This is a genomic window from Mammaliicoccus sp. B-M6, from assembly GCF_022386965.1.
Classification (GTDB): Bacteria; Bacillota; Bacilli; order Staphylococcales; family Staphylococcaceae; genus Mammaliicoccus; species Mammaliicoccus sciuri_A.
In genome coordinates this window covers 1-57,671 of the sequence record NZ_JAJNHJ010000013.1, presented here as the reverse complement: position 1 = coordinate 57,671, position 57,671 = coordinate 1, and the positions used below count along the sequence as shown (strand labels likewise).

53 protein-coding genes (1 of these 53 running past the window's edge) are annotated in these 57,671 nt (G+C 33.4%); 50 read left to right on the top strand and 3 right to left on the bottom strand.

Annotated features, from left to right (window positions below; genetic code table 11):
- The 27 genes from murD to LQ693_RS06590 all read left to right on the top strand — a co-directional run.
- Window positions 1-896: the 3' portion of a UDP-N-acetylmuramoyl-L-alanine--D-glutamate ligase gene (gene murD, locus LQ693_RS06720; protein WP_107596655.1), read on the top strand. The gene continues 454 nt to the left of window position 1, outside the view; the window shows 896 of its 1,350 coding nt (coding positions 455-1,350); the start codon falls outside the window, past its left edge; its stop codon occupies window positions 894-896.
- 27 nt (window positions 897-923) lie between these two features.
- Entirely contained in the window at window positions 924-1,868 is a 945-nt protein-coding gene (locus LQ693_RS06715; protein WP_182461771.1) for a cell division protein FtsQ/DivIB, read from the top strand.
- Window positions 1,869-1,977: 109 nt separating this feature from the next.
- Window positions 1,978-3,351 carry a cell division protein FtsA gene (gene ftsA / locus LQ693_RS06710; RefSeq protein ID WP_107596656.1) on the top strand — a complete coding sequence of 458 codons (1,374 nt, stop codon included), beginning with the start codon at window positions 1,978-1,980 and terminating at the stop codon, window positions 3,349-3,351.
- A gap of 28 nt (window positions 3,352-3,379) precedes the next feature.
- Window positions 3,380-4,537, top strand: coding sequence for a cell division protein FtsZ (gene ftsZ / locus LQ693_RS06705; RefSeq protein WP_037587538.1), 1,158 nt, complete (start codon window positions 3,380-3,382; stop codon window positions 4,535-4,537).
- A gap of 59 nt (window positions 4,538-4,596) precedes the next feature.
- Complete coding sequence (pgeF, locus tag LQ693_RS06700; RefSeq protein WP_107596657.1) at window positions 4,597-5,388, top strand: peptidoglycan editing factor PgeF; 792 nt, start codon at window positions 4,597-4,599, stop codon at window positions 5,386-5,388.
- 8 nt (window positions 5,389-5,396) lie between these two features.
- On the top strand, window positions 5,397-6,068 hold the full coding sequence (locus tag LQ693_RS06695; protein WP_107617819.1) for a YggS family pyridoxal phosphate-dependent enzyme: 672 nt from the start codon (window positions 5,397-5,399) through the stop codon (window positions 6,066-6,068).
- A gap of 11 nt (window positions 6,069-6,079) precedes the next feature.
- A complete protein-coding gene (locus LQ693_RS06690; protein WP_107596659.1) occupies window positions 6,080-6,655 on the top strand; it encodes a cell division protein SepF in 576 nt (191 codons plus the stop codon).
- 13 nt (window positions 6,656-6,668) lie between these two features.
- Window positions 6,669-6,965: a YggT family protein gene (locus tag LQ693_RS06685; RefSeq protein WP_037587547.1), complete on the top strand. Its 297-nt coding sequence runs from the start codon at window positions 6,669-6,671 to the stop codon at window positions 6,963-6,965.
- A 71-nt stretch (window positions 6,966-7,036) separates the two neighbouring features.
- The gene (locus tag LQ693_RS06680) at window positions 7,037-7,810 is read left to right on the top strand and encodes a YlmH family RNA-binding protein (RefSeq protein ID WP_037587549.1); all 774 of its coding nucleotides are present in this window, start codon (window positions 7,037-7,039) and stop codon (window positions 7,808-7,810) included.
- Window positions 7,811-7,828: 18 nt separating this feature from the next.
- Complete coding sequence (locus LQ693_RS06675; RefSeq protein ID WP_025904594.1) at window positions 7,829-8,413, top strand: DivIVA domain-containing protein; 585 nt, start codon at window positions 7,829-7,831, stop codon at window positions 8,411-8,413.
- A gap of 201 nt (window positions 8,414-8,614) precedes the next feature.
- Entirely contained in the window at window positions 8,615-11,365 is a 2,751-nt protein-coding gene (gene ileS / locus LQ693_RS06670; RefSeq protein WP_107565520.1) for an isoleucine--tRNA ligase, read from the top strand.
- Between the two features lie 288 nt (window positions 11,366-11,653).
- Window positions 11,654-12,592, top strand: a complete 939-nt coding sequence (locus tag LQ693_RS06665) for an LPXTG cell wall anchor domain-containing protein (RefSeq protein ID WP_239703129.1) — start codon at window positions 11,654-11,656, stop codon at window positions 12,590-12,592.
- 187 nt (window positions 12,593-12,779) lie between these two features.
- A complete protein-coding gene (gene lspA / locus LQ693_RS06660; RefSeq protein WP_037587555.1) occupies window positions 12,780-13,259 on the top strand; it encodes a signal peptidase II in 480 nt (159 codons plus the stop codon).
- A complete protein-coding gene (locus tag LQ693_RS06655; RefSeq protein WP_103361372.1) occupies window positions 13,256-14,179 on the top strand; it encodes an RluA family pseudouridine synthase in 924 nt (307 codons plus the stop codon). Before lspA ends, LQ693_RS06655 begins: the two co-directional genes overlap by 4 nt.
- A gap of 215 nt (window positions 14,180-14,394) precedes the next feature.
- Window positions 14,395-14,922: a bifunctional pyr operon transcriptional regulator/uracil phosphoribosyltransferase PyrR gene (gene pyrR / locus LQ693_RS06650; RefSeq protein ID WP_025904587.1), complete on the top strand. Its 528-nt coding sequence runs from the start codon at window positions 14,395-14,397 to the stop codon at window positions 14,920-14,922.
- Window positions 14,923-15,067: 145 nt separating this feature from the next.
- Window positions 15,068-16,369: a solute carrier family 23 protein gene (locus tag LQ693_RS06645; RefSeq protein ID WP_037587560.1), complete on the top strand. Its 1,302-nt coding sequence runs from the start codon at window positions 15,068-15,070 to the stop codon at window positions 16,367-16,369.
- A gap of 19 nt (window positions 16,370-16,388) precedes the next feature.
- Window positions 16,389-17,291, top strand: a complete 903-nt coding sequence (locus tag LQ693_RS06640) for an aspartate carbamoyltransferase catalytic subunit (RefSeq protein ID WP_037587561.1) — start codon at window positions 16,389-16,391, stop codon at window positions 17,289-17,291.
- The gene (locus LQ693_RS06635) at window positions 17,279-18,553 is read left to right on the top strand and encodes a dihydroorotase (RefSeq protein ID WP_037587563.1); all 1,275 of its coding nucleotides are present in this window, start codon (window positions 17,279-17,281) and stop codon (window positions 18,551-18,553) included. The genes LQ693_RS06640 and LQ693_RS06635 overlap by 13 nt, the downstream gene beginning before the upstream one ends.
- A gap of 1 nt (window position 18,554) precedes the next feature.
- Window positions 18,555-19,655 carry a carbamoyl phosphate synthase small subunit gene (locus tag LQ693_RS06630; protein ID WP_025904583.1) on the top strand — a complete coding sequence of 367 codons (1,101 nt, stop codon included), beginning with the start codon at window positions 18,555-18,557 and terminating at the stop codon, window positions 19,653-19,655.
- Window positions 19,648-22,821, top strand: coding sequence for a carbamoyl-phosphate synthase large subunit (carB, locus tag LQ693_RS06625; protein ID WP_107590998.1), 3,174 nt, complete (start codon window positions 19,648-19,650; stop codon window positions 22,819-22,821). Before LQ693_RS06630 ends, carB begins: the two co-directional genes overlap by 8 nt.
- Window positions 22,822-22,834: 13 nt before the next feature.
- Entirely contained in the window at window positions 22,835-23,593 is a 759-nt protein-coding gene (locus LQ693_RS06620) for a dihydroorotate dehydrogenase electron transfer subunit (protein ID WP_107596662.1), read from the top strand.
- Complete coding sequence (locus LQ693_RS06615; RefSeq protein WP_025904580.1) at window positions 23,590-24,516, top strand: dihydroorotate dehydrogenase; 927 nt, start codon at window positions 23,590-23,592, stop codon at window positions 24,514-24,516. The genes LQ693_RS06620 and LQ693_RS06615 overlap by 4 nt, the downstream gene beginning before the upstream one ends.
- 1 nt (window position 24,517) lies before the next feature.
- Window positions 24,518-25,210 (top strand): orotidine-5'-phosphate decarboxylase, encoded by a 693-nt coding sequence (gene pyrF, locus LQ693_RS06610; protein WP_107596663.1) that lies wholly within the window; start codon window positions 24,518-24,520, stop codon window positions 25,208-25,210.
- A 5-nt stretch (window positions 25,211-25,215) separates the two neighbouring features.
- Window positions 25,216-25,824 carry an orotate phosphoribosyltransferase gene (pyrE, locus tag LQ693_RS06605; protein WP_107596664.1) on the top strand — a complete coding sequence of 203 codons (609 nt, stop codon included), beginning with the start codon at window positions 25,216-25,218 and terminating at the stop codon, window positions 25,822-25,824.
- 25 nt (window positions 25,825-25,849) lie between these two features.
- A complete protein-coding gene (locus LQ693_RS06600) occupies window positions 25,850-26,113 on the top strand; it encodes a hypothetical protein (protein WP_025904577.1) in 264 nt (87 codons plus the stop codon).
- A gap of 213 nt (window positions 26,114-26,326) precedes the next feature.
- Window positions 26,327-27,859, top strand: a complete 1,533-nt coding sequence (locus LQ693_RS06595; RefSeq protein ID WP_232339645.1) for an SLC13 family permease — start codon at window positions 26,327-26,329, stop codon at window positions 27,857-27,859.
- A gap of 244 nt (window positions 27,860-28,103) precedes the next feature.
- On the top strand, window positions 28,104-28,514 hold the full coding sequence (locus tag LQ693_RS06590) for a VOC family protein (RefSeq protein ID WP_107596928.1): 411 nt from the start codon (window positions 28,104-28,106) through the stop codon (window positions 28,512-28,514).
- A gap of 82 nt (window positions 28,515-28,596) precedes the next feature.
- Here LQ693_RS06590 and LQ693_RS06585 read toward each other — a convergent pair whose 3' ends face one another.
- The gene (locus LQ693_RS06585; protein ID WP_233670725.1) at window positions 28,597-30,288 is read right to left on the bottom strand and encodes an Rqc2 family fibronectin-binding protein; all 1,692 of its coding nucleotides are present in this window, start codon (window positions 30,286-30,288) and stop codon (window positions 28,597-28,599) included.
- A 173-nt stretch (window positions 30,289-30,461) separates the two neighbouring features.
- Between LQ693_RS06585 and gmk the strand changes: the two genes are divergently transcribed.
- The 4 genes from gmk (at window position 30,462) to priA (ending at window position 35,058) form a co-directional block, all read left to right on the top strand.
- Window positions 30,462-31,085 carry a guanylate kinase gene (gene gmk / locus LQ693_RS06580; protein ID WP_025904573.1) on the top strand — a complete coding sequence of 208 codons (624 nt, stop codon included), beginning with the start codon at window positions 30,462-30,464 and terminating at the stop codon, window positions 31,083-31,085.
- Window positions 31,085-31,285, top strand: a complete 201-nt coding sequence (rpoZ, locus tag LQ693_RS06575) for a DNA-directed RNA polymerase subunit omega (RefSeq protein ID WP_016911048.1) — start codon at window positions 31,085-31,087, stop codon at window positions 31,283-31,285. Before gmk ends, rpoZ begins: the two co-directional genes overlap by 1 nt.
- A gap of 165 nt (window positions 31,286-31,450) precedes the next feature.
- Entirely contained in the window at window positions 31,451-32,653 is a 1,203-nt protein-coding gene (gene coaBC / locus LQ693_RS06570) for a bifunctional phosphopantothenoylcysteine decarboxylase/phosphopantothenate--cysteine ligase CoaBC (protein ID WP_198052044.1), read from the top strand.
- The gene (priA, locus tag LQ693_RS06565) at window positions 32,650-35,058 is read left to right on the top strand and encodes a primosomal protein N' (RefSeq protein ID WP_239703128.1); all 2,409 of its coding nucleotides are present in this window, start codon (window positions 32,650-32,652) and stop codon (window positions 35,056-35,058) included. Before coaBC ends, priA begins: the two co-directional genes overlap by 4 nt.
- Window positions 35,059-35,277: 219 nt before the next feature.
- Here the strand turns inward: priA and LQ693_RS06560 are convergent, their stop codons facing one another.
- Window positions 35,278-36,165: a nuclease-related domain-containing protein gene (locus tag LQ693_RS06560; RefSeq protein WP_204175966.1), complete on the bottom strand. Its 888-nt coding sequence runs from the start codon at window positions 36,163-36,165 to the stop codon at window positions 35,278-35,280.
- A 163-nt stretch (window positions 36,166-36,328) separates the two neighbouring features.
- Between LQ693_RS06560 and def the strand changes: the two genes are divergently transcribed.
- From def to LQ693_RS06495, 13 genes are all read left to right on the top strand, one after another.
- On the top strand, window positions 36,329-36,817 hold the full coding sequence (gene def, locus LQ693_RS06555) for a peptide deformylase (protein WP_107565732.1): 489 nt from the start codon (window positions 36,329-36,331) through the stop codon (window positions 36,815-36,817).
- A complete protein-coding gene (fmt, locus tag LQ693_RS06550) occupies window positions 36,810-37,742 on the top strand; it encodes a methionyl-tRNA formyltransferase (RefSeq protein WP_239703127.1) in 933 nt (310 codons plus the stop codon). The genes def and fmt overlap by 8 nt, the downstream gene beginning before the upstream one ends.
- Window positions 37,739-39,049, top strand: a complete 1,311-nt coding sequence (rsmB, locus tag LQ693_RS06545) for a 16S rRNA (cytosine(967)-C(5))-methyltransferase RsmB (RefSeq protein ID WP_025904565.1) — start codon at window positions 37,739-37,741, stop codon at window positions 39,047-39,049. The genes fmt and rsmB overlap by 4 nt, the downstream gene beginning before the upstream one ends.
- A gap of 1 nt (window position 39,050) precedes the next feature.
- A complete protein-coding gene (gene rlmN, locus LQ693_RS06540; RefSeq protein ID WP_107565737.1) occupies window positions 39,051-40,142 on the top strand; it encodes a dual-specificity RNA methyltransferase RlmN in 1,092 nt (363 codons plus the stop codon).
- Window positions 40,143-40,145: 3 nt separating this feature from the next.
- Window positions 40,146-40,892: a Stp1/IreP family PP2C-type Ser/Thr phosphatase gene (locus tag LQ693_RS06535; protein ID WP_037587595.1), complete on the top strand. Its 747-nt coding sequence runs from the start codon at window positions 40,146-40,148 to the stop codon at window positions 40,890-40,892.
- Window positions 40,889-42,880: a Stk1 family PASTA domain-containing Ser/Thr kinase gene (pknB, locus tag LQ693_RS06530; RefSeq protein WP_239703126.1), complete on the top strand. Its 1,992-nt coding sequence runs from the start codon at window positions 40,889-40,891 to the stop codon at window positions 42,878-42,880. The genes LQ693_RS06535 and pknB overlap by 4 nt, the downstream gene beginning before the upstream one ends.
- 130 nt (window positions 42,881-43,010) lie before the next feature.
- Entirely contained in the window at window positions 43,011-44,207 is a 1,197-nt protein-coding gene (locus tag LQ693_RS06525; protein ID WP_107596818.1) for a S41 family peptidase, read from the top strand.
- Between the two features lie 75 nt (window positions 44,208-44,282).
- Window positions 44,283-45,572 carry a cytochrome P450 gene (locus LQ693_RS06520; protein WP_025904560.1) on the top strand — a complete coding sequence of 430 codons (1,290 nt, stop codon included), beginning with the start codon at window positions 44,283-44,285 and terminating at the stop codon, window positions 45,570-45,572.
- A 124-nt stretch (window positions 45,573-45,696) separates the two neighbouring features.
- Entirely contained in the window at window positions 45,697-46,377 is a 681-nt protein-coding gene (locus LQ693_RS06515) for a response regulator transcription factor (RefSeq protein ID WP_025904559.1), read from the top strand.
- Window positions 46,367-47,752 carry a sensor histidine kinase gene (locus tag LQ693_RS06510; RefSeq protein WP_119495234.1) on the top strand — a complete coding sequence of 462 codons (1,386 nt, stop codon included), beginning with the start codon at window positions 46,367-46,369 and terminating at the stop codon, window positions 47,750-47,752. Before LQ693_RS06515 ends, LQ693_RS06510 begins: the two co-directional genes overlap by 11 nt.
- Window positions 47,753-47,810: 58 nt before the next feature.
- Window positions 47,811-48,686: a ribosome small subunit-dependent GTPase A gene (gene rsgA, locus LQ693_RS06505; protein WP_239703125.1), complete on the top strand. Its 876-nt coding sequence runs from the start codon at window positions 47,811-47,813 to the stop codon at window positions 48,684-48,686.
- Window positions 48,686-49,333 carry a ribulose-phosphate 3-epimerase gene (gene rpe, locus LQ693_RS06500; RefSeq protein WP_119495232.1) on the top strand — a complete coding sequence of 216 codons (648 nt, stop codon included), beginning with the start codon at window positions 48,686-48,688 and terminating at the stop codon, window positions 49,331-49,333. Before rsgA ends, rpe begins: the two co-directional genes overlap by 1 nt.
- Before the next feature lie 2 nt (window positions 49,334-49,335).
- Complete coding sequence (locus LQ693_RS06495; RefSeq protein ID WP_025904555.1) at window positions 49,336-49,980, top strand: thiamine diphosphokinase; 645 nt, start codon at window positions 49,336-49,338, stop codon at window positions 49,978-49,980.
- 54 nt (window positions 49,981-50,034) lie between these two features.
- On the opposite strand, the gene rpmB is transcribed toward LQ693_RS06495, so the two are convergent.
- Window positions 50,035-50,223 (bottom strand): 50S ribosomal protein L28, encoded by a 189-nt coding sequence (gene rpmB, locus LQ693_RS06490; protein WP_017000124.1) that lies wholly within the window; start codon window positions 50,221-50,223, stop codon window positions 50,035-50,037.
- A gap of 311 nt (window positions 50,224-50,534) precedes the next feature.
- Between rpmB and LQ693_RS06485 the strand changes: the two genes are divergently transcribed.
- From LQ693_RS06485 to LQ693_RS06460, 6 genes are all read left to right on the top strand, one after another.
- Complete coding sequence (locus tag LQ693_RS06485) at window positions 50,535-50,909, top strand: Asp23/Gls24 family envelope stress response protein (protein WP_016911554.1); 375 nt, start codon at window positions 50,535-50,537, stop codon at window positions 50,907-50,909.
- A gap of 15 nt (window positions 50,910-50,924) precedes the next feature.
- Window positions 50,925-52,583: a fatty acid kinase catalytic subunit FakA gene (gene fakA, locus LQ693_RS06480; protein WP_204169631.1), complete on the top strand. Its 1,659-nt coding sequence runs from the start codon at window positions 50,925-50,927 to the stop codon at window positions 52,581-52,583.
- Window positions 52,584-52,710: 127 nt separating this feature from the next.
- Window positions 52,711-53,376 carry an L-serine ammonia-lyase, iron-sulfur-dependent subunit beta gene (gene sdaAB / locus LQ693_RS06475; RefSeq protein ID WP_037587617.1) on the top strand — a complete coding sequence of 222 codons (666 nt, stop codon included), beginning with the start codon at window positions 52,711-52,713 and terminating at the stop codon, window positions 53,374-53,376.
- A 14-nt stretch (window positions 53,377-53,390) separates the two neighbouring features.
- Window positions 53,391-54,260 (top strand): L-serine ammonia-lyase, iron-sulfur-dependent, subunit alpha, encoded by an 870-nt coding sequence (sdaAA, locus tag LQ693_RS06470; RefSeq protein WP_037587619.1) that lies wholly within the window; start codon window positions 53,391-53,393, stop codon window positions 54,258-54,260.
- Window positions 54,261-54,404: 144 nt separating this feature from the next.
- Window positions 54,405-56,444 (top strand): ATP-dependent DNA helicase RecG, encoded by a 2,040-nt coding sequence (recG, locus tag LQ693_RS06465; RefSeq protein WP_239703124.1) that lies wholly within the window; start codon window positions 54,405-54,407, stop codon window positions 56,442-56,444.
- A 58-nt stretch (window positions 56,445-56,502) separates the two neighbouring features.
- Window positions 56,503-57,123, top strand: a complete 621-nt coding sequence (locus tag LQ693_RS06460; protein ID WP_239703123.1) for a class A sortase — start codon at window positions 56,503-56,505, stop codon at window positions 57,121-57,123.
- Window positions 57,124-57,671: the final 548 nt, after the last annotated feature.

The following is a 57,671-nucleotide window of genomic DNA, read 5'->3' as shown; positions in this document are numbered from 1 at the left end:
AAGTTGCACAAGAGGTTACGAAAGACGATTATCTTATTACTGAACTATCTTCATTCCAACTTTTAGGAACAATCCATTATCGTCCGCATATCGCGATTGTTACAAATATTTATTCTGCACATTTGGATTATCACGGTAGTTTAGAAGAATACCAGAATGCTAAGAAAAATATTTTTAAGAATCAAACCGAAGACGATTATTTAATTTTTAACTATGAACAAAGACATTTAATCAATACAGATGATATTAAATCTAAAATATTATATTTCTCAACTAATCAAAAAGTAAATGGCATTTATATTGAAGATGATTATGTTGTATATAATGGTATAAGAATTATCAATACGCAAGATATTGTATTACCTGGTAAACATAATTTAGAAAATGTACTTGTAGCTGTATTAGCTTCATTATTATCTGGTGTTGACGTGAAGTCGGTTGTGCATACTTTAACAACATTCTCAGGTATTAAACATAGACTTCAATATGTTGGGAATAATAGAGGTAATAAGTATTACAATGACTCTAAAGCGACGAATACTTTAGCGACACGATTTGCTTTAAGTTCATTTAATTCGCCAATCATTTGGTTATGTGGTGGATTAGATAGAGGAAATGACTTTGATGATTTAATACCATATATGGATAATGTCCGTTTGATGGTTACATTTGGCGAAACAAAAGATAAATTAAAAACATTAGGTGCGAGTCAAGGTAAAGAAGTCTTGCAAGCAAATGACGTTAAAGATGCCGTCAATTTGATTCAAGATTATATACAATCTAATGATGTTGTCTTACTATCACCAGCGTGTGCGAGCTGGGATCAATATGATACATTTGAAGCGCGTGGCGACGAATTTATTGAAAGTTTCCAAAAACATTTACCAACATTTTAGAAATTGTGAAAAAAAGGAGTGACAACCGTGAATAAAAGTTCTGATAACAATGATGATATATTGCAATTTGAAACGACTACGGAAGATGAACGATTAGAAATTTTAAAGAAGAAAAGAAAACGTAGACGTCAAATTCAATTAGGTGTATTCATAGGTGTTATACTCCTTGTTATCTTGATTTTACTGTACATGTTTACAGACATCAGTAAAGTTGATCAAGTGGACATTAAAGGTGAAGAAATCGTATCTAAAAACGATATTGAAAAAGCTTTAGATGTCAAAAAAGATTCTCGAATATACAATATTCCTGTAAGTGATATGAAATCGAAAATCGAAGAAATTGAAGGCGTTAAAAGTGTTGAAATTAAACGTCATTTTCCAAATGATTTAACAGTTAATGTAAATGAATATGAAACGATTGGCTTAGTTAAAGAGAAAAAACGTTACTTACCATTATTAGAAAATGGAAAAACAATTAAAAACTTATCTACGGATTTACCAATTGATGTTCCGATTTTGAATGACTTTAGTTCTAAAAAATTAAATAAATTGATTCCTGAATTGAAAAAGGTGAAACCTAAAGTTAAATCAATGATATCGGAAATTAATTATAAGCCAGGTGAGAACAATCAGAATAGAATCCAACTATTTATGACAGATAATGTAGAAGTTGTTGGAGATATTCAAACTTTTGCGAATAAAATCAACTATTATCCAAGTATTTCTGATAAATTAGAGAGAGACAATTCTGGAGCGCTCAAAACACCTGGATTTTTAGATTTACAAGTCGGTGTAACATTCTTACCGTATGAAACAGAAGAACAGCAAAAAGAACGTTCAGAAAAAGAAACAAAACAAGATGAAAACAATAAAACTGAACAGAAAAAATTAGACCAAGCATTACAAGATTTATCTAAAGAATTGGATAAATCTGGAGAAGAACCAAAATCAACTGAGAAATCAGAAGAATAAGTAAAAAAATCAATAAATAAACCTATAATTAGTTCACATTAAATCAAGTATCATGTAAACTAATAATAGTTTAAATTTGATTATCATGTGTTAGAGGAGGTGCCTATCGATGGAGGAACATTATTATATTAGTTTAGATATAGGTTCATCGAGTGTAAAAGTAATAGTAGGAGAAAAATTTCATAATGGCATTAACGTGATAGGTACAGGGCAAACTTATACGAATGGTATAAGAAATGGTTGTATAGATGATTTTGATATCGCTAAACAAGCAATTAAAGATACAATCAAAAAAGCAGCAATTGCTTCTGGAATAGATATTAAAGAAGTATTCTTAAAAATGCCTATCGTGAATACAGAGATTTACGACGAAAAATTTGAAATACCATTTGATGGTACAGAAACTGAAATAAATGGCAGTCATATAGAATCAGTATTAGAGGGCATTAGAGAATTGAATGATGTACCTGAAACTGAAGTCATTGGTGTATTCCCAATGAAATTTATTGTAGATGACTTACATGAGGTTTCTGATCCTAAAGAGATGGTTGCAACGCAATCATTAAAAGTAGAAGCAGGCGTTATCGCAACATCAAAATCATTATTAATCAACATCATTAAATGTGTTGAATCTTGTGGAGTAGATGTATTAGAAGTATTTTCTGATGCTTATAACTATCAATCTATATTATCTCCAACAGAAGTTGAACTTGGTGCTTGCGTCATTGATATTGGTGAAGATTTAACGCAAGTAGGCTTTTATGAAAGAGGCAATTTAGTTGATGCTGATACGATTGAAATGGCAGGTAGAAGCATAACAACAGATATTGCGAAATCATTAAATACTACATATGACAATGCCGAGAAGATTAAACAACAATATGGACATGCATTCTACGACTCTGCATCAGATCAAGATGTCTTTAGTGTTGAACAAATTAACGAAGATGGTCACGCACAATTCACTCAAAAAGAATTAAGTGAAATTATTGAATCAAGAGTAGAAGAAATTTTCTTTGAAATATTTGATTTATTACAAGATATGGGTATTACAAATGTTAACGGTGGATTCATCGTAACAGGTGGTACTTCAAACCTACTTGGTATTAAAGAATTATTACAAGATATGGTTAATGAAAAAGTACGTGTACATACACCGTCTCAAATGGGTATACGTAAACCTGAGTTTACTTCTAGTATATCTACTATATCTAGTGGAATTAACTTTGATGAGCTACTAGATTATGTTACAATGAATAATTATGACGCTGATAATGTCGAAGAAGAAACATACGAAGAAGAAACTCAAGAAACTAAAGTTAAACCATATGAACAATGGTTTAAAAAGAAATCAAACAAAAACAATGACGCAAAAGCTTCAAATTCTGATCATGACAGAGTCTCCGAAACAGAATATGATTCGGAAAGTCAAGAAGAGAAGCCAAGTGTATTAAAAAAATTAATGAAATCGTTATTTGATTGATGGGTCATAAAGATTAGGAGGATAATAAATGTTAGAATTTGAGCAAGGGTTTAATCATTTAGCTACTTTAAAAGTAATTGGTGTTGGTGGTGGCGGTAATAACGCTGTTAACCGTATGATAGATCATGGAATGAACAATGTAGAATTTATTTCTATTAATACAGATGGTCAAGCTTTAAACTTATCTAAAGCTTCATCTAAAATTCAAATTGGTGAAAAATTAACACGTGGATTAGGTGCAGGTGCAAACCCAGAAATCGGTAAAAAAGCTGCTGAAGAATCACGTGAACAAATAGAAGATGCTATTCAAGGCGCTGACATGGTATTTGTTACTGCTGGTATGGGTGGCGGAACTGGTACAGGTGCTGCACCAGTTGTTGCTAAAATCGCAAAAGAGATGGGTGCATTAACTGTTGGTGTTGTTACACGTCCATTTAGCTTTGAAGGACGTAAACGTCAAACTCAAGCTGCTGCTGGTGTAGAATCTATGAAAGCTGCAGTAGATACATTAATCGTTATTCCTAATGATCGTCTTTTAGATATCGTTGATAAATCAACACCTATGATGGAAGCATTCAAAGAAGCAGATAATGTATTACGTCAAGGTGTACAAGGTATCTCGGACTTAATCGCTGTTTCTGGTGAAGTTAACTTAGACTTTGCTGACGTTAAGACTATTATGTCTAACCAAGGTTCAGCATTAATGGGTATCGGTGTATCTTCTGGTGAAAATAGAGCAATCGAAGCTGCTAAAAAAGCCATTTCTTCACCATTATTAGAAACTTCAATCGTAGGCGCACAAGGTGTCTTAATGAACATTACAGGTGGAGAGTCACTTTCACTATTTGAAGCTCAAGAAGCAGCAGATATTGTTCAAGATGCAGCAGACGAAGATGTTAATATGATCTTTGGTACAGTTATAAACCCAGAATTACAAGACGAATTAGTCGTTACAGTAATTGCTACTGGATTTAATGACAAACCTTCTAATGCTCGTAAACCACAAGGTGGCGGAGCATTTGGTGGAACTACAGAAGAACCTGCTTCTAAAAGAGAAGAAGGAGAATCACTAGGAAGAAAAGCTTCATTTGAAAATAAATCAGCAAATGAATCAACTGATGATAGTGATATTCCAAGTTTCATTCGAAATAGAGAAGATAGACGTTCTAGACGCTCTAGACGATAAATGAACTTAAAAAGTCATCAGGCTAAGTCCTGATGACTTTTTTTGTTAGGAGAGATGAAATGAAAGAGATTTTTAATCAACATAATCATTATTTATCATATGAAGCCGATGATAGAAATGATTTAACGATAGGTATTACAACTCGTCAAGGTGGTTATAGTCCATATCCGGAGAATGCATTTAATATGGCGCGATATATCAATGACGATCCAGATAATATTTCAAAGCATCAGCAAATATTAGCCAATGAAATTAATTTTAGTTGTGACAATTGGGTATTTCCAATTCAAACACATGAGAATAAAGTTCGAGAAGTATCTTCAAAGGATAAAGGTACAAATATCAATGCATTAACTGAAGCACTTCATGGGATAGATGGACTTTATACTTATGAGTCTGACCTATTATTAACGATGTGCTTTGCAGATTGTGTACCAATCTATTTATATGATAAGCAAAATGGTTATATTGGTCTTTGTCATGCCGGATGGAGAGGTACGCATTCCCAAATTATTAAAGAGATGATAGAACAATATAACGGCGAGGTTTCAAATTTGAGAGTTGTTATAGGACCATCCACATCTGACAGTTACGAAATTAACGAAGACATTTATCAAAAGTTCAAAACATTACCGATAGACCCTGAAGCGTACATTGTACAAAGAGGACAAGATAGATACGGCATAGATTTAAAACAAGCAAATGCACTACTTGCCATACATTATGGTGTTAATCCTGAACATATTGTAAAGACGAATCATTGTACGGCTAGTGAAACAGATTTATTCTTCTCATATAGAGTAGAAAAAGGGCAAACTGGTAGAATGCTTGCATTTATAGGTAGAAAGTAGGTATAGATTTGAAATCAGTAAAAGAAAATTTAGTAGAAATCAATTCACAAATTTGTAACAGTAGTGAAGAATCAGAATTTAATACGGCTCCTCAAGTGATTGTTGTGACAAAATATGTTACAATAGACCGAGCTAAAGAAGCTTATGAAGCAGGCTTGAAAAACTTTGGAGAAAATCGTATTGAAGGATTTTTGGAAAAGAAAAAGCATCTTCCAGATGATGCTATCATGCATTTTATTGGATCATTACAAACAAGAAAAGTAAAAGACATCATTAATGAAATTGATTATTTACATGCATTAGATAGATTAAAATTAGCTAAAGAAATTGAAAAACGTGCTGAACATGTTGTAAAATGCTTTGTTCAAGTGAATGTTTCGGGAGAAGAATCAAAACATGGCATGTCGCCTGATGAAGTTATCCCATTTATTCGAGAGCTTAAGGATTTTAAACATATTGAAATAGTTGGTTTAATGACTATGGCACCATTAACTGAAGACAAAATAAAATTAAGACAATATTTTAACCAACTAAGATTATTGAAAGAGAAAGTACAATCCTTAAACTTATCATATGCACCTTGCACTGAATTATCTATGGGCATGAGCAATGATTTCAATGAAGCAATATTAGAAGGTGCTTCTTATGTAAGAATTGGTACAAAATTAGTTGGCGAATAGGAGTGTAAATTATGGCAATTAAAGATGTATTTAAAGGCTTTTTCGTAGTCGATGAAGAAGAAGAAGTATACGAAGAGCCACAAAGAGAACAAACAAAATCACCACAACAAGAATCATCTATACAAGAACAAAAACCAAAACAACAATCTTTAAAAAGTGTACCAACACAAAAATCAAATACAACTAGATACCAATCACAACGTTCTCGTGATTTTAAAAAACCTGAAAGGAAAGAGGCCATGACTGAGAAACGTACAAATTCATCTCAAACGAATGTCGTTAGTATGAGTGGGAATATGGATTTTGCGCAAAGTTCAAAAATGTGCTTATTTGAACCAAGAGTATTTTCAGATACGCAGGATATCGCCGATGAACTTAAAAATAGACGTACAACATTAGTAAACTTACAACGCATTGACAAAGTATCAGCTAAAAGAATTATAGACTTCTTGAGTGGTACTGTTTATGCGATTGGTGGAGATATAAGACGTGTAGGAACAGACATCTTCTTATGTACACCTGATAATGTTGAAGTAGCTGGATCAATTACTGAGCAACTAGAACAAGTTGAACCTTATCAAGAATAGAGGAATTTAAGATATGGATAGTGGATTATTAAGTACGATATTAGGCTTTGTATTATTCGTCGTTAAAATTTATCAATATGGTATGATCGTTTATTTCCTTACATCATGGTTACCAGGCGTTAGGGAAGGCGCATTTGGACAATTTTTAGGGAAAATATATGAACCATTTTTAGAACCATTTAGAAAAATCATCCCACCTTTAGGTATGTTAGACATATCTTCATTAGTGGCGTTTATAACGTTAAGTTTATTCTATGTTGGTTTAGTTAATATATTTAATATGATTGTACCTGTAATGCCAATATTATAATTAAACGATAAATGACAGTAGGGTGAGACGCAATGTCACATCCTATTTTTTATTGAATTAGAGGTGTCAAAATGGATATATATCAACACTTTAGAAAAGAAGAAAAAGAGATTATTGATTTATTTTTAAATAGGTGTGAAGTTGCTGAACGAAATTATCAACCAGTGCTTACAGAATTTCTGGACCCTAGAGAACAATTTATATTACAAACAATCGTGGGTGGCTTCGATGATTTAAATGTACATTACTTTGGTGGGAATGAAGAATCAGAAAGAAAACGTGCAATCGTCGCACCTGATTATTTTGAACCGACTGAAGCGGATTATGAGATGGTTCTTATTGAGCTTACTTATCCTTCAAAATTTGTTAAATTGACGCATCGTAATGTATTAGGTACGATCATGTCGCTTGGGATTGATAGAAATCAACTAGGGGATATTATTGTTAATGACCGTATACAGTTTGTTTTGACAAAGAGATTTGAATCGTATATTATGATGGAATTAACAAAGATTAAAGGTGCTGGAATCAAATTGAGTTCTATTCCATTCCAAAATATGATACAATCAAGTGAGAATTGGCAGACACATGACGCAACTGTAAGTGCATTGAGATTGGATGTAATCATTAAACACCTTACAAATACGAGTAGAACAATTAGTAAGAAATTGATTGAAAGTAAACGCGTTAAAGTCAATCATAGAGAAATCGAACAAGTAGACTTTATAGTCGAAGAAAATGATTTGATCTCTATTAAAGGATATGGACGTGCGAAGATCATTCAAAATAATGGAACTTCAAAAAAAGGCAAGATAAGAATAGCTTATCGAACATTGTTTAAATAGTGCTGAGGAGGAAAACTTATGGCATTTACCCCAGAGGAAATCAAACAAAAAGAATTTAGTAGAGTTCATAAAGGATTAGATGAAACTGAAGTACGTGGATATCTACAAACTTTAAGTGATGAAATTGAAAAATTAAAATCAGATAAAGCGCATTTACAAAGTATTATAGATGATAAAGAAGAGAATATTAGTCGATTCAAAGCAGTCGAAAATACAATCTCTGACGTATTATTACAAGCGCAAAAAACAAGTGAAGAAACGAAACATACTGCTGTTTTAAAAGCAGATGCTATTATTAAAGAAGCAGAAGGACGTTCTGATCAAATCGTTAATGATGCACTTCAAAAAGCGCGTCATATCAGTTTCCAAACTGAAGATATGAAACGTCAATCAAAAGTTTTTCGTTCACGTTTCCGCATGTTAGTTGAAGCGCAATTAGATTTATTGAAAAATGAAGATTGGGATTATTTACTGAACTATGATGTCGATCAACAAAAAGTTACTGAAGAAAATATTGACATTTTGAACAAAGAAGAAGAAAATAATCAAGAACAGATAAATAATCAAGCAGTTAAAAGTGAAGAGGACAAGTCTGAAGAATAAACGAATTGAGAAGCGAGTTAGGGATAGTGAGAGCCTAATAAATTCATTTCTTTAGGTATCACCTGTTTGCGAATATGATATATGTTTAATGAGTGAACTCTAAGTTGAGTTAATAAGGGTGGTACCGCGATGTATGTCGTCCCTATTATTTCAGCTTAGAGTTTTTTTATATTATTTTTATTAAGAAGGAGATTAAGACTTATGGATTACAAAGATACGTTACTTATGCCTAAAACAAGTTTTCCAATGAGAGGTGGTTTACCAAATAAAGAACCACAAATTCAAGAAGAGTGGAAAGAGAAAGATTTATACAATAAAATTTTAGAAAAAAATAAAGGTAATACACCATTTATTCTTCATGATGGTCCTCCATATGCTAATGGTAATTTACACATGGGTCACGCTTTAAATAAAATTTTAAAAGATATCATCGTTAGACAAAAAGCAATGTCTGGATATTATGCACCTTACGTGCCAGGTTGGGATACACACGGTTTACCAATCGAGCAAGCTTTAACAAATAAAGGTGTTAAAAGAAAAGAAATGTCAGTTGCTGAATTCAGAGAAAAATGTAAAGAATTTGCATTAGAACAAATTGAATTGCAAAAAGCTGATTTCAGACGTTTAGGTGTAAACGGTGATTGGGATAATCCATATATTACGTTAAAACCTGAGTTTGAAGCGGCACAAATTAGAGTATTCGGTGAAATGGCTGCTAAAGGTTTAATCTATAAAGGTAAAAAACCAGTTTACTGGTCTCCTTCAAGTGAATCTTCATTAGCTGAAGCTGAAATTGAATACCAAGATAAAAAATCACCTTCAATCTATGTAGCATTTAATGTAGTAGATGGTAAAGGTGTTGTAGATGAAGATGCAGCATTTATTATTTGGACAACAACTCCATGGACAATTCCATCAAACTTAGCAATTGCTGTTAATCCTAAATTGAACTACGTACAAGTAAATGTAGAAGGCAAAAAATACGTTGTTGCCCAAGCACTTCTTGATTCAGTTTGTGAAGCATTAGACTGGAATAAAGAAACAATTACAATTGATAAAGAATTCAGTGGAGCTGAATTAGAATATGCAACAGCACAACATCCATTTATCGATCGTACTTCATTATTAATTTTAGGTGATCACGTTACAACTGATGCAGGTACAGGTTGTGTTCATACAGCACCAGGTCACGGTGAAGATGACTATATCGTAGGTCAAAAATATGGTCTAGGTGTGCTTAGTCCAATTAATGATAAAGGTGTATTCACTGAAGAAGCAGGAGAATTTGAAGGTCTATTCTATGATAAAGCTAATAAAAATATCACTGAAAAATTAGATGAAGTAGGCGCATTATTAAAACTTACATTCTTCAAACACTCATATCCACATGACTGGAGAACTAAAAAACCAGTTATTTTCAGAGCTACTGAACAATGGTTCGCTTCAATCAGTAAAGTAAGACAAGATATTTTAGATGCAATTGATGATACGAAGTTTAAAATCGATTGGGGTAAAACACGTCTTTACAATATGATCAGAGATAGAGGAGAATGGGTTATCTCTCGTCAAAGAGTATGGGGTGTACCTCTACCAGTCTTCTACGCTGAAAATGGCGATATTATCATGACTGAAGAAACAATTAATCATGTTGCAAATCTATTCGAACAACACGGTTCAAATATTTGGTTTGAAAGAGAAGCGAAAGACTTATTACCAGAAGGCTTTACGCATGAAGGTAGCCCAAATGGTGAATTCACTAAAGAAACAGATATTATGGACGTATGGTTCGATTCAGGTTCAACTCATAGAGGTGTGTTAGAAACACGTCCAGAATTATCATACCCAGCTGATATTTACTTAGAAGGTAGTGACCAATACAGAGGTTGGTTTAACTCATCAATCACAACATCAGTAGCAACTAAAGGTATCTCACCATACAAAATGTTACTTTCTCATGGTTTCGTAATGGACGGAGAAGGTAAGAAAATGAGTAAATCATTAGGTAACGTAATCGTTCCTGATAAAATTGTGAAACAAATGGGTGCAGATATCGCAAGATTATGGGTAAGTAGTGTAGACTACTTAGCTGACGTACGTATCTCAAACGACATCTTAAAACAAACTTCTGATGTATATCGTAAAATTAGAAATACATTCCGTTTCTTATTAGGTAATGTGAATGATTTCAATCCAGCAACAGATAGTGTGAAATATGAAGATATGCTTGAAATCGATCAATATATGCACAATAGATTAAATCAATTTATTGGCCGTACATTATCTCACTATGAAGCATTCGACTATCTAGATATTTATCAAGATATTCAAAACTTCATTAACGTAGAATTAAGTAACTTCTACTTAGACTACGGTAAAGATATCCTTTATATCGAACAAGTAGATTCATTAAAACGTCGTAGTATGCAAACAGTACTTTATGAAACATTAGTTAAATTAACTAAAATCTTAGCACCAATCATTCCGCATACAGCTGATGAAATTTGGGGACATATTCCACATGTTGAAGAAGAAAGTGTTCATTTAACAAATATGCCAGACCCACATGAAGTTGATACAGAATTAGTGGAAAAATGGTCTAAACTGATGAAATTAAGAGACGATGTTAACAGAGCATTAGAAGTTGCACGTAATGAAAAAGTAATCGGTAAATCATTAGAAGCACACATCACATTATCAAACTCAGAAGACTTTGATACAGTTGAATTCTTAAGTCAATTCCAAGACTTACAACAACTCTTCATTGTATCTAAAGTAGATGTCGTTGATGAATTAACAGACGGTGAAGAATATGAATATGTGAAAGTTAAAGTGAAACACGCTGACGGAGAAAAATGTCAACGCTGTTGGAACTACTCAGACGAGCTAGGCTCAGTAGGCGAATTAGATAACCTATGCCCACGCTGTCAAACAGTTGTTAAAACATTAGTGTAAATTTAATAATCATAAAACGAACTCACGAGATAGAAATCTTGTGAGTTTTTTTGTAAAAAAAGTATGTCTAACAATTTTTATATGAGGCATAATTTAATATGATAAATGTAAAAAAATATATTGAATGGTAAAAATTTACATTGTATAATATCCTTAATTAATCTGAGGTATAAATTTCTTCAATAAAGATAAAGTATAGGCGATAAAAAAATAAACCAAAATATAAGAAAGTTATATGAAGGTTAAAATTTAAAATACTATATTTGTATTCAAAAAGGGGAGAAGTTTATGTTAAAGAAAATACTTTTATCAACATTGTTATGTACAACAATAACAACACCTTTAATAGGTAAAGTTAATGCAGAAGAAGTGAAACAAGATAAAACTGTTAAATATGTGTTTCATAACGGAGGAATGAGATCTCCAATAGGTGTGAACTTTGATGGTTCAATGACTGTACCTGAACAGGGTGGTGAAATATTAGAAATTGATGCAAAACCAGTAGATTTTTTTATTTATAAGGATGGTGTGCCTACGAATGAATTAAATCCTAAATATAAGCACATTTGGGACCAATGGGGATATTATGATTTCTATAAATCTAAAGGAAAAGTAAATGACCTTTTCGTAGGCGAACATCCTAGTCCATTAGATGGTATAACATACAATCCTAAGTCTGATAATACATCTGATGATCAAAAAGCAGATGACCAAAAAGATGAACCTAAAAATGATCAAACAGAACCTAATAAAAACACTACTGACAATCAGTCTATGACAGAACAACCAAAACAAAATGTTCCTGCTAAAGTAGAACAACCGGCTAAAGATGATGGGAAAGTTGATAAAAAATCTGATAGTCAGAGTAATGTAGTTGATAAGAAAGATGCTGCTAATCAAAGTAAAGATAATATAAATAAAGATAATAAGGCTATAGCTAATAATACATCTAATGATCAGAATAAAGTGGCAATGAGTAATCAAAAGTCTGAGCCTCAATCTTCTGATACTTCTAAACAAGTTGATGTGAAAAAAGAAGACAATAATAAAGATGTAAAGGCTACTGACAATAAAGCTAAGACTGCAGATAATAAGTCAGATAAACAACAAAAAGAATTACCTAAGACGGGTGAAAGTGATAGTACGTGGTTACGTAATGGTTTAGTCATTTTATCTGCTTTAATTTTTCTTGGTATTTATAGATTGTCTCGTAAGTATGAAGTGTAATTTAATGAATGAAAGAGATTAAGCAATTGTGGTTGCTTGATCTCTTTTTATTTTGTTTATTAATTTCTTGTTTATGCGAGAAAAAATATGTGATGTGGTGTTTGAATTAGATGTGTAATTTAAAAGATCATATTAACAATTAGGTCGTGTTATGTGGTAAAATAATCAAGATTGGAGTGGAAAGTAGATGCGTAAAGGTTACAATGTACCGATTTGGAGTACTTTTATTATTATATTAATCGCGCTTGATCAACTTACTAAATTTTTAATTGTTAAATCTTTAGAAGTGGGTGAGTCTATAAAGGTTATCAGTAATTTTTTATATATTACATCTCATAGAAACCAAGGTGCCGCTTGGGGGATTTTACAAGGGAAAATGTGGTTATTTTATATCGTAACAATTGTCGTGCTCGTTATTTTATTTATGTTCTTTAAGAACGAAGGATATGGACGACCTGATGTTCAACTTGGACTAAGTTTATTAATTGCAGGGTCAATTGGTAACTTTATAGATCGTTTGTTTAGAGGAGAAGTTGTTGATTTTGTTGATACATATATTTTCAGCTATAATTTCCCGATATTTAATGTAGCAGATGCTGCTTTAACGATAGGTGTCATTGTATTGATAATTGTGATTTTATTTGAGGGCAAGGAGGAAAAAGCTTGAATACATTTGAATTTAAGATAGAGACAGAAAATGAAATTGGTGTAAGAATTGATAAATTATTACCTGATTTGAATCCAGATTGGTCAAGAAATCAAATTCAAGATTGGATTAAATTAGGTTTAGTTGAAGTAAATGGTAAAGTCATTAAAGCAAATTATAAGACGAAGCTTAATGATGTGATTGTTGTGACTGAGAAAGTAATCGAAGAGGTCGATATTGTCGCAGAAGATTTAGGTATTGAGGTTTATTATGAAGACAAAGATGTTGCGGTCGTTTATAAACCTAAAGGTATGGTTGTGCATCCAGCACCTGGCCATTATACAGGTACGTTAGTAAACGGATTGATGTATGTGATTAAAGATTTATCAGGTATTAATGGTGAAATTAGACCTGGTATTGTACATCGTATAGATAAAGATACATCAGGTTTATTGATGATTGCTAAGAACGATATTGCACATAGAGGATTAGTTGAACAGTTAGTTGATAAAACTGTGACAAGAGAATATACAGCACTTGTACACGGTAATATACCTCACGAATTTGGCACAATTGAAGCACCAATCGGTAGAAATCCTAAAGAACGTCAAGAAATGGCGATTGTGGATGATGGTAAAGAAGCTGTGACGCACTTTAATGTAATTGAAAAGTTCGAAAAATATACATTGGTTAAATGTCAATTAGAAACGGGTCGTACGCACCAAATCAGAGTGCATATGAAACATATTGGTTTTCCTTTAGTAGGCGATCCTAAATATGGACCGAAGAAGACATTGAACATTGGTGGACAAGCTTTACATGCTGGATTATTAGGCTTTGAACATCCAGTTACTGGTGAATATATTGAAAAAGAAGCACCACTACCAGAATATTTTGAAACATTATTAGAGAAATTAAGAAATCACGAAGATAAAAAATAAGTACATCGTGTAATAATACTTATTTAATTTTATTTAAACTTTGACATCATATGAAAAAAACGATATTATTGTTTTAACAATTAAAGCGTCTTTAACAGACAGTCCAGAGAGGCTGAGAAGACATAATATGAGCGTGTAGACCATCTTTGTTTGGTACTAGTGTATACTCATGTCTTCTAAAGACGTGAGTATTTTTTTGTGGAAGGAGATTGAATATGGCTGAGAGGTTAATCATGGATGCTGCTGCTGTAAACAGAGCATTAACAAGAATGTCACATGAAATACTTGAAAAGAACAAAGGTACTAAAGATATTGTCTTGTTAGGCGTAAAGACAAGAGGTGTATTTCTTGCGAACAGAATTGAGCAGAAAATCCAAGACATCGAACAAGTTCAAGTACCAACTGGAGAAATTGATGTTACACATTATCGTGACGACGTTCAGAATCAGCAAGGTACGATTAAAGTGAAATCATTTAATATCGATGTAGATATTAACGATAAGCATGTCATAATTGTAGATGATGTCCTTTATACAGGTAGAACTGTTAGAGCTTCATTAGATGCTATATTGGATCACGCAAGACCACGAAAAATAAGTTTGGCAACTTTAGTCGATAGAGGTCATAGAGAACTTCCGATTAGAGCAGATTATGTAGGTAAGAACGTTCCAACATCATCTAATGAATCAGTTGTCGTTGAACTAGAAGAGTTTGACCAACAAACAGCAGTAAAATTAAATTAAATAAATCCTTTTAAATCAGTACGAGAGACTGGCAAAGGAGCTTATATGGTTACAGGAGATAACTATACCTTTATAGGTATCACTGTATACATAGATCCCTTTGCATATCTTGTAAAGGGATCTTTTTTTGAATAGGAGAATGGAAATGTCACATAATGAAGAAATGTTTAAACGAACAGTAGAACCCATATTAGATGTTAATGATAAACCTAAAGCATCACAATGGTTCTTCTTAAGCTCACAGCATTTATTTGCAATGTTCGGAGCAACGGTACTTGTACCATTTCTAACAGGTTTACCTGTTTCAGCAGCACTCATTGCATCAGGCTTAGGAACGCTACTTTATATACTGATAACGAAAGGAAAGATACCAGCTTATCTCGGTTCGAGCTTTGCATTCATAACACCGATTATTGTCGGACTCAAGACACATGACCTTGGTGAAATGCTTGTCGCATTATTTATGAGTGGTGTCCTTTACGTCATTATCGGATTGATTATAAAGGTTACAGGCACGAATTGGTTGCTTAATCTGTTACCACCAGTTGTAGTAGGACCGGTTATCATGGTTATCGGACTTGGATTAGCACCGGTAGCCGTTAACATGGCGATGTACACAGATTCAAATGCAATGAAAGGCTATAGTGGCATTTACATTACAGTCGCACTCATCACATTAATTACAACAATTATCGTTTCAGTATTTTTCAAAGGATTCTTATCAATCATTCCAGTACTTATCGGAATTATTGTTGGATATATATCTTCATTATTATTTGGAATTGTGGACTTAGCGCCGATTTCAAAAGCAAAATGGATTCAAATGCCTGATATTTACTTACCGTTTCATGATTACACACCATCGCTACAATGGGGACTTATCTTAATCATGCTGCCAATCGTTTTTGTAACGGTTAGTGAGCATATCGGTCATCAAATCGTCATCAATAAAATTGTCGGTAAGAACTTCTTCAAAGATCCAGGTTTACACCGCTCATTAATAGGTGACGGGGTATCAACGATGATGGCTTCAATTATTGGTGGGCCACCAAGTACGACATACGGCGAGAACATTGGCGTACTTGCCATTACAAGAATTTATAGTATATGGGTAATCGGTGGTGCAGCAGTACTTGCACTAATCTTAGGATTTGTTGGTAAATTCACAGCGATGATTTCAACAATACCAACACCAGTTATGGGTGGTGTTTCCATACTATTATTCGGAATCATTGCTTCAAGTGGTTTGAGAATGTTGGTGGAGAACAATATCGACTTCGGTGACAACCGTAACTTGATCATTGCTTCTGTCATTCTCGTATTAGGAATCGGTAAAGCACATTTAGACTTCACAGGTATTGGCATACATTTAAACATTGAAGGTATGGCTTTAGCAGCAACAGTAGGTATCTTGCTCAATCTTATATTGCCAAAGAAAATAAAATAATTCTCAGGAGGCGTGTCATATGAAAAATTTATTAACAATGACTGATTTAACTAAAGACGACATCATGAAAATTATAACGAAAGCACAAGACATTAAAGAAAATGGTGCAGAAACTTTTGGTAAAGGCATGACGGTCGCAAACTTATTCTTTGAAAATTCAACACGAACAAAATGTAGTTTTGAAATGGCTGAAAGAAAATTAGGTTTGGAAGTCATTCCTTTTGAAATAAGTACTTCATCTGTTCAAAAAGGTGAATCTTTATATGATACTTGCAAAACTTTAGAATCGATTGGTGTAGACGCATTAGTCATTAGACATAGTGAAAATGCATATTATGACACATTACAAGGGCTTAATATTCCAGTATTAAATGGTGGAGATGGAAGTGGCCACCACCCGACACAAAGTCTTCTAGATATTATGACAATATATGAGGAATACGGTTACTTCGAAGGATTAAAAATTTTAATCTCAGGCGATATAAAAAATTCAAGAGTAGCAAGAAGTAATGCAGATGCTTTAACGAAACTTGGTGCGGAAGTGATGTTCTCAGCACCTGAACAATGGAAATGTAACTTTTCAGATGTACCATATGTAGAAATTGATGATGTGATAGAAGAAGTAGACGTTTGTATGTTGTTAAGAGTACAAAATGAAAGACATGATTCAGGTACGACGTTTAGTAAAGAAGACTATCACAATGCATACGGACTGACGATTGATAGATATAACAAACTGCATGACAATGCAATCGTTATGCATCCAGCACCAGTCAACCGAGGTGTTGAAATAGATACTTCACTTGTAGAAAGTTCAAAATCAAGAATTTTTAAACAAATGGAGAACGGCGTCTTCATTAGAATGGCATGTATACATGATGTACTTAATCACAAGGAGGAAAAAGTAAAATGTCACTTATAATCAAAAATGGAAAAATCTTATTAGAAGGTCAATTAGTTAACAAGGAAATTGAAATTGAAGATGGCAAAATTAAAAAAATAGATGATTATATAGAAGTAGAGAATCAAGAAGTTATTGATGCGAAAGGACATTTTATTTCAGCAGGATTTGTTGATGTACATGTACATTTAAGAGAACCTGGTGGCGAACATAAAGAAACAATTGAAACAGGTACAAAAGCAGCAGCAAGAGGCGGATTTACAACAGTATGTCCAATGCCTAATACAAAGCCTGTCCCAGATTCAGTTGAACATTTAGATCGTCTTCACAAAATCATTGATGAGCATGCAGTGGTAAGAGTATTACCTTATGCATCCATTACAGTAAGACAAGCTGGTAAAGAACATGTTGATTTCAAAGCATTAAAAGATAGAGGCATGTTCCAATTTACTGATGATGGTGTAGGTGTACAAACAGCTTCAATGATGTATGAAGCGATGCAAGAAGCGGCTAAAATAGATAAAGCAATCGTAGCACACTGTGAAGATAATTCATTAATTTATGGTGGTGCAATGCATGAAGGTAAACGAAGTGAAGAACTTGGCATTCCAGGTATTCCTTCAATTTGCGAAGCGGTACAAATTGCTAGAGACGTGTTGTTAGCTGAAGCAGCAAATTGTCATTACCATGTGTGTCACGTGTCTACTAAAGAAAGTGTACGTGTTATAAGAGATGCTAAAAAAGCAGGCATTAAAGTAACAGCAGAAGTTACACCTCATCACTTATTACTTACAGAAGATGACGTACCAGGTGACGATGCGATTTACAAAATGAATCCACCTTTAAGAGCGAAAGAAGATAGAGATGCTTTAATCGAAGGATTATTAGATGGAACAATTGACTGTATCGCAACAGATCATGCACCACATGCTAAAGAAGAAAAAGAAGTGTCAATGGTTGATGCACCTTTCGGAATTGTAGGCAGTGAAACAGCATTCCAATTATTATACACACACTTTGTGAAAACAGGTAAATTCACATTAGAACAACTTGTTGCATTTTTAACAACGAAACCAAGTGAAACATTTAACTTACCTTATGGTCGATTAGAAGAAGGAAGCTACGCTGACTTAACTATCATAGACTTGGAAACAGAAAGACCGATACGAGCAGAAGAGTTTGCTTCTAAGAGTACAAATACACCATTTATAGGAGAAGTCGTTTCAGGATACCCAATTTTAACAATTTGTGATGGAGAAATCGTCTTCAAGGAGGAAGTATAAGATGAAAAATAAAAGATACTTAGTATTAGAAGATGGTACAACATATAAAGGTTATGCATTAGGTTCAGATGATTTAACAGTTGGAGAAATTGTTTTTAATACAGCAATGACAGGTTATCAAGAAACAATTTCAGACCCATCATATACTGGACAAATTATTACATTTACTTACCCGCTTATTGGTAACTACGGGATAAACAGAGATGACTTTGAATCATTAACACCAACTTTAAATGGTGTTGTTGTGAGAGAAGCGTGTGATTACCCAAGTAACTTTAGATCAAGTAAGTCTTTAGATGAAACGTTAAAATTCTATCATATACCAGGTATCTCAGGTGTTGATACAAGAAGTTTAACACGTAAAATTAGAAAATTCGGTGTCCTTAAAGCTGGATTTACTGATAATGCTGATGAAATAGAAAGTCTTGTTCAGCGCTTAAATACTGAATCGTTAAGAACGGACGAAGTTGAACAAGTTTCATCAGTTAGACCATATATTTCAACAGGTGATGGCTATAAAGTTGTATTAATTGATTACGGTAAAAAAGAAAATATCGTGAGAGAACTTAATAGAAGAGGCTGTGATGTAACAGTCGTACCATATCAAACATCATATGAAGAAATACTGAATATCTCACCAGATGGCATAATGGTTTCAAATGGACCAGGAAATCCTGAAAGTGTACAAGAAACCATTCAAACAATTAAACAATTAGTCGGCAAAATACCATTCTTCGGCATTTGTTTAGGACATCAATTGTTTGCATTATCTCAAGGGGCAACGTCTTATAAGATGAAATTTGGTCATAGAGGTGCCAATCATCCAGTACAAAATCTACAAACTGGAAAAGTAGATTTAACAAGTCAAAACCATGGTTATGCAATTGATGAAGCGTCTATTGCACAAACTGATTTAGAAGTGACGCATATCGCATTAAATGATAAATCAATTGAAGGATTAAGACATAAAAAATATCCAGCATTTTCAGTACAATATCATCCAGAAGCATCACCTGGACCGCACGACTCAAACTATTTATTCGATGAATTTATTGAAATGATTAAATTACATAAAGCGAAGGAGCGTACAATCAATGCCTAAACAAACTGATATAAAATCCATCTTAGTAATTGGTTCTGGCCCAATCATTATAGGTCAAGCTGCAGAATTTGATTATGCAGGCACTCAAGCATGCTTAGCACTAAAAGAAGAAGGTTACCGCGTAATACTTGTAAACTCTAATCCAGCAACAATTATGACGGACACTGAAATAGCAGATACAGTATATATTGAACCTTTAACTTTAGACTTTGTGAGTCGCATTATTCGTAAAGAACAACCAGACGCATTGTTACCAACTTTAGGTGGACAAACTGGTTTGAACATGGCAATTGAATTACACGAAAATGGTGTATTAGAAGAAAATAACGTACGTTTATTAGGTACACAACTATCTTCAATCGAACAAGCTGAAGATAGAGATTTATTCCGTACACTTATGAATGAATTAAATGAACCAGTACCTGAAAGTGATATCGTGAATGATATTGAAGGTGCTTTAAATTTTGCGAACGAAATTGGCTACCCGCTAATCGTGCGACCTGCGTTTACAATGGGGGGTACTGGTGGCGGAATTTGTCACGACGAAAAAGAACTAAGAGAAGTTGTTCAAAATGGCTTGAAATACAGCCCGGTTACACAATGTTTATTAGAAAAATCTATCGCTGGATATAAAGAAATAGAATACGAAGTGATGAGAGATAAAAATGATAATGCCATCGTAGTATGTAACATGGAGAACATAGATCCAGTTGGTATTCATACAGGTGACTCAATCGTAGTTGCACCAAGTCAAACATTATCAGACGTTGAATATCAAATGTTAAGAGATGTATCTCTAAAAATTATTCGTGCATTAAAAATTGAAGGCGGATGTAACGTACAATTAGCACTTGATCCAAAATCACTTGATTACTACATAATAGAAGTTAATCCACGTGTATCAAGATCGTCAGCATTAGCTTCAAAAGCAACGGGTTATCCAATTGCGAAGTTAGCTGCCAAAATAGCAATCGGTATGACTTTAGATGAAATGTTAAACCCTGTAACGGGCACATCTTATGCAGCATTTGAACCAGCACTAGACTATGTTGTTTCTAAAATACCGAGATTTCCTTTTGATAAATTCGAAAAAGGCGAACGTCATCTAGGAACACAAATGAAAGCAACTGGGGAAGTCATGGCAATTGGTAGAACGTATGAAGAATCATTATTAAAAGCGATTCGTTCGTTAGAATATGGCGTTCATCATTTAGGTTTACCAAATGGCGATGAATTTGAATTAGATTTCATTGAAGAGAGAATTAAAGCACAAGATGATGAAAGATTATTCTTTATTGGTGAAGCCATTAGACGTGGTACATCACTTGAGAGAATACATGAATTAACGCAAATTGATTACTTCTTCTTGAATAAATTCAAACACATCATCGATATTGAGCACGATTTAAAAGAGAAAAAAGGCGATTTAGACGCATTATTATGGGCGAAACAATACGGCTTTAGTGATAAAGTCATTGCACATAGATGGGAACAATCAGAACGAGACATATATGATTTAAGACAAGAGAATGGTATTAATCCAGTTTACAAAACAGTAGATACTTGTGCTGCAGAATTCGAATCAGAAACACCATATTTCTACGGTACTTATGAAGAAGAAAATGAATCTATAGTCACTGAGAAAGAAAAAATCATCGTACTCGGATCAGGTCCAATTAGAATTGGACAAGGTGTGGAATTTGATTACGCTACTGTACATGCTGTATGGGCTATACAAGAAGCGGGTTATGAAGCAATTATTATTAACAACAACCCTGAAACAGTTTCAACAGACTTCTCAATATCTGACAAGTTATACTTTGAGCCACTGACTGAAGAAGATGTAATGAGTATCATTAATCACGAACAACCTAAAGGCGTAGTCGTTCAATTTGGTGGGCAAACAGCAATCAATTTAGCAGATAAAATTTCACAAAAAGGTATTCAAATATTAGGTACGACGCTTGAAGATCTTAACAGAGCTGAAGATAGAAAAGAATTTGAAGCTTTATTACAAAAAATTGATGTACCACAACCATTAGGTAAAACAGCCACTTCAGTACAAGAAGCGATAGATAACGCAAATGAAATTGGTTATCCAGTAGTTGTGAGACCTTCATACGTACTTGGTGGTAGAGCGATGGAAATTGTATACGCTGAACCTGAATTGAGAAATTATATGGAACAAGCAGTTAAAGCAAGCCCAGAGCATCCAGTACTAATTGACCGTTATTTAACAGGTAAAGAAATTGAAGTAGACGCAATTTCAGATGGTGAAACGGTTGTCATTCCAGGTATTATGGAACACATTGAAAGAGCGGGTGTCCATTCAGGTGATTCAATTGCGGTTTATCCACCTCAAACTTTAACGGATGAAGAAATTAATTTATTAGTCGACTACACAACGAAATTGGCAAAAGGCTTAAACATAGTAGGACTTATCAATATTCAGTTTGTACTTTCTAAAGGAGAAGTATTTGTACTTGAAGTTAACCCAAGAGCAAGTCGTACTGTACCATTCTTAAGTAAAATTACTGAAATTCCAATGGCGAAGATTGCTACTAAAGCAATTGCAGGCATCACTTTGAAAGAACAAGGATATGAAAGTGGTTTAGCGCCATATAAAGAAGGTGTATATGTTAAAGCACCAGTATTCAGTTTTAATAAACTTAAAAATGTTGATATCACATTAGGACCTGAAATGAAATCGACAGGTGAAGTAATGGGTAAAGACAGTACGTTAGAAAAAGCATTATATAAAGGTTTAACAGCAAGTGGTTTAAAAGTACAAGATCAAGGTACAGCATTATTTACTGTAAGTGATAAAGATAAAGCTGAAGCACTAACAATCGCTAAGAGATTTCATGAGATTGGTTATAGAATTTTTGCAACTGAAGGTACGGCACAATACTTTAACGAACATGACATCCCAGTGTATACGGTTGGTAAAATAGGCGGCGAACATGATTTGCTATCTGTAATACAAAAAGGTGAAGTACAACTTGTGGTCAACACAATGACAAAAGGCAAAGTATACGAAAGAGACGGATTCCAAATTAGACGTGAATCTGTAGAAAATGGTATACCATGTTTAACATCACTTGATACGGCAAATGCTTTAGCAGATGTAGTGGAAAGTATGACATTTAGAACTGAACAAATGTAGTGGGGGGATTATAATGTCCGAGATAATGATAGTTGTATCAAATAATCAAATAGCAGACGCTATTTTTGAATTAAAAGTACGTGGAAATCTTACGAAAAATATGAAAAAACCTGGACAGTTTGTTCATATTAAAGCTGGTACAGGAACAGAACATATGTTGAGAAGACCAATTTCGATTTGTGAAGTGAACCGTGAAGAAGACACATTTACAATGCTTTTTAGAAGAGAAGGACACGGTACAGAATTGATTTCACAACTAAAACAAGGTGATCCAATAGATGTAATTGCACCTTTAGGGAACGGATTCCCAGTTGATGAAGCGCAAAATACTGCCTTATTAGTTGGAGGCGGTATTGGCGTGCCACCTATGTACGAATTGTCGAAACAACTCAATGCTAGAGGCATCAAGACGATTCACGTATTAGGTTTTCAAAGTGCTAAAGATGCATTTTATATAGACGAATTTAGTGCGTTAGGTGATACGTATGTTGCAACTGCAGATGGAACACTTGGTACTAAAGGATTTGTTACAACTGTTATTGAAAATTTAGACACACCCTTCGATATTTTTTACAGCTGTGGACCAAAAGCAATGTTGAAAGCTTTAACACTTCAATTAAGTGATGTGAAAGGTTATATTTCACTCGAAGAACGTATGGGGTGTGGCATCGGTGCTTGCTATGCATGTGTATGCCATACGGATAATGAAGCGGGTTATGTCAAAGTTTGTACAGACGGTCCCGTATTTGAAAAAGGAGCTGTCATCATATGAGTCGATTAAATATTTCGCTACCAGGGTTAAATTTGAAAAATCCAATCATGCCAGCAAGTGGATGCTTTGCTTTCGGAAAAGAATTCAGTCAGTTTTATGATTTATCAGAACTTGGCGCAATCATGATTAAAGCAGCAACTCAATTTGCAAGATACGGTAATGAAGCGCCACGTGTCGCTGAAACGGCAAGCGGTATGATTAATGCGATTGGCCTTCAAAATCCAGGTGTTCACCATATTATGGAACATGAATTGAAATACCTTGAACAATATGATGTACCCATTATTGCTAATGTTGCAGGTTCTACTGAAGAAGAATATGTTTACGTCGCCAAACATATTTCACAAGCATCAAATGTTCATGCACTAGAATTGAATATTTCTTGTCCAAATGTTAAAGAAGGTGGGATTCAATTCGGTACTGTACCTGAAGTGGCTAAAGAACTGACGAGAAAAGTAAAAGCTGTTTCAGAAGTGCCAGTGTATGTAAAGTTATCTCCTAATGTAACAAACATTGTAGAAATGGCGAAAGCTATTGCAGAATACGCAGACGGTATAACGATGATCAACACTTTAGTAGGATTAAGAATTGATGCGAAGACTGGAAAACCAATCATAAGCAATGTTATAGGTGGATTAAGTGGTCCAGCAATCAAGCCAGTTGCATTAAGAATGGTATATGAAGTCAGTCAACATGTTGATATTCCAATTATCGCAATGGGTGGCGTGAGAACTGCTCAAGATGTCATTGATTTCATTTCAGTTGGTGCTGATGCAGTGGCAGTTGGAACAGCAAACTTTGAAAATCCAACAGTATGTAAAGATATTATTGATGAATTACCTACATTACTCGACAAATTAGGTGTTGAACATATTACAGAACTTAAAGGTAGAACTTATAACCAACAAGGAGTTGTCAAATAACATGAAGAATACACCAATAATTGCATTAGACTTTGCAACTCTAGAGGAAGTTGATCAATTTTTAGATTTATTTAATGAACCCCTATTTGTAAAAGTAGGTATGGAACTTTATTTGCAAAATGGTCCTGAAACGATCAACCGAATTAAAGAAAGAGGTCATGATATCTTTTTAGATTTAAAGTTACATGACATTCCAAACACGGTTAAAGGCGCATTAAAAGGATTAGGTAAACTCAATATCGACTTAATCAATGTACATGCAGCTGGTGGTAAAAACATGATGGCTGCTGGACTTGAAGGATTACGTGAGACAAATCCTAATGCTAAATTAATAGCTGTAACTCAGTTAACTTCTACTACAGAACAACAAATGAAAGATGAACAAAATATTCAATCATCCATCAATGAATCAGTCGTGCACTATGCAAAAATGGCACATGAAGCAGGACTTGATGGTGTCGTTTGTTCACCATTAGAATCTAATTTAATTCAAGAACATATCGGCGAAACTTTCTTGAAAGTGACACCAGGTATACGTTTAGAATCTGATAAGACACATGATCAACAACGTGTGACAACACCAGAAGACGCTAAAAAATTAGGCTCAACACATATAGTAGTGGGTCGTTCAATTACGCAACATGAAGATCCAGTAGCAAGATATCACGAAATATTACAAAGATGGGAAGGATAATTCATATGACTCAAAATATCGCACAATCATTATTAGAAATTAAAGCTGTAACACTTTCACCTGACGATCCATATACATGGAGTTCAGGCATAAAATCACCGATTTATTGTGATAATAGAGTGACATTAGCATATCCTGAAATTAGAGAAAATATTTATCAAGGTTTAATTGAATTGATCAAAGAACACGCTCAAGATGCTGAAATTATTTCTGGTACGGCAACAGCAGGTATTCCGCATGCAGCATTTGTTGCGGATCAACTAAAATTACCGATGAGCTATGTGAGATCTAAAAGCAAAGGTCATGGTAAAGGGAATCAAATCGAAGGTGCTTTAAGCAAAGGGAAAAAAGTAGTTGTAATTGAAGATTTAATTTCAACAGGTGGTTCTTCAATTAATGCTGTTGAAGCTTTAATTGAAGATGGCGCGGAAGTATTAGGGGTATTTGCAATCTTTACATATGGTATTAACAAAGCAGAAGAAGCTTTCAAAGCAATCGATGTCCCATTTTATACTTTGTCTAATTATGATGAACTGATTTCAGTAGCTGAAAAAGAAGGTTATATCGAAAATAAAGATATAAAAACTTTAAAAGCTTGGAAAGATACTTTATAATAAAGTCAAGATAAGGGGGGTCTTTATGGAAAGCCAACATAAATTATCTGCTGCAGAAGAACAAGAGCAGATAAAAAAATGGGGACATATTAATGATTTTCTTAAAAAAGATTCTAATGCGAAACCTGACTTTAATCACTATGAAGTAAGAGACGAAAATATGTACGAACGTACAGGTTATTCGAATAACACAAACGTGAATAGACAGAGAAGATATGATTTAGGCGACAAAAATATATTTAAAAGTATCAAAAAAGAATTAGAAGCAAAAGGATTCTTTGATGATTAATAAGACATTAAGAAAAAACTACTAAAAAAATTGGTATCAATTTTTTTAGTAGTTTTTATTTTTTAAGCATGAATATTCAGAAAATTGTATGAATTAAGAATGACGTTTGTTAAAATGTAAACGTATACACTTTTAAAGGGGGCGAAATGTATGAATAAACGTGATAATAAGTTTACGAATCAACTTTGGAAAGAAAGTGGACGTACGAAAGAAATGTTAAAGTTCTTTTCAACGGATGCATTAAAAAATCAAAATAAACCAGATCCTGAATTGAAAGCTTACAATACTGCACAACTTATCGGATTAATATTAGGTCCATTACTATTTTTAGTTGTGTTATTATTTTTCAAAGCAGATGGACTGAGTCAAAATGGTGTCTACGTTATGGCTGCCACTTTATGGATTGCCGTATGGTGGATTACTGAAGCTATACCAATTCCAGCAACAAGTTTAATGCCTTTATTCCTTTTTCCATTAGGCGGAATTATGGATAGCGCGACAGTTTCAAGTGCATATGGAGATGATATTGTATTCCTATTCTTAGGTGGTTTCATTATTGCAGTTGCGATGGAAAGATGGAATTTACATACAAGAATTGCACTCGTCATTATTAAAAGTATTGGTACGAGTACAGGTAGAATTTTATTAGGATTTATGATTGCAACAGGTGCATTATCGATGTTTGTTTCAAACACAGCAGCCGTAATGATTATGATTCCAATCGGTATGGCAATTATTAAAGAAGCGAATGAATTAACAGCTGAAGGTAATGAGCATCACAACTTATCACAATTTGAAAAATCTTTAGTACTTGGTATTGGTTATGCAGGTACAATCGGAGGATTGGGAACTTTAATTGGGACACCGCCTCTTATTATTTTGAAAGGTCAATACGAGAAGATTTTCGGAGAAGAAATTGGATTCGGTCAATGGATGGTTATGGGTGTACCTACAGTCATTATCATACTCGCGATAACTTGGGCATATTTAAATTTTGTAGTATTTAAACATGACATGAAAGAACTTCCAGGTGGGAAAGAAATTATTACAAGAGAGTTAAAGTCTTTAGGTAAGACGACTTATGAAGAAAAAGTTGTATTCACACTATTCTGTTTAGCTGCATTTTTATGGGTATCTAGAGAATTCTTATTAGCACAATTACCTTTTACAGAATTAGTTAAAGATGGCACAATTTCAATGTTTATCGCTGTTATACTTTTCTTAATTCCAGCAAAACGCAAATTTGCTAGAATTCTTGATTGGTCAATTGCTAAAGATTTACCATGGGGCATTTTATTACTATTTGGTGGTGGTTTAGCAGTAGCTTCTGCCATTACAGAAAGTGGATTAGATAAATGGATGGGTAAACAAATTTCAGGATTAGATGGCGTCAATATCATCTTAATTATAGGAATTGTTACGCTGTTTGTATTATTCTTAACAGAAATTACATCTAATACTGCAACAGCTACAATGATCTTACCAATTTTAGCTACAATAGCAGTTGGTATTCATGTACATCCACTAGCATTAATGATTCCAGCAGCAATGGCTGCAAACTGTGCATTTATGTTACCAGTCGGAACACCACCAAATGCGATTGTATTTGGTACAGACAAAGTAACGATCCGAGAAATGGCGACAGCCGGATTTTGGTTAAACTTAATCAGCTGTGTGATTATCGTCGGATTTGTATGGTTCATGGTTCCATGGTTATTTGGCATAGATTTAGTAGCAAGTAAATAATTGAAATATAATTAAAAAAGCAATGCTTGGATGTTGATCCAAGCATTGCTTTATGTTGTATTTTAATCCATAAATAGTTTAATAAATATATATCCGACAATGATAATGGCTAACATAATGACGATCGGTAACAATAATGAAAGTGACATAAAATCTCTCCTTTGTCTTTAACGCTTAATAAGATTATACTAAATTATATACGATTTAAAAAATGATTAAAATCTGTTGATGGAGTGTTTATTCAATGATACCAAAAATTACGACATTTTTAATGTTTAACGGTGAAGCTGAAGAAGCGATTAATTTTTATACGTCTATTTTTAAAGATAGTGAAATTTTAACAATGGTTAAATACGGTGAAGAGGGACCTGGTGAACCTGGGACTGTTCAACATTCTATATTTAAAATAAATGGACAAATATTTATGGCGATTGACCAAACAAATGGTGTTGAAATTGAGATGAATCCTGCAATGTCATTATATGTAACGTGTGAATCAGCAATGGAAATGGAACATTTATATTCTAAACTTAAATCGGGTGGTGCGATTCTCATGCCTAAAACAGAATTACCACCAACATTTAGAGAATTTGCGTGGGTTCAAGATAAATTTGGTGTGAATTTCCAACTTGCTTTACCTGAACAACAGTCATAAATGCAATATATAAAAGAAAAACTTTCATAACTGATAAGCCTTTGAAAATGATTTCTGGCTAGTCAAGTTATGAAAGTTTTTGTTATTTTTTAAGTAATTTTTTAATGTCGTCATAATCAGTTGTGACATAAAGTGTTGTTTGACTGTCGTAAGTGACAAATCCTGGTTTAGCACCACTCGGTTTGTGGACATTCTTTATAGCAGTGTAGTCAACTGGGATTTGACCTGATTGACTTGCTTTAGAATAATACCCAGCAATCATTGCCGCTTCTTCGATTGTTTTTTGCGTTGGTTCGTCTTCTTGTATGACAACATGTGAACCTGGAATATCTTTCGTATGGAACCATAATTGATTTTTTCTTGCGACACGATGTGTTAAGTAATCGTTTTGTTTATTATTTTTACCTAATAAAATCGTTTGACCATCTGTAGAAATAAATGTCGTTAACGTAATTTTGTTAGAATTTTTCTTTTTCTTATTTTTACGTTTCTTAACAAAACCTTGATCTTCTAATTCTTCTCTAATGTCATCAATATCATCAACAGAAATATGGGCAAGTTGTTGTTCTAATGATTCGAAATATAAGATATTAGATTGTGTCAATTTGATTTGTTTATCTAACTCTATTTCACGTGTCTTAAGTCTGTTATATTGTTTGTAATAATATTGAGCATTCATTGAAGGTGATTTCGTTGGATTTAAAGGTATCGTAACAGGCTCATTGTTATAATAATTAATAGTTTCTAACGATTTGTCACCTTGTTTAATTTGATACATATTCGCCGTTATTAATTCTCCAAATAATTGTTGCTCATCTTTGTTACGAGCCGCTTCTCGCTCATTAATTAATTTCTCTAGTTTATGACGATTTTTTTGAAGATGTTGGTCGACAATTTTAACTAAATCTAATGCACGCTGTTTAACACGCTCTCTTTCACCACGTGATTCATAAAATCTATCTAAACATTCATGTATATTATCAAAGGACATATAGTCATTTCCATAAGAATGTAACGGCATAAAGTAGAAAATTTCTTTGCCAGTCGAATCATCACTGTAAATAACAGGATTAGGTGATTGTTGAACTTCATCCATTACTTCATTAAAAGCTTCCACTAATGTTTCTTGATTCATAAATGGACGTCTAGATGTAATCTCTTTTGTTATAAGTGGACTAAAACCTTCAAATTGTTGAAGGAGCTGTCGGTCAATTTTACCCGAATTAAAATCAATATATTTAATAATGTCATCCACTTCGAAAGGATTTAATTTCTTAACAGTAGGTGGGTATTCATATTTGAAACCTGGCATAATTGTACGAGCAGTATTAGTATTAGGTGTATGATGTTTAAAGCCGTCGATAATTTTACGGTCGCCATCAATTAAAATGATATTACTATGTCTACCCATAATTTCTAATACGATTGTTCGTTTTCTTAAATCACCAATTTCATCTCGAGAATGAACATCGATTTCTACTAAACGGTCATTACCAATTTGAGTAATACTTTGAATAATGCCGCCATCTAAATGTTTACGTAGCACTCTAAGAAACATTGGTGGGTCGAAAGGATTATCAAATTTTTCAGCAGTTAAGTGAAAACGACTGAAATTTGCATGTGTTGATAATAGTAATTGTTTATTTTTTCGTTCACTTCGAATTGTTAATATAATTGTGTCATTACTAGGTTCAGTAATTTTATGAATTCGCCCAGTTACGAGCGATTGTATATCTTCAACGATCTTTCTAGTAAATAAGCCATCAAAAGCCATTTGCATTCACACCTTTATCAAAAGTCAATTTATTGTAACATGTAAGGGATTAAATGAGTATAATTCTGTTTAATCTTTAAACGTCTCTAGCCATATAGAATTGAAATATGGTAAGATATAAAAAAACAAAATGATAATAAATCGTTAGTATTCATTAGGAAAGGTCGTTTGACATGAACATAGAAAAAGGGTTACTGATAGTGCTCTCTGGCCCATCTGGAGTTGGTAAAGGAACAGTACGTAAATCAATATTTGATGATCCGAGTACGGATTTTAAATATTCTATCTCTATGACTACTCGAAACATGCGTGAAGGAGAAACGGATGGCGTAGATTATTTCTTTAAATCAAGAGAAGAATTTGAAGCTTTAATAGCTGATGACCAATTTATAGAGTATGCTGAGTATGTTGGTAATTACTATGGTACGCCAGTACAATACGTAAGAGATACGATGGATAACGGTTATGATGTATTTTTAGAAATTGAAGTAGAAGGTGCTAAACAGGTTAGAAAGAAATTCCCTGAAGCATTATTTATTTTCTTAGCACCACCGAGTCTTGAACATTTGAAAGAAAGACTTGTCGGTCGCGGAACTGAATCAGATGAAATCATCCAGAACCGAATTCTTGAAGCGCGTAAAGAAGTTGAAATGATGAACCTTTACGATTATGTTGTTGTAAACGATGAAGTTGAATTAGCGAAAGAGCGTATTCAAGCCATCGTAGAAGCTGAACACTTAAAAAGAGAACGTGTTGAAGCACGTTACAGAAAAATGATATTGGAGGCAAAAAAATAATGTTATACCCACCACAAAACGAATTAAAAGACAGCATCAATTCTAAATATTTAGTTGTAACAACTGCAGCTAAGAGAGCACGTGAACTACAAGAACACCCTGACAGTTTATTATTAGATGAATATCGTTCATTAAAAAATGTAGGTCAAGCACTAGAAGAAATAGCAGCTCATAAAGTATATGCTAAATTAGAAGACTAATCATTTGAATTAACGAAAGACCTTTTATGTTTGGACGACCAATCCATACATGAAAGGTCTTTTTATTGAATATGGATATTGTAATTTAGATTCATGACAGTCTTTTTTAAAGAATGTATAATAAGTATAAAGTTTAAGAATCGAATTAATCGGAGGAGTACACAAATGAAGAATATACTTCTAGCTGTAACTGGGGGAATAGCTGCCTATAAAGCTATAGATTTAACGAGCAAATTAACACAAAGTGGCTATCAAGTGCGCGTCATGTTAACTGAACATGCGAAACAGTTTGTGACACCATTGGCATTTCAAGCTATCAGTCGCAATCACGTTTATACAGATACTTTTGACGAAAAAGATGTCAGTGAAATTCAACATATTACATTAGCTGACTGGGCTGATGCAGTCATCGTTGCGCCTGCAACAGCTAATACAATTAGTAAATTAGCGAATGGCTTAGCAGATAACATGGTGACTTCAACATTACTCGCTACGACTGCTCCTGTTTTTATCGCACCAGCAATGAATGTTCATATGCTTGAACATCCTTCTACCGTTGAAAATATGTCTCGTTTAAGAAATTATGGTTATAAATTCATCGCGCCAGGGGAAGGTTATTTAGCTTGTGGTTATGTTGCAAGAGGTAGAATGGAAGAACCGATTACCATTTTGACAATTATTGATGATTATTTTAAAGAACAAGCTCAACCACAAACTTTTGCTTTAAAAGGTAAAAACGTACTTGTAACTGCTGGACCAACAGTAGAAAAAGTAGATGCTGTACGCTATTTTACAAATCGTTCAAGTGGAAAGATGGGCTATGCATTAGCTGAAGCTGCAAGAGATTTAGGGGCGAACGTTACGTTAGTAAGTGGAGAGACAAATTTAACGCAACCTGTTGGTGTAGAGTTTATTCAAGTAACAAGTGCTGAAGATATGTTCCAAGCTGTTAAATCACGTATGAATGATATGGACATGATTATTAAAGCAGCAGCAGTCGCTGATTACACACCAGTTGAAACTTCTGAACATAAAATGAAAAAGAAAGATGGCGACTTACAGCTTACATTTAAAAGAACGACAGACATCCTTAAATATTTAGGGGAACATAAAGATAAGCAATATTTAGTTGGATTTGCTGCTGAAACAGATAATGTCGAAGAATATGCAATGGATAAATTGAAAAAGAAAAATGCAGATGTCATCGTTGCCAATCATGTTGCGAATGAGGCAATTGGTTTTAGATCTTCAGATAATGAAGTAGATATGTATTTTGCAAATGGAGATAAAGTACCAATTGCTAAAGCTTCTAAACAACAAGTGGCCATCAAAATTTTAAATGAAATTACTAGTAGGTGGGAAGATTGATTGCAAATGTAGTCGTAGATATTCCAGCTAAAAATGTCGACAAAATATTTGATTATTTAATTCCGCAAGATATTGAAGATATCGTCAAAGTCGGTGTTAGAGTTGAAGTGCCTTTTGGTCCACGTAAAATTCAAGGGTTTGTCATTGGCATAAGTGAAGAATTAACAAGTGACATTGATCAGTCTAAATTAAAATCAATCATTCGTGTTAAAGATTTTAAACCAGAGTTAACAGCGGAACTCATTGAACTGAGTGAATGGATGTCTAACTTTCACTTAGTTAAGCGTATTTCGGCTTTAGAAATTATGTTACCGAGTGCTGTCAAAGCTAAATATCAAAAAGTATATTGTGTTGCTGATCCAGAAGGGATTCCTGCACAATATTTAAATCATTTTAATAAAGAAGGTATTTTAACATTTGAACAAGCGCAACAACTTCAAATTGTTTCTATTTTAGAAGACTTTGTAGAAAATGAGGCAATTATAAAAGACACAATTGTAGGTCAACAACTTACAAGAAAATATGTAACTTGTGTAAGAATCGTCCCTACAGATCGATTAGATGAGAGTTTGATGTCATTGAGTAAAAAAGAAAAACAACTTGATATCATGAACTATTTAATTGAACATAGACGAGAAGATGTCATGCTCAGAACATTAAAAGAAGAAGGTTTCTCAGAATCGAGTATCAATACGCTTGTTAAAAATCAAATATTAGAAAAATACGATGGCATTATGAATAGAGATCCGTATGAGCATCGTATTTTTGAAAAAGAACATAATAAAGCATTAACTGAAGCGCAACATGAAGCTTTTACACAGATTGATGAAGCGGTTCGTAATAATGAATCGAAGACGTTTCTTTTACATGGTGTGACGGGTTCAGGGAAAACAGAAGTATACTTACAAACTATTGAGAATGTACTTAAAAAAGGTGAACAGGCGATTATGCTTGTACCTGAAATTGCATTAACACCTCAAATGGTTAACCGATTTAAAGCGCGCTTTGGTGATGAAGTTGCTGTATTACATTCCGGTTTATCTAAAGGTGAAAAGTACGATGAATGGCAAAAAATAAGAGATGGTAAAGCGAGTGTTTCAGTCGGTGCAAGATCAAGTGTCTTTGCACCATTTGAAAAATTAGGTCTTATTATCATTGACGAAGAGCATGAAGCAACGTATAAGCAAGAAGATTATCCGAGATATCATGCAAGAGAAATCGCGATATGGAGAAGTGAATATCACAAATGCCCAGTCGTATTAGGATCAGCTACACCAAGTCTAGAAACTTTTGCACGTGCAGAGAAAAATGTTTATCAATATTTAGGATTACCAGATCGTGTAAATCAACAGAAAATGCCTGAAATTGAACTCATTGATATGAGGGAAGAACTTCAAGAAGGTAATCGTTCGATGTTCTCTAATGACCTGACTAAAGCTATTCAAGATCGCATTGATAAAGGGGAACAAATTGTATTGTTCTTAAATAGAAGAGGACATTCATCATTTGTATTATGTAGAGATTGCGGACACGTACCACAATGTCCAAATTGTGATATCTCGCTTACATATCACAAGACACATGATGATTTAAAATGTCATTATTGTGGATACAGTGAACCTATGCCTCAAAGATGTCCAAGTTGTGAAAGTGAACATATACGACAAATGGGTGTTGGCACGCAGAAAGTCGAAGAAATTATATATGACACATTCGAACGCGCTAAAGTTATTAGAATGGATGTCGATACCACTTCGAAAAAAGGAGCTCACGAAAAATTATTAACAGCTTTCGGGAATCAAGAAGCAAATATTCTGTTAGGGACACAGATGATTGCTAAAGGACTGGACTTTGAAAATATTACATTAGTAGGCGTACTTAATGCAGATACGATGTTAAACTTGCCAGATTTCAGATCGAGTGAAAAGACATTCCAATTACTGACTCAAGTTGCAGGTAGAGCAGGGCGACATGAGAAACAAGGCGAAGTCATGATTCAAACATATAATCCAGATCATTACGCTATCTTAGATGTCACAAGCAATGATTATATGTCCTTTTACCAAAAAGAAATGAAATTTAGACAGATTGGTAAGTACCCACCATATTATTATCTTGTGAATTTGACTATTAGTCATACAGATATTAAAAAAGTATTAAAAGCATCCAAGCATATACATGGTATATTGTTGCAACACGTTACAACACAATCCTTTGTATTAGGACCATCACCAAGCCCGTTGTCACGTATTAATAATAGACATCGATTCCAAATATTAATTAAATTTAAGAACGAACCAGATTTATTAACAGCCTTACAATATTTAGATGATTATTATCACGAGCAATACTTAAAAGATAAACTATCACTAGAAATAGACATTAACCCGCAAATGATGATGTAAATAGAAAGAAACCCGTGAAATGTGAAGATTTCACGGGTTTTTTGTATGTGTATAGATGAAAATGTAGGTTTTTACGTAAGTACAGGTGCCATTAAAAGCAGTTCTGTCCAAAGGTGCAAATACTGATACTGTTATTAGCAGTTCTGTCCAAAGGTGCAAATACTGACCCCGTTAAAAGCAGTTCTTGTTAAAAGTGCAAATAACGAACACTACATTAGTTTATTTAGGGAAGAATTTTCTATTTCTTTTCTTAGCTGATTTAAAATACTTGTTACAAACACGACCAATCGTATATTCTTTCACCGGATAACACCACTGGATGGCTTCATCAAATGTGAAGCCGTCTCTTTTTAAATAATAGAGTTCTTTCAAATTGTACAGAATGATTTTTTCGGATTTGATCTTACAATGACAGTACGTGCAGTTATAGTAGATTTTACTTTCTACTATATTGATTGTGTGCATTTTTCTGCAGCTCGGGCATTTTATACCTGCTAAGCTGATGTCGAAGTATGGTGTGATTTCTTTTTGATAATAAGTGGAATGAATTTTCTTGTGTTGCAATAAAAAGTTTAATAATACGGGGTTAAACTTTGATGATTGGGATAGTAAAATATCTTTGATTTGATTCAATTGATTGAAGTAGATGATATTTTGATCATGTGGCCAGTTTCCAACGGGTATAAAATGAGGATTCGTAAAAATGATATAAGGCTGAATATTTATATGTATACCATTTTGATACAGTAATTTTTCTAATTCAGATTTCATAAATTGAGTTTGTTTAATGGGGGATTTCGTAGTGATTCCGTAACTATTTTTTAAGAAATCTTGTTCGAAGTGCCACTCGTCTCTATAATGTTTAATTTCAAATAAGAAAAGTGTATTATCTGTTGCGACTAAATAATCAATTTGGACATGATGTTGATTACCGAATTCGAAGTCGTAAATATAGCAGATGTTTGGTATCGTGTTTAAAAATAATTTGAAATAGCGTTCTCCTTCTTTACCATTGTAATAAGTTAGAAGATTATTTCTCTCATCTTTCGATAAAATCTTCCGTGATTCAAGTGCGAGTAAATATTGATAGTAATCGGATGTGTTCATAAAGGACTCCTTTCTGTTATTTATTGGTAATTCAATTTTACTTCGATTACTTAAAAATTTCTATCAAATCAATATAAGCGACTGTAGATGAATTTTCTCTGTCGCTTTTTATATTGATTTACGTTATAATTATACGATGAGTTTTTAAAAAGGAGCGATAGATATGGCTGTAAAACCACTTGTTACGGTACCAAATCCAATATTAAATAGAGAAGTTAAAGATGTTGTGACTTTTGATGAGTCTTTAAAAACATTAATTGCTGATTTAGAGGATACAATGTTTGAAAATGATGGGGTGGGTATAGCTGCACCTCAAATTGGCGTTGATCTTAAAGTTGCGATTGTTGATATGGAGCAAGAAGGTATTTTGCAGCTGATCAATCCAACTATTGTTTCTCAATCTGAAGAAACTGAAGCTGATGTAGAAGGTTGTCTCAGCGTACCTGGCGTCTTTGGAGAAGTGAACAGAAGTAAAATGATTGTTGTGAAAAGTAATGATTTAAATGGTAATGAAGTTGAACTAACTGCGTATGATGATATTGCACGTATTATTTTACATGAAGTAGATCATTTATATGGTGAGTTATTCACGGATAAGATGACAAGAGAAATTAGCGAAGAAGAACTAGAGGAGATGTATAAGGATGAGTAAAATTGTATTTATGGGTACACCAGATTTTTCTACAGGCATTCTTGAAATGCTAATCGAAGAACATGAAGTGATTGCAGTTGTTACTCAACCTGATCGTCCAGTAGGTAGAAAAAAAGTACTGACACCACCTCCTGTTAAAAAAGTAGCAGTCGAACACAATATTCCAGTATATCAACCTGAAAAATTAAATCATTCTCCAGAATTAGAAGAGATTATTAATTTACAACCTGATTTAATCGTAACTGCAGCATTTGGACAGCTATTACCAAAATCACTATTAGATGCGCCAAAATATAAAGCAGTCAATGTACATGCTTCATTGCTACCTAAATATCGCGGTGGTGCTCCGATTCATTATGCAGTTATGAATGGTGAGAAGAAGACAGGCGTAACAATTATGTATATGGCAGAAAAATTAGATGCAGGTAATATTATTAGCCAAGATGAAATCGACATTAAAGAGAACGACACAGTAGGAGATGTTCATGATCAACTAGCAGTACTCGGTACAGCATTATTGAAACGAACTTTACCTACTATTTTTAATGGAACAAATGATAGCATTCCTCAAGATGAATCTCTTGTAAGTTTTGCTTCAAATATTTCAAGAGAAGATGAAAGAATTGACTGGACACAAGATGCTGAATCAATTCATAACCATATTAGAGGGTTATCACCTTGGCCAGTTGCTTATACAACGATGAATGATAAAAATATGAAATTGTGGCGCAGTGAAATTGTAAGAAATGTTAAAGGTAATCCAGGAGAAATTGTTGAAACAACTAAATCAGCTATTATTGTAGCAACAGGTAGTGAAGATGGTGTTGTTTTAACTGAAATACAATTAGCAGGTAAAAAACGTGTGCAAGCACGAGATTATTTAAGCGGATTACAATCAAAAATTGATGGGACTAAATTAATATGATGAAAAACAATGTAAGAAACGTTGCATTAACGATTCTAGATGATGTACTAACAGGTGAAGCATATAGTAATCTACAACTTAATGAAGCGATAAAAAACGAAGCCGTATCTAAAAAAGATGTCGGATTATTAACAGAACTTGTATATGGTACTTTACAAAGAAAAATCACTTTAGAATATTTAATTGAACCTTTTATTAAGACGAAGTTAAAAGGTTGGATGAAACGTCTATTAATCATGAGTGCATATCAATATGTATATTTAGATAAAGTTCCAAATCATGCGATTATCAATGAAGCTGTCAATATTGCTAAAGTACGCGGTGATTTACACAATAGTAAAGCAATCAATGCGATTCTTAGAAATTTCATGTCTACACCATTAAGAACATTAGATGAAATCAAACATGATGATAAGAAACTTTCAATAGAGGGTAGTGTACCTTTATGGTTAACGAAACATTGGATTACACATTTTGGATATGAAAAGACAAGAGAAATGTGTTTACTAAGTTTAACACCGCCAGATACAACAGTAAGAGTAAATACAACACGTATATCTGTTGAAGATGCAGTTGAAAGATTACAAAGTAATGGTTATACTGTCGAAATAGATAAAGACATAGAAAGATGTTTACATGTTAAAGGTGAAGCCATTGTAAATGATAGATTATTTAAAGATGGTTTATTATCTGTACAAGATAAGAGTTCAATGTTTGTAGCAGAAATTTTGAATCCAAAACCGAATAGTACAGTATTAGATACATGTAGTGCACCAGGTGGTAAGACTTGTCATATCGCTGAAATCATGAATCAAACAGGTCATGTTGATGCGTTTGACATTCACCCACATAAAATAGATTTAATTGATTTTAATATCAAAAAATTAAGACTTAAAAATGTAACAGCAGCTGTACACGATGCAACTCAGCCTTTTGATCAAACATATGATTACATCCTTGTAGATGCACCGTGTAGTGGATTTGGTGTCATGAGAAGAAAGCCTGAAATTAAATATGACAAGACGTCAAAAGATGTTGAATCATTATGGCACTTACAATTAGAGATCCTTGAAAATGCGAGTAAATCTCTCGCACCGAATGGAGAATTAGTGTACTCAACTTGTACAATCGAACAAATGGAAAATGAAAATGTTGTTTATTCATTCTTAAAAGCAAATCCAGAGTTTGAATTCGCACCATTTATAGATCCAAGAACAAATCAAGAAACTAAAACATTACAGCTACTACCTCAAGATTATAATTCAGATGGTTTCTTTATTACTAAAATTAAGAGAAAGGAAAGTTAATATGCCAGCGATACAGAAAAAACGCAATAAATTTATGCCAAACTTCGAAAGACCTTCAATATATTCATTACAATTAGGAGAATTAGAAGATTGGTTGATCGATCAATCAGAACCAAAGTTTAGAGCTAAACAAATTTTTGATTGGTTATATGTTAAAAGAGTAGACGCTTTTAGCGAAATGACAAATCTTTCAAAAGAATTGAGAGAAAAACTAGTTCAATCATTTGAAATTACAACGTTAGAAGTAGCTGTTAAACAAGAAAGTAAAGATGGAACTATCAAGTTTCTTTTTGAATTACAAGATGGATACACGATTGAAACAGTATTAATGAGACATGAATATGGGAATTCAGTTTGTGTGACAACTCAAGTAGGTTGTCGTATAGGTTGTACGTTCTGTGCCTCATCAATTGGTGGATTGAAACGTAACCTTGAAGCGGGTGAAATTGTTGCGCAAGTATTAACAGTTCAAAAAGCTTTAGATGCTACGGATGAGCGTGTTAGCCAAGTTGTTATTATGGGTATTGGTGAACCATTTGAGAACTATGATGAAATGATGGGATTCTTAAAAATCATTAATCATAATAAAGGTTTAAACATCGGTGCACGTCATATTACAGTTTCTACATCAGGAATTGTTCCTAAAATTTATGATTTTGCTGATGAATCACTACAAATAAACTTCGCATTGAGTTTACATGCAGCTGATAATGAAACACGTTCTAGATTGATGCCTATTAACAGAGCTTATGATTTAGATAAATTAATGGAAGCTATTGAATACTATGTCAACAAAACGAATAGAAGAATCACATTTGAATATGGTTTATTCGGAGGCGTGAATGACCAAGTTCATCATGCAAAAGCATTGGCAAAATTAATTAAACATTTAAACTGTCACGTGAACTTAATTCCAGTTAACCACGTACCAGAACGTGATTATGTAAAAACATCAAAAGAAGATATCTTTAAATTCGAAAAAGAATTAAAAAGAAACGGGATAAATGCTACAATAAGACGTAATCAAGGTGCAGATATTGATGCTGCATGTGGACAACTAAGAGCAAAAGAGCGAAAAGAAGAAACGAGGTAACAAATCATGGAAGCACGGTTTTTTACAGATGTCGGTCAATTTCGAGAACAAAATGAAGATGCAGGTGGTATCTATACAAATCAAACAGGTCAAGTGTTATTAGTGATTTGTGATGGTATGGGTGGACATGCTGCTGGTGAAGTTGCAAGTCAATTTGTGAATGATTCACTTAAAGCTAGATTCGAAGATGAAAATTATATTGAATATGATCATGCTGAAGATTGGTTGCAATCTAACTTAGCTGATATAAACAGACAATTATATAACGAGTCTATGAACAATGAGATGTATAGAGGCATGGGTACAACTTGTGTTTGTGCTCTAGTCTATGAAAAAGACATCGTTGTAGCTAATATAGGTGATTCACGTGCTTATTTGATGAACAGTCGTGAAATGATGCAATTAACAAATGATCATACATTTGTTAATCATCTTGTTACGATTGGGGAAATTACGAAAGAAGAAGCTTTCACGCATCCTCAAAGAAACATTATTACAAAAGTTATGGGAACAGATAAACGTGTTAACCCAGATATTTTTTACTACAATACAAAATTTTATGATTATTTGCTTTTAAATTCAGATGGTTTGACAGATTACTTACATGAAGATGACGTTCAACAAATTGTGATGTCTCATAAAGGTACGGTTGAGGATATTGGTGAAACGCTTATCGAAGAAACAATAGAAGTCGAAGGTAAAGATAATATCTCGTTAATATTATATCCATTTGAAGGTGGAAAAATATGATAGGTCGCATAATCGCCGGTCGCTATGAATTTGTGAAGTATCTTGGTGGCGGTGGTATGAGTAACGTCTATTTAGCGAAAGATAAGATCTTGAACCGTGATGTAGCAGTGAAAGTAATCAACATACCGCCTTATGAAAAAGAAAAAGCCGTTGAACGTTTCGAACGAGAAGTTCAAAATACGACGATTTTAAGTCATAGTAACGTTGTGAATGTACTGGATGTAGAAGAAGATGATAATTGTTATTACCTTGTTATGGAATATATAGAAGGACCAACATTAAAGGAATATCTATGTAAAGAAGGTAAGTTATCTGCAGATGAAGCGGTTGAAATGACGCTTCAAATCTTAAAAGGTATCGCACATGCACACCATCATCGAATTATTCATCGAGATATTAAACCGCAGAACATTCTCATGACTAAAAATGGGACGTTAAAAATATTAGACTTTGGTATCGCAAGGGCATTAAGTGAAACAGCTCTAACTGAAACGAATCATGTTATGGGTTCTGTTCAATATTTATCGCCTGAACAAGCTAAAGGTCAATCAACAGATGAATCATCAGATATTTATTCTATTGGTATTGTATTGTATGAATTATTAACAGGACACCCACCATTTAATGGGGAAACGCCTGTAAGTGTAGCCATTAAACATATTCAAGAAGAGTTGCCTTCTATTAGAAAAGAACGACCATCTATACCTCAAAGTATAGAAAATGTCATTATGAAAGCAACGCGTAAAGAAAAGTCACTCAGGTACCGTGATACAAATGAAATGTATAATGACCTTTTAACAGCATTGGATGATGAACGTAAAGATGAATTACCTAGGTATGATTCTGATTCAGATACTAAAACAATGCCCGTTATAAAAGCAGATGAAGAAGAAAGTGATACAAAGACTGTTCCAAATGCAACGACGCAACAAAATGCTAATGTACAACAACAAAATACGGAAACAAATAAGCCTAAACGTAAGCGAAATAAATGGTTAATCGTTTTTGTACCTATTTTACTATTATGTATGTTAGTAGGTGCAATCGGTTTTGCCTTAACAGCACCTAAATATGTAGATGTGCCTAACTTATTAGGAAAATCACGTGGTGAAGCCTTAGCTTTAATAGATGAAAAAGGTTTAAGTAAAGGCAAAATAACAGAAGCCTATAGTAATAGCTTTAAAGAAGGCGAAGTTATGAAAGTAACACCTAAAGTAGGTAGTAAAGTCAAAGAGATGACTAAAGTTGATTTAGTGATATCTCAAGGTGTTAAGACGTTTACCGTAGAAGATTATGTTGGAAAATCAGCAGACAAAACGAAAAAGCAATTAGAAAAACAAGGCTTTGAATCTGTCCGTATAAAAGAACAATACGATAAAGCGGTGAATGGCACAGTAATTAATCAAAATATTGAACCAGGTTCTAAAGTCGTACCTAAAGATACGATGATTATTTTGACAAAATCAATCGGCGTGAAGCAAGAATACGTTAAAGATTATACGGGTGAAGAAATCAGTAAAGCAACTTCTGAACTTGAAGCGCTAGGATTTAAAGTAGAACAATCTGAAGTTGAAAGTGATGAACCAGCAGATACAATTGTCAAACAATCATTTAAAGATGGACAATTGCCAGTCGAATCAACGATTTACTTTGATGTATCTAAAGGTGAAGATAAAGACTCTGACTCAGATAAATCAGATGACAAAGATAAAAATGATGACAACAATGATAATGCAAGAGATAAAACATATACACAATCTGTTTATATACCATTTACAGGATCTGATAGTAAAAAAGGTCAAAAAGTAGAAATCTTTGTTAAAGATAAATCAAATGATATTAAAAAAGTTGCAGATTCCTTTACGATTAAAAAAGATACAACAAGAAGCATTAATTTCACGATTCCAAAAGGCGAATCAGCTGAATATCGCGTTGAAGTAGATGGTAAAGAAATTGAAAGTAACACAATTCATTACGATGATTTCTAAATATATGAAAAGTATATAGCTATATGAGAGACTGAAACATTAAACAGTGTTTCAGTCTCTATTTTTATACACTATTGATTTAATGCTTAGTTCTTAGTAAAATTTAGAAAATGAGTCTGGGGTGAAAAATATGCTTCCTTATGTGTCTTTATATGAATATGTATATCGTCAAACAGAACATGCTATTGTAGATGCTGATCAAAAGAACGCTATTTATGAAGAGTATAAAAATATTGTGACCTCATCTCATCTGACTGATCAAGTCTTTATAGAAGTTATGAATAATTTCTTCTATGATATAGGCTTGTTAAATACGTCTATTAAGGCATTGAAAGTTCCTGACAAGCAAGTGGGGATTAAGGTGAGGGCTACTAAGGATGCTTTAGTTGTTATGGAAGTGCTGGATGATATACGCTTTGTTGTTGGTGATGAAATTACACAGTTATCAGGGGATTCTATTGAATATTGTAGAATGAGATATCATCGTTTATTAAAAGATGAACCATACCATAGAGAAGAATGGGGACATATTTTAACTTTCCAAAATGAAGTAGAAGTAAAAAGAGCGAATCAAACTTATCGCTTTGAATTGAGACATTATCCGGTGAGTACTGAACATACGATTGATATGACAGTTAAGGATGATGTGCCAATATTAGAATTTAACGGAGATATAAGTTTTGAACAAGCTGTTGAAGCGTTATATAAATTATCCAAAATTCAAGAATCATCTAAAAAAGTCGTGTTTGATTTTAGGAATGCACAATTTAAAAATTTAAGTATCGCAGAGTTTCTTATACCTTATTTTTATGAGATTGGTAATCAAGAAACGATATTAACGAGAGACACACACGTAAAGGTTGAGCGAGAGCGTCATAAGACGTTATTTAAGCAAAAATTAGAACGTTTGTATAAAGCGTGCAGTGAAATGAATGAACAAGCTTTTTATCAAAATATTTTGGATCAACCTGTTGGTGATTGGAAACTCTTTGATGATGATAAAATTGATTTTATCGGATTAAGTCGATTTGAAGAAATTGTGGTCTTAATTGATAAGGATACATCTTATGCAGCTGAATGGCTCGTTTATAAAATAGCAAAATCGGGAATAGTCAATCTTGTCGGAAGACCAACAAGTGGGAATTTATCATTTTTTAATATTGTTGAAGAAATTATTGATCAACGATTTATACTTAGTTTTCCAGTTGATAATCTAAGTCAATCGATTCAAGATGATGTCGTTTATCCAGATACGCTAATTGAGTGGTCAAAAAGGCATGCATTAGTTGACAAAGATATAAAATTTTCAATTGATAATAGTAGTTGATTGATTATTTTCGCAGAAAATGAAATAATATGTAAGTATATGAAATTTACAAAAATTCTAGGGGGCATTAACTTTATGGGTAAGCAAATACCAAAAGATAGAGGTCTAGACAGTACATTAAAAGTCTTAAAAGAAGGCTATAAATATGTACCAAATAGACTTGAGAAATTTGATACAAATATTTTTGAATTAAGAGCATTAGGTGGAAGAAGAACAGTTGTATTTAGCGGTAAAGAAGCTGCAGAGATTTTTTATAACAATGAATTAATTGAAAGACAAGGTACGTTACCTAAACGTGTTGTTAATACTTTATTCGGTAAAGGCGCTATACATACTACTGGTGGTAAAAAACACATAGACCGTAAAGCTCTATTTATGTCATTAATGACTGAAGAAAACTTAGAATATTTGAGAGAACTTACACGTAGTACTTGGTTTATGAATACTGAACGTATGGAAAGAATGGACGAAGTTAACGTTTATAAAGAATCTATCATTCTATTAACTAAAGTTGGATTTAGATGGGCAGGCATTATCGCTTCTCCTGAAGAAATCGAAAGCTGTGCTAAAGATATGGATACTATGATCGATTCATTCAAAAATATCGGTACTGCATTCAAAGGTTATAGAGAAGCTAAAAAAGCAAGAGATAGAGTAGAAACATTCCTAGAAAATCAAATTATTGCAGTACGTGAAGGTAAATTAACACCTCCACAAGGTACAGCATTACATGAATTTAGTCATTGGGAAGATTTTGAAGGTAATTTAATGGATTCTAGATTGTGTGCGATCGATTTAATGAACGTTGTGCGTCCTCTAGTCGCAATTAACCGTTTTGTTAGTTTCGGTGTGAAAGCATTACATGATTATCCAGGAGAAGCAGAAAAAGTTTTCAATAATGAAAATGACTATGCTTATAAATTTGTACAAGAAGTTAGAAGATTCTATCCTTTCGTACCATTTTTACCTGGTAAAGCAGCAGTAGATATCGAATTTGATGGCTATACTATTGAGAAAGATACGTTCTTAGTATTAGATATTTACGGAACATTGCATAGAGAAGGCTTATGGGAGAATCCAGAAAGATTCTATCCAAACCGCTTCAGCGATTGGGACGGAAGCCCATTTGATTTAATACCTCAAGGTGGCGGCGATTATTATACAAACCACCGTTGTGCGGGTGAATGGATGACAATTATCATCATGGAAGAATCAATGAAATACTTCGCTAGAAACATTTCATATGATATGAAAAAAGACCAAGACCTATCTGTTAATTTAAATAAATTACCAGGTCGTGTCGTAAGTGGTACAATCATTGAAAATGTTAATGCATTAGTAAACCGTAACGTAGAATCAGTTTAATCATGAATTGATTCATTATAATAATATTATTCAGGCTGAAATTTCATTCGAAATTTCAGCCTGAATTCATGTATATATGAAAATTTTCAAAGATATTTGGTATCATAGGTAAAGAGGTGATGACATGGTAACTTGTTTAGTTGTAGATGATGATAAATTTATCTTAAATGATTTGAAGCGAGAAATTGAACGTGAACATATAAATGTTATAACAAGTCTCAGTGGTGAGGAAGCTTTAGAAGTTGTAGAGCATAAATATATTGATATCGCTGTTGTAGATATTATGATGCCAGGTATGGACGGTTTTGAATTGTGCCAAATACTTAAAGATAGTTTTGATATTCCAGTTATCATGTTAACTGCAAGAGATGAGTTGAGTGATAAAGAAAATGCATTTCTTGCTGGAACAGATGATTACGTAACGAAACCATTTGAAATTAAAGAGTTAATATTTAGAATAAAGGCTGTACTACGCAGATTTAAAATTAATTCATCCAATGAACTTCAAATAGGTAATACACATATTAATAGTGTTGATATGGAAATAACGATTAATCAGAAAACAATGCTTTTACCAAAGAAAGAATTTGCATTACTAGATTATTTAATGCGTAACAAAGACAAAGTATTACAACGAGACAAAATCATTGAAGTTGTATGGGGCATTGATTTCGAAGGAGACGAGCGAACGCTTGATGTACATATTAAACGTATTAGAAAGCGATTAGAAAAGTTAGAGAGCGATGTCTTGATTAAAACTGTGAGAGGCGTTGGTTACAAGGCGGTGCTAGCTCATGAGGTTTAAGTCTTTAGCGCAACGTATAACGATCTATACAATAGTTGTAATGCTCGTAAGTGCTATTTTAGGATTCATTCTTACAAATATTTATTATCATATAGATTTAAAAGAAAAAAATGACCACAAAGTGTTTAATACTTTAAAAGACGTACAAGATTATATTGATCATGATAATGAAATGTCGTTGGATAATTATTTAAATCATTTAAGCGAACTTCATTATCAAGCTGTATTATATAACGGTAAGTTGAAACCGACTTACTATGGTGATAACTTTAGAAAATATAATTTAGATAATCAAGCAGTTGAAGATGTATTAGACGGAAAAACGTATCATGGTATTAAAAATAGACCGTTTAATATTTTTATTACAGGATTCTTTGATAATGAAACGAGAAACACTGTCGGTATCAAAATTCAACACCAAGGTGCTGAATATGCGTTATTCTTAAGACCTAGTGTCGGTTCCATGTTAGGCGAATTTAGAATATTTTTAGCGATATTACTTGTGTTACTTGTCGTCATTTCATTAATACTCGTGCTATTTTCAAGTTATTCATTGGCAAACCCAATTAGACGACTTATGAAGACAACAGAATCATTACGTAAAGGTGATTTTGATGTGGATATCAAAGTAACACGTGACGATGAAATAGGTATATTACAACATCGATTTATTAAGATGAGAGATGAACTTAAACAACTAGAAATGATGAGACAATCCTTTGTTCAAAATGTGTCTCATGAAATTAAATCTCCACTTCAATCTATTTTAAGTTTATTAAGAGAACTTGAACATGAACAAGATGAAAATAACAGAATACAAATTATAGAAGATATATATGCTAGAGCATACCGTTTGAGTAATTTAACGAAACAATTATTGTTGTTATCGGAATTAGATAATAGTGAACATTTGTCCTTTAATGAAACAGTACATGTTCAAAAAGTCATTAAAGAAGTCGTTCAAAATCTGAATTTCTTATTAGAAGACAATGAAATCTCAGTTCTATTTGATATGGATGATTTAACAATTAAAGGTAATCATAAGTTACTTTATCAAGCACTCTATAATATATTAAATAATGCTATTAAATACTCACCTAAACATAGTATGATACAAATTGATCTTAAAGAAGAAAATGAATTTGTAAAAGTTTCTATTATTGATGAAGGTTATGGCATGACTGAGAAACAATTGAAACATATTAAAGATCGATTTTATAAAGGTGATCAATCACATAATATTCATGTTGATAGTAACGGTCTTGGTTTATCAATAGTTGATTCAATTATTAAACATCATGATGCTCAAATCTTCTTCGAAAGTGAAGTCGATAAAGGAACAGAAGTAACGATTTTGTTTAAGCAATATAAATAATTGATTATTTAAGCAGTATGATTTGGTATAATTAAAATAAAATGAGGTAGGTGTTATATTGAAAACGGGTCGTATTATTAAATCAATAAGTGGAGATTATTCAGTACAAGCTGATGATGGTATATATATTACGAGAGCTCGAGGGTTATTCAGAAAGAAGAAGACATCTCCTGTTGTCGGAGATATTGTTGATTTTCAAGTTGAAAATGAAACGGGTGGGTATATTCAACATATTCATGAACGTGAGAATATATTATTAAGACCACCAGTCTCAAATATTCATAAAGTTATTGTCGTGATGAGCGCATCAGAACCAGTGTTTAGTCAACAATTATTAGATAGATTTCTCGTAGTCGTTCATTCATACAATATTACACCGATAATATGTGTAACTAAAAAAGATCTCGCTACTGATGATGAAATTCAACAAATTCAAGATAAATTAGCTCAATATCAATCAATTGGATATGAAACTTTATTTATTGGTGAAGAAGATGATGTATCAAATGCGATTAAACCTTTAATTGACGGTATTATCGTGTTAAGTGGCCAATCTGGTGTTGGTAAATCCACGATTATGAATAGATTGTTCGAGGATTTGAATTTAGAAACGAACAAAATCTCAAAAGCGCTTAATCGTGGTAAACATACGACAAGACACGTTGAGTTGTATGAGCTAGATGGTGGTTATTTAGCGGATACACCTGGATTTAGCGCATTAGACTTTTCACATATTGAAAAGGAAGAACTTGCAGATTTATTCCCAGAATTTGAAGCCATTAAATCACAGTGTAAATTTAGAAATTGTACGCACATTAATGAACCTAAATGTGCGGTAAAAGAACGCATACAAGACAATCATTTTTATCAGTTAAGATATAAGCACTATTTGACATTATTCGAAGAAATTCAAAATAGAAAGGTAAGATATTAATGGTAAAAATAGCACCTTCACTTTTAGCTTGTGATTTTGCAGAATTAAAACAAGAAGTAACACGCGTTAAGGAATCTGGCGCAGACATTTTACATTTTGATGTAATGGATGGTCAGTTTGTACCGAATATATCAATTGGTTTACCTATTTTAGAATCATTAAGAAAAGTAACTGATATGACGATTGATACACATTTAATGATCGAGAACCCAGAACAAATGATTGACGCGTTTTGTGAAGCGGGTAGTGACATGGTATCTGTTCACTTCGAGGCGACACCACACATTCATAGAGCGATACAACAAATCAAAGCGCATAATAAATTAGCAGGTGTTGTGATCAATCCTGGAACGCCTGTAGAATCCTTATCGCAAATTTTAGGTGATGTGGACTTTGTTCTAATTATGACTGTGAATCCTGGATTTGGTGGTCAAAGCTTTATAGAATCTACGTTAAGTAAAATTACTTGGTTAGACGAATATAGAAATGAACATGACTTAAACTTTGAAATTGAAGTTGATGGTGGTGTTAATGAAGAAACAGGTGCGTTATGTAAAGCACAAGGAGCAGACATATTAGTTGCAGGATCTTATTACTTCAAACATGAAGACTACAAAGTACCTGTACACAAATTAAAGGGTGATTAATCGTGAAAGTAAATCTATTATGTAGTATGCGTCATATCAATGAACATATTCTTCAAGATGAAAAGCACATTGATTGGATAGGTGTAGATAGAGGTACAATTGAATTAATTAAACATGATATTAAGCCTGTTGCTGCTATAGGAGATTTTGATTCTGTATCAGATGAAGAGTATCAACAAATTATTAATCATATCGATATTGATCCGGTTAATAAAGAAAAGGATGATACCGATCTTGCATTAGCGGTTAACTTAGCAGTTGAACTCGGATACGAAGAAATTAGAATATATGGTGCGACAGGTGGCCGATTAGATCATTTTATGGGTGCTGTTCAAATATTAACGAAACCAGAATTTCTGGAAGATAATATTCAAATCACGCTCGTAGATGAACAAAATGAAATTACAGTATTAAAAGCAGGAAATCATCGAATTTCACAAGTAGAAGGTATGAAATATGTGTCGTTTATTCCGTTAAGTACGAATATACGAATAAAATTAGAAGAATTTAAATATGATTTGCCATTTACAACTTTGGCACAAGGCTCAACGTTAACAATTAGTAATGAGTTTAAAGCGGGTCATGAACATCCATTAGTGACAGTTGAACTTGGCAATATATTGATGGTACAAAGTAAAGATAAATAAAAAAAGAGAACCTTCCACACAAAGGTTCTCTTTTTTATATGTGACTTATATTCATTAAACGCGTGTAACTTTACCTGATTTAAGCGCACGAGCTGAAACCCATACACGTTTAGGTTTACCGTCAACTAAGATTCTAACTTTTTGTAAATTAGCGTTCCAACGACGTTTGTTAGCATTTAATGCGTGAGAACGGTGGTTACCAGTTCTAGCTTTACGACCTGTTACGAAACATTCTTTAGCCATAAATATCCTCCTTTAATGAAATATAAATACACATTTATTTACGTTTACACACTTTAATAATATAACACGCACTTTTAATTTATTCAACGGCTTTTTTGCAATTTAGCGAAAAAATAATAACAAATTTCGCAAAAAGTATTTTAAAGTTCAATTTATTTGTTATAATAATATATTGTGAAAACGTTGTATAAAAAACGTGATTAAAATGATGAATTCTTGCGATGTGAATGTGATATTAAGTATAATTAAACAGAACATATAAAAGTAGTTTATAAAACGAAAAAATTTAAATGTGTAGGAGGGACGTAATCATGACTTTAGAAATTACAAATGAGTATGGAAGTATCGATATTTCAAATGACGTTATTGCAACGCTTGCTGGCGGAGCTGCCGTGGAATGTTATGGTATCGTTGGTATGGCAAGTAAACATCAAGTTAGAGATGGCATTGCAGAAATTCTTGGGCGTGATAATTATGCCAAAGGTGTTATTGTATCTCAAAACGAAGGTGTTCTTGATGTAGATATGTATATAATTGTGAGTTATGGTACGAAAATCTCAGAAATAGCAAACAATGTCCAATCTGCTGTTAAATATACTTTAGAACAATCATTAAATTTAAAAGTCAACGCAGTCAACATATATATCCAAGGTGTTAGAGTTATTAATGATGATGAGGAAGCATAGGGAGGCAAATACAGTATGAATAAGATTGACGGCAAATTGTTTGCTGATATGATCGTACAAGGATCAGATAGTTTATCAAACAATGCAGATTTTGTAGATTCTTTAAATGTGTTCCCTGTACCAGATGGAGATACAGGAACAAATATGAATTTATCAATGTCATCAGGTGCAGCAGAGGTTAAAGCTCATAGTAATGTACATATCGGTGAGGTTGGTAAAATATTTTCTAAAGGATTGTTAATGGGTGCAAGAGGTAACTCAGGTGTTATCTTATCTCAATTATTTAGAGGATTCTCAAAATCGATTGAGAATGAACAAGAAATTGATGCTCAACAATTCGCTAAAGCATTCCAAGCAGGTGTGAATACAGCATATAAAGCTGTAATGAAACCAGTTGAAGGAACGATTTTAACAGTTGCGAGAGTAGCTGGAGAAGCGGCTGTTAAAGCAGTTGAATCAACAGAAGATGTTATAACAGTTATGGAAGCAGTCATTAAAGAAGGTCAAACAGCATTAGAAAACACACCAAACCAACTACCTGTACTTAAAGAAGTGGGTGTTGTGGATAGTGGTGGACAAGGTTTAATGTTTGTTTATGAAGGCTTCTTAGCAACATTAAAAGGCGAAAAAATTCAACCAGCTAAAGAAAAAGTAGATACAGACGAATTTATTAATGATGACCATGATTTCGGTGGTGTCATGAATACTGAAGATATCGTCTACGGCTACTGTACTGAAATTATGGTTCGCTTTGGAAAAGATAAAAAAGCATTCGATGAAGAACAATTTAGAGAAGATATGAGTCAATTCGGTGATTCATTACTCGTAATCTCTGATGATGAAATCGTAAAAGTACATGTTCATTCTGAAACACCAGGTGAAGTATTATCTTACGGTAGCCAATACGGTGAACTCATTAAAATTAAAATCGAAAACATGCGTGAACAACATAGAGAAGTACTTCGTAAAAGCGCAGATAAAAAGATAAAACAAGAACAACAACAAGAGCAAGAAGAGATTGAAACAGCAGTTATTACAATTTCAATGGGTGAAGGAATCACAACATTATTTAAATCACTTGGTGCAACACATGTCATCAGCGGTGGCCAAACTATGAATCCTTCAACAGAAGATATTGTAAAAGTTGTAAAACAATCAGGCTGTAAAAATGCAATCATCTTACCAAATAATAAAAATATTATTATGGCAGCTGAGCAAGTTGAACATTTAGTTGATATACCTGTAGCTGTTGTAGCATCAAAAACAGTATCTCAAGGTCTTTCAGCAATGTTAAATCTTAACTTAGAGCAATCAATCGAAGAGAATAAAGCGCATATGGAAGATGCAATGCGTTTTGTAAAATCAGGTTCTGTAACTTATGCTGTTAGAGACACAAATATAGATGGTATTACAATTAAAAAAGGTGAGTTCATGGGTATCCATGAAAGCAGTATTAAAGTAAGTGATGCTGACCACCTAACAGCTAGTAAAAAGCTTATCGATGAAATGATTGATGAAGACAGTGAAATTTTAACAATTATTAAAGGTGAAGACGCTACTGATGAAGAAGTCGATCAATTAGTATCATATGTTGAAGAAAACTATGAAGAAGTTGAAGTAGAAGTACATCAAGGTGACCAACCAATTTACTCATTCTTATTCTCAGTAGAATAATCTCAAGATAAAAGACAACAATGTTAAACAAAAGCGTTGTTGTCTTTTGTGTTGTAAAACGCTTACAAAACGAGCGAAAGTTGTTATAATGGTATGGTGAAATTAAAAGAGAAACGAGTGATTATTGATGAAATATAGAAGTGTCTTTGACATTATTGGTCCAGTAATGGTTGGACCATCTTCATCACATACTGCTGGTGCAGTAAGAATTGGATTAATAGCTAGAGGTTTATTTGATGGTAAACCTGAACATATTGATATATATTTATATGGGTCTTTCATGGAAACTTATAAAGGACATGGGACTGATGTTGCATTAGTCGGCGGTATTCTAGGCTATGATACAGACGATGACCGAATCAAAACAAGTCTTCAAGATGCTGAGCAACAACAGATTGATGTCAACTTTATCGAAATGTATGAAGAACGATCACATCCGAATACAGCAATTATCAACATGAGAAATAAAGAAATGGAAATCTCAGTAGAAGGTATTTCAATTGGTGGTGGTAAAGTTGAAATCGTTGCGATAAACGGATTCCAAATTGCCATTAGTGGGAATTATCCTGCTTTACTTGTTTTTCATAAGGATACATTTGGCACAATCGGGAAAGTGACCAATGTCTTTGGTGATTATCGTATTAATGTTGGTAGTATGCAAGTGGCCCGTAAAGAGAAAGGTGAACTTGCATTAATGACGTGTGAATTAGATGATGATATTCCACAAGAAGTCTTAAATAAAATTAAAGAAATTGATGGTGTACAGACAGTCACATTAATGGGGGAATCATAAAAAGGAGGGTTATCATGTTTCAAAGTGTAAAAGAACTTATTGAAATTTGTGAAAGAGAAAATAAAAAAATTTATGAAGTCATGATTGAACAAGAAATGCGTGTGTCTAAACTCTCTAAAGAAGAAGTTTATCAAAATATGGAACGCAATTTAGATACAATGGAAAAAGCCATTGAACGTGGTATAAATGGTGTAACGTCAACAACAGGTTTAACTGGAATGGATGCTGTACTTTTACAAGATTATTTAGAAAGTGGACAATCACTTTCAGGTGATTTAATGATTGATGCAGTAAGTAAAGCTGTTGCGACGAACGAAGTAAATGCAGCAATGGGTAAAATATGTGCAACACCAACTGCCGGTTCTGCAGGGGTTGCGCCTGGTGTATTATTTGCACTGAAAAAAAGACTAAACCCTTCTAGAGAAGATATGTTACATTTCTTATTTACAACAGGTGCATTTGGATTTGTTGTTGCGAATAACGCATCTATATCAGGTGCGGCTGGTGGTTGCCAAGCTGAAGTTGGTTCAGCAGCTGCGATGAGTGCTGCTGCAACAGTAGAAATGGCTGGCGGTACACCTCAACAATCTGCAGAAGCATTTGCGATTAGCTTAAAAAATATGTTAGGACTTGTTTGTGATCCAGTTGCGGGATTAGTAGAAGTACCTTGTGTTAAGAGAAACGCTGCAGGTGCTTCAAATGCAATTATTTCAGCTGATATGGCTTTAGCAGGCGTGAAATCAAGAATTCCTACTGATGAAGTTATAGAAGCTATGTATAAGATTGGCCAAACAATGCCTTCAGCACTACGTGAAACAGGTCGTGGTGGTTTAGCAGGTACGCCAACAGGTGAAAGATTAAAACAAGAGATATTTGGAAATTAACCAAAACATTAATTTATAAGGCTGGGACATGATTCATTGTCCTAGTCTTTATTTGTTTGTATAAAGCTCATTTTGGTGAAATCGATTGGTTTATATCATGTATTTGTTCTATAATTAGAGTATTAATAAATATAGGTGATAAAAATGAATAAGCAACATCTGATATATACAGAGCGAACTTTGCAAGAACTTAAAGGTGTTGGACCAAAAAGTTTACAGTTATTAAATGAATTAAATATCTATACATTAGAAGATTTAGTGTTGTATTTACCAACACGTTATGAAGATGAATCTGTCATAAATTTAAACGAAGCAACAGATGGTGATGTTGTCACTGTTACTGGAGAAGTGTACTCTAGTCCGACTGTTGCATTTTTTGGTAGAAATAAATCTAAATTAACGTGTCACATGCTGATTGATCAAATTGCCGTTAAAGTCACATTCTTTAATCAACCTTATTTGAAAAAAAGACTCATTATGGGTGAAACAGTTACGATCAAAGGTAAATGGGATCAAAAGAAACAAATTATTGCTGGTCAAAAAGTAATGGCTGAAAAAGAAGACGGTGGAAATGCGTTAACACCTATTTATCGATTAAAAGAAGGTTTAAAACAAAAGCAGCTTAATAAATACATTGAACAAGCATTACAACTTGTTGAAATTGATGAATGGTTATCTCCAAATTTAATGGATAAGTACAAATTAATGCCATTAAAAGATGTCATTCCAATTTTACATAAACCACATCAATTTAATCACCTCAAATTAGCACGACGCACATTTTCATTTAATGAATTATTCTTATTTCAGTTAAAGATGAAATGGTTAAGCAAATTAGAAAAAGAATCTAATAAAATAGAAGGTTTAAATTATGATGTTAATGCGGTGAAATCTTTTATCGAAACATTACCTTTTGAATTAACAGATGCTCAGAAAAATAGTGTGAATGAAATTTTTAGAGATTTAAAAGCACCTATTAAAATGCATCGATTATTACAAGGTGATGTAGGTTCGGGTAAAACGGTTGTTGCAGCTATTGCGATTTATGCAATGTTTAATGCTGGTAAGCAAAGTGCACTTATGGTCCCAACAGCTATATTAGCTGAACAACATGCAATCAGTTTAGATGAGTTGTTTGGTGGGCAATTGAATGTCGCTTTATTAACGAGTTCAGTTAAAGGTAAAAAAAGAAAATTATTACTTGAACAGTTGGAATTAGGAGAAGTTGACGTCATTGTAGGTACGCATGCACTTATTCAAGATGATGTAGCGTTTAATGATATTAGATTAGTTATTATTGATGAACAGCATCGATTTGGTGTAAATCAACGTAAGAAGCTGCGTGAAAAAGGTGCAGATACAAATGTCTTATTTATGACAGCAACACCAATTCCGAGAACATTGTCTATCTCTGCGTTCGGGGAAATGGATGTAACCTCGATTAAACAAATGCCTAAAGGGAGAAAAGAAATTTTGACATCGTGGGCTAAACATGAAGAAATTAATCATGTACTGAATCAACTAAACAGTGAAATATCAAAAGGTCGACAAGCGTATGTCATTTGTCCATTAATAGAAGAAAGTGAAGCGTTGGATGTTCAAAATGTGGTTGCAATTTATGAGCAATTACAGTTGCGTTTCGGTGCGGAAAAAGTCGGTCTTGTACATGGTAAAATGCATGCAGATGAAAAAGATGAAATCATGAATAAATTTAGTAATAATGAAATCGCGATATTAGTTTCTACGACTGTTGTTGAAGTTGGTGTAAACGTCCCTAATGCAACATTTATGATTATCTATGATGCTGACCGATTTGGTTTATCTACGTTACACCAATTAAGAGGACGTGTCGGTAGAAGTCATCATCAAAGTTACTGTACGTTAGTAGCATCACCTAAAACTGAGAGTGGTGTAGAACGTATGCACATTATGACTGAATCTACTGACGGTTTTTATTTATCAGAACGAGATTTGGAAATGAGAGGACCAGGTGACTTCTTTGGCGTTAAACAAAGTGGTTTACCTGATTTCAGAGTTGCAAATATTGTAGAAGATTATAGAATGTTAGAAGTTGCAAGAGATGAAGCGAGTGAATTAGTGCAATCAGGTGAATTTTTCAAACCTGAATATGATAAATTGAGATTATTAGTACAAGAATCTATGTCAGAACAAAATTTTGATTGACATTGGAACACGTATTGTATAAATTTGAATTACCATATTTTGAGAGTAGGTTAGAAACATGAGATGGTTATATAAAATTATAGGTATCTTATTAATCATGACGGCAATATCTATTTTCTTCTGGAATGATATTAGAACGTATTTTACAGACCGTGTTAATGATAAAGTCATTGAGTCGTATGAAAATCATGATGACAGCGTTAAAATAAATCCAATAGAATCATGGATTACAAAAACAGAAACAGATAACTTAAAAGTAAATGAACACATGGTTGGTTATTTAAAAGTACCAGCAGCAGATATATCAGAGCCTATATTTAAAGGACCAGCAACAGAACAAAATTTGAAAAACGGATTGTCTTTAGTAGATGAGAACGAAAAATTAAGTGAGCAAAATGTCGCAATCGCAGGCCATCGTGTAGAAGGTGCGGGAATAAGATTTAACTATCTCGATCGCGCAAAAGTTGGCGATAAAGTAGAACTCATCACATTAAAAGGTAAAAAGACATATATAATTAAAAACATTAAAAATGTGAAGCCAAATCAAGTAGAAGTATTAGATGAACATAAAGGCAAACCGAATCAATTAACATTAATAACATGTGATAATTATAATCCAGATACATTATTGTACGAAGAGCGCATGATATTTACAGCAGTAGAAGAAAATGCAGCATAACTACGATAGATGAGAGCAAAATTTCAAATTTTGCTCTTTTTTTGTTGGGAGAAATGAGTTGGATGGAGTGGGTATGGGAGATCGGTGGGTGGATTTGTGGGGGATTTGTTGGATATAGGTGTGGAAGATTCATAGAGTAGGTAGGGAGAATGTGAGATATTCGAGAAGATGTAAGCTAAAGTTGGAGTAAACCCACAAGATTGATGAACATGTGAGTTAAAGCGGTAGTAAACTCACATCTTTTTAAAAATTAAATGATTATTTAGAAATGAACATTCTTGATTACATAAAAAATCGCCCAAGTCGTAGCTTAATGCCTACATTAAGCCAAGAGATTGCCTAAGTCATAGCTTAACTTCCTAATAAAGCCAAGAGATTGCCTAAGTCATAGCTTAAGTCCTGAATAAAGCCAAGAGATCGCTCAAGTCGTAGCTTAAGTCCTGAATAAAGCCAAGAATGTACTGAACCCAAAAATCTAAACCTTAATTAGTATATTATTTCAAAGGTTTGTCTCCTGTAATTTTTGGGAGATAAGCCTTTTAATTTTG

Bases quoted from the DNA above. Each gene is read 5' to 3' on its own strand.
- LQ693_RS06560 (WP_204175966.1), bottom strand. From the start codon at position 36,165: ATGAACACATCCGATTACTATCAATATTTACTCGCACTTGAATCACGG.
- carB (WP_107590998.1), top strand. From the start codon at position 19,648: ATGCCTAAACAAACTGATATAAAATCCATCTTAGTAATTGGTTCTGGC.
- rpoZ (WP_016911048.1), top strand. From the start codon at position 31,085: ATGTTATACCCACCACAAAACGAATTAAAAGACAGCATCAATTCTAAA.
- LQ693_RS06615 (WP_025904580.1), top strand. From the start codon at position 23,590: ATGAGTCGATTAAATATTTCGCTACCAGGGTTAAATTTGAAAAATCCA.
- LQ693_RS06620 (WP_107596662.1), top strand. From the start codon at position 22,835: ATGTCCGAGATAATGATAGTTGTATCAAATAATCAAATAGCAGACGCT.
- LQ693_RS06645 (WP_037587560.1), top strand. From the start codon at position 15,068: ATGTCACATAATGAAGAAATGTTTAAACGAACAGTAGAACCCATATTA.
- LQ693_RS06690 (WP_107596659.1), top strand. From the start codon at position 6,080: ATGGCAATTAAAGATGTATTTAAAGGCTTTTTCGTAGTCGATGAAGAA.
- LQ693_RS06485 (WP_016911554.1), top strand. From the start codon at position 50,535: ATGACTTTAGAAATTACAAATGAGTATGGAAGTATCGATATTTCAAAT.
- pyrF (WP_107596663.1), top strand. From the start codon at position 24,518: ATGAAGAATACACCAATAATTGCATTAGACTTTGCAACTCTAGAGGAA.
- LQ693_RS06685 (WP_037587547.1), top strand. From the start codon at position 6,669: ATGGATAGTGGATTATTAAGTACGATATTAGGCTTTGTATTATTCGTC.
- rlmN (WP_107565737.1), top strand. From the start codon at position 39,051: ATGCCAGCGATACAGAAAAAACGCAATAAATTTATGCCAAACTTCGAA.
- LQ693_RS06590 (WP_107596928.1), top strand. From the start codon at position 28,104: ATGATACCAAAAATTACGACATTTTTAATGTTTAACGGTGAAGCTGAA.
- LQ693_RS06585 (WP_233670725.1), bottom strand. From the start codon at position 30,288: ATGGCTTTTGATGGCTTATTTACTAGAAAGATCGTTGAAGATATACAA.
- rpe (WP_119495232.1), top strand. From the start codon at position 48,686: ATGGTAAAAATAGCACCTTCACTTTTAGCTTGTGATTTTGCAGAATTA.
- pknB (WP_239703126.1), top strand. From the start codon at position 40,889: ATGATAGGTCGCATAATCGCCGGTCGCTATGAATTTGTGAAGTATCTT.
- pgeF (WP_107596657.1), top strand. From the start codon at position 4,597: ATGAAAGAGATTTTTAATCAACATAATCATTATTTATCATATGAAGCC.
- LQ693_RS06595 (WP_232339645.1), top strand. From the start codon at position 26,327: ATGTTAAAGTTCTTTTCAACGGATGCATTAAAAAATCAAAATAAACCA.
- lspA (WP_037587555.1), top strand. From the start codon at position 12,780: ATGCGTAAAGGTTACAATGTACCGATTTGGAGTACTTTTATTATTATA.
- def (WP_107565732.1), top strand. From the start codon at position 36,329: ATGGCTGTAAAACCACTTGTTACGGTACCAAATCCAATATTAAATAGA.
- sdaAA (WP_037587619.1), top strand. From the start codon at position 53,391: ATGTTTCAAAGTGTAAAAGAACTTATTGAAATTTGTGAAAGAGAAAAT.
- ftsZ (WP_037587538.1), top strand. From the start codon at position 3,380: ATGTTAGAATTTGAGCAAGGGTTTAATCATTTAGCTACTTTAAAAGTA.
- rpmB (WP_017000124.1), bottom strand. From the start codon at position 50,223: ATGGCTAAAGAATGTTTCGTAACAGGTCGTAAAGCTAGAACTGGTAAC.
- LQ693_RS06600 (WP_025904577.1), top strand. From the start codon at position 25,850: ATGGAAAGCCAACATAAATTATCTGCTGCAGAAGAACAAGAGCAGATA.
- LQ693_RS06640 (WP_037587561.1), top strand. From the start codon at position 16,389: ATGAAAAATTTATTAACAATGACTGATTTAACTAAAGACGACATCATG.
- rsmB (WP_025904565.1), top strand. From the start codon at position 37,739: ATGATGAAAAACAATGTAAGAAACGTTGCATTAACGATTCTAGATGAT.
- LQ693_RS06630 (WP_025904583.1), top strand. From the start codon at position 18,555: ATGAAAAATAAAAGATACTTAGTATTAGAAGATGGTACAACATATAAA.
- pyrR (WP_025904587.1), top strand. From the start codon at position 14,395: ATGGCTGAGAGGTTAATCATGGATGCTGCTGCTGTAAACAGAGCATTA.
- LQ693_RS06525 (WP_107596818.1), top strand. From the start codon at position 43,011: ATGCTTCCTTATGTGTCTTTATATGAATATGTATATCGTCAAACAGAA.
- LQ693_RS06680 (WP_037587549.1), top strand. From the start codon at position 7,037: ATGGATATATATCAACACTTTAGAAAAGAAGAAAAAGAGATTATTGAT.
- pyrE (WP_107596664.1), top strand. From the start codon at position 25,216: ATGACTCAAAATATCGCACAATCATTATTAGAAATTAAAGCTGTAACA.
- LQ693_RS06635 (WP_037587563.1), top strand. From the start codon at position 17,279: ATGTCACTTATAATCAAAAATGGAAAAATCTTATTAGAAGGTCAATTA.
- gmk (WP_025904573.1), top strand. From the start codon at position 30,462: ATGAACATAGAAAAAGGGTTACTGATAGTGCTCTCTGGCCCATCTGGA.
- LQ693_RS06510 (WP_119495234.1), top strand. From the start codon at position 46,367: ATGAGGTTTAAGTCTTTAGCGCAACGTATAACGATCTATACAATAGTT.
- LQ693_RS06665 (WP_239703129.1), top strand. From the start codon at position 11,654: ATGTTAAAGAAAATACTTTTATCAACATTGTTATGTACAACAATAACA.
- sdaAB (WP_037587617.1), top strand. From the start codon at position 52,711: ATGAAATATAGAAGTGTCTTTGACATTATTGGTCCAGTAATGGTTGGA.
- ileS (WP_107565520.1), top strand. From the start codon at position 8,615: ATGGATTACAAAGATACGTTACTTATGCCTAAAACAAGTTTTCCAATG.
- LQ693_RS06460 (WP_239703123.1), top strand. From the start codon at position 56,503: ATGAGATGGTTATATAAAATTATAGGTATCTTATTAATCATGACGGCA.
- recG (WP_239703124.1), top strand. From the start codon at position 54,405: ATGAATAAGCAACATCTGATATATACAGAGCGAACTTTGCAAGAACTT.
- fmt (WP_239703127.1), top strand. From the start codon at position 36,810: ATGAGTAAAATTGTATTTATGGGTACACCAGATTTTTCTACAGGCATT.
- coaBC (WP_198052044.1), top strand. From the start codon at position 31,451: ATGAAGAATATACTTCTAGCTGTAACTGGGGGAATAGCTGCCTATAAA.
- LQ693_RS06675 (WP_025904594.1), top strand. From the start codon at position 7,829: ATGGCATTTACCCCAGAGGAAATCAAACAAAAAGAATTTAGTAGAGTT.
- ftsA (WP_107596656.1), top strand. From the start codon at position 1,978: ATGGAGGAACATTATTATATTAGTTTAGATATAGGTTCATCGAGTGTA.
- fakA (WP_204169631.1), top strand. From the start codon at position 50,925: ATGAATAAGATTGACGGCAAATTGTTTGCTGATATGATCGTACAAGGA.
- LQ693_RS06520 (WP_025904560.1), top strand. From the start codon at position 44,283: ATGGGTAAGCAAATACCAAAAGATAGAGGTCTAGACAGTACATTAAAA.
- LQ693_RS06515 (WP_025904559.1), top strand. From the start codon at position 45,697: ATGGTAACTTGTTTAGTTGTAGATGATGATAAATTTATCTTAAATGAT.